We start from the raw sequence: 57,671 nt of genomic DNA on the forward strand, positions 1-57,671 counted from the left end.
CCCAATTAAGTTACAAAAAAAAAAAGAATTATGAAAACCGTTTCATCAATTGTAGAAAATTACATCAAAACAAAGCCCTTTTTATTAAATGCATTGTCGCTTGGAATTATCAACTTAACTTCTCTGTCCAGGAACATTATGACAGAACTTGAAAGTGAATTTGGTAAAGAAGTGAAACAAGGCGCCGTTGTAATGTCGCTAAAACGGCTCACAGAAGAATTAGATTTTAAATTGAACCATAAAATTAATAAGGTAATTAAGAATATTGGTGAGATTACGGTTCGTTCTGAATTAACAGATTATACCTTTGCAGCTTCAGAAACTGTATTGAATAAACAAGCAGATTTAATTTCTGATATTAATGTTTTATCTGATATTTTTTATACCTCATCCCGTGGTGTAAATGAAACTAACATCGTGGTTAGCAGCAGCGTAAATCATTTAGTTGAAAAACATTTTATGCGCGAAAAACTAATTCAGAAATTAGATAATCTGGCTTCAATAACAGTAAAATTACCAAAAGAAAACATCGTAGTTCCTGGTATTTATTATTTCATTTTCCAGCGTTTGGCTTGGGAAGGAATCATTATAAACGAGGTAATTTCAACTTCAAATGAATTCACCATTTTAGTTGGAGAAGATCAGGTTGATGTTGCTTTTAAAGTTATCAAAGATTTGAAAAACTAATTAAAATAAAAAAATAGAATCTTACAATTCTGTACTATAAATCCTTTTGTCTTTTAGATAAAAGGATTTTTTCTTTTAAACATATTTGCAAATTGAGTCGTGCTTAAAGCCCGATATAAGAATATTCCTTGTAAATTTCAGCAATTAAAGTTTTTTAACAAATTTCATTAAAAATTTTAAACGCCCGTTAAATCAATTTCTACGCGACATTACTAGTGATTATTTAAAATTTTAATAAAAAAAAATTAATTAAGTTTTTTTAGATGCTATTTGTTGCGAATTATATTTTTATATATTTGCTAACCTGTCAACAAATAAGACAACAACGAATTACCTCTAAAGGAAACAAATTTTTAAAATGTCACTAAAGAAAGGCATGAGTTACGAAGAATAAGTCAGGAACTCGGCATCTCTATAAATACAGTCAGGAACTAAATGAGCAAAGCATTAAAATCAATGCGAGTCTTTTTCAGGTTCATGATGAAATTATCTAAACCAAAATACGCTTTAACCATCAAAATCACTCTTTTCGGGTGATTTTTTTTAGGCTTAACCGCAAAGGAGTGTCAGGGTGTATGCTATGTTTTTGTCATTTCGAGCGAAGGGAGAAATCACACGAGAAACTACGCAAACAAAATCGCCAATCTTTGTCGATCTATTAGTGTGATCCTTCCTCCGTCAGGATGACAAAACGGTTCATTTCTTCAAAAAATCTGAAAATTTTTAAAAAATATTTTTCATCAAAAACCTCATTTGGGCTTTTATTTTTTGTTTGCCACGAATTTCACTAATTAGCACTAATTTTTTATATGTAAAACTAAATTTAATTCGTGGGAATTAGTAGAATTCGCGGTAACCTTTTTTCTAAAATGAATAATTCAATGCAACTCCAAAATCATTTTCAGATGTTAAGGTATTCCTATTTATTACGGGTTGAAATGCCAATTTTTCACTTACATTAAATTGAGACAAAGCAGCATCAATATTAGCGTCGATTATATTTAAAATATAAAACCCAACAACAAACAAAGCCGATAAATCTCTGTTTCTCTGAAATTGCTTTTGAGCAGTTATTAATTGACTTTCACTTAATCTGGACAAATATTCAGAATCATTTGTGTTTCCTGCAAGTCTGTTTTTGTATTCGTCTCTGTAAATATTATAGTTTTTCAGACTGTCAAAATAAAAATAAGCACTTGTTCCAATAGCGCCATAAACTAAAGGAAGTTTCCAGTACTTTTTATTGTATATCTGTCCTAAACCCGGAAAAATAGCCGAATAAAATGCGGCTTTTGCCGGACGAAGCGGATCAATGGTTTCAGATTTTAAAGTGTCAACAGCTATAATTTGTGGTTTTTCCTGAGCAAAAATTGAAGTTAATCCAAAAAATAAAAACAAAAGAATAAAGTGGTATTGCATATAAAGTTGGTTTGGAAATTTCATCCAAAGAAACCTTATTACTTCTAAGTTTTTTCTTAAGTAAAAGATAAATAAAACTTAATATTTAGAATTTGAATAAATTTAGATTAGTTTTTTTCGCCACGAATTCACGAATTTATTTTGAAATAATTCGTGAATTCGTGGCTATCATTTAAGATAATTTATTCCTCAAACAATTCCATCAATTCCAAAGCTCGTTTTATCGATTTTACATTTTCAAAAGTCAATAACAAACGTAGTCCGTTTACGGTTTGTTTTTCTTTCATTTTGCAGAGAGAACTATGCTTTTGAATAAATTGTAAAACGTTTCTGAACTTAGACGATTGATAGTAATCTGATTGTTGATCTGAAACAAAATAACCGATCATTTTGCCTTGTTTCAAGACTAATTTTTCAATTCCCACTTTCGTAGCAATCCATTTTATACGGATGCTATTTAGTAATGCTGTTGCTTGTTTTGGCAATGGCCCGAAACGGTCAATTAGTTTTCTTTCGTATTCCTGAAGTCCGGCTTCGTCTTTTATCGCGCCCAATTCGTTGTATAAGACCAAACGTTCTGAGACATTATTAATGTATTCATCCGGGAATAAAAGTTCAAAATCGGCATCAATTTGAATTTCTTTTACGTATTCTTTGGTGTCGATATTATTTTCTTCCGGATACAAATCTTTGAATTCGTTTTCTTTTAATTCTTCGATGGCTTCGTTCATGATTTTTTGGTAGGTATCAAAACCGATTTCATTGATGAAACCGCTTTGTTCGCCCCCCAATAAATCTCCCGCACCACGAATTTCAAGATCTTTCATAGCAATGTTGAAACCGCTTCCCAGTTCGCTAAATTGCTCCAAAGCCTGAATACGTTTTCTGGCATCTTCGGTCATGGACGAATATGGCGGACAGATGAAATAACAAAATGCTTTTTTGTTGCTTCGACCGACACGACCACGCATTTGATGCAAATCGGATAATCCGAAATTATTCGCATTATTGATGAAAATCGTGTTCGCATTTGGTACATCTAATCCACTTTCTATAATTGTTGTTGCTACCAAAACATCAAAATCTCCGTTCATAAAAGCCAGCATTAATTCTTCCAGTTTGGCACCGTCCATTTGTCCGTGACCAATTCCGACTCTGGCATTTGGTACCAAACGCTGAATCATTCCGGCAACTTCTTTTATATTTTCGATGCGGTTATTGATAAAGAAAACTTGTCCGTTTCGTTGAATCTCATACGAAATTGCGTCACGAATAATCTCTTCATTAAAACCAACAACATTCGTTTCAATAGGATAACGATTTGGCGGAGGTGTTGTAATTACAGATAAATCGCGCGCAGCCATTAACGAAAACTGAAGCGTTCTCGGAATTGGCGTTGCTGTTAATGTTAGCGTGTCAACATTTGCAGCAATCGTTTTTAATTTATCTTTTACGTTTACGCCAAACTTTTGTTCCTCATCGACAATTAATAAACCTAAGTCTTTAAAAACTACATTTTTGTTAACCAATTGATGCGTTCCGATGACAATATCGAGTTTTCCTTCTGCTAAATCTTTTAAGGTTTGTGTTTTTTGTTTTGCAGTTCTAAATCGGTTTAAGTAACCAACAGAAACTGGCATGTCTTTTAATCTTTCTGTGAAAGTTCTGTAATGCTGATACGCCAAAATAGTTGTGGGAACCAAAACAGCAACTTGTTTACTGTTATCAACCGCTTTAAAAGCAGCACGAATCGCAACCTCTGTTTTACCAAAACCAACATCACCACAAACCAAACGATCCATCGGGCGATCGCTTTCCATATCGGCTTTTACTTCCTGCGTAGATTTGGTTTGATCCGGCGTATCTTCATAAATAAACGAACTTTCTAATTCGTTTTGCAGATAACTGTCCGGCGCAAACTGAAAACCTTTTTCTAAACGACGTTTTGCATATAACTGAATCAGGTTGAATGCAATATGTTTGACGCGTGCTTTGGTTTTTTGTTTTAAAATTTTCCAGGCGTTCGATCCTAATTTATAAATTTTTGGAGGCGTTCCGTCTTTTCCATTGTATTTGGAGATTTTATGAAGCGAGTGAATGCTCACGTACACAATATCATTATCGGCATAAACCAATTTTATGGCTTCCTGCGTTTTACCTTCAACCTGAATTTTCTGCAGTCCGCCAAACTTCCCGATTCCGTGATCGATGTGCGTTACATAATCACCTACCGAAAGTGCGGTCAATTCCTTAAGCGTAATATTTTGCTTTTTAGAATAGCCGTTTTTGATGTTGAATTTATGATAACGCTCAAAAATCTGGTGATCTGTATAGGCTGTTATTTGATTCTCTTCGTCAATAAAACCCTGATAAAGAGGCAGTACAATAGTATTATATTGTTTTCTGATGTTTTCAGAATTAGCTTCATCAAGCGATTCAAAAATATCATGAAAACGTTTTGCCTGCGTTTCATTCGAACAGAACAAATAATTTTTATATCCGTTAAAATGATTTTCGCTCAAATTATTCAGCAATAAATCAAATTGTTTATTGAAGGATGGCTGAGGCTGAAAATGAAATTCGAATTTTTTTGTCGTTTTAAAAATGGGTTTTGAAGCCAATTCTACAATCGAAAAATCCAAAGCTCGTTTAATAAACGAACTCTGATTTAAAAATAATTGTTCGGGAGTTGCATGCTTTATTTCTCCGGAAAGTTTTCCAAAAGCTTCTTCTGCTCTTGCAAATTGTTTATCTAACTGACTAAAAAGTCCGTCGGTATTTTGAATAAAAATTACCGTTTTCTCGGCAATATAATCTAAGAAACTTTCACGGTTTTCCTGAAATATTTTGTTTTCAACATTCGGGATAATCGTAATTTTTTTATGTGTTTCTACAGATAATTGTGTTTCTACATCAAAGCTTCTGATACTGTCTACTTCGTTACCAAAAAACTCAATTCGGTACGGATGATCGTTTGAAAAAGAAAAGACGTCGACAATTCCTCCACGAACCGAAAATTCTCCGGGTTCTGTAATAAAATCGACTCTTTTAAACTCGTATTCAAATAAAACTTCGTTGATAAAATCAATCGAAATTTTATCGTTTAAAGCGACTTTTAAAGTGTTTTTATCCAATTGCTGACGCGTCACAACTTTCTCAAAAAGAGCTTCAGGATACGTAACAATGATGGCTGGTTTTTTTCTTGAATTTATTCTGTTTAAAACCTCAGCACGAAGCAAAACATTTGCATTATCTGTTTCATCTACCTGATACGGACGACGAAATGAAGCGGGATAAAACAAAACATCCTGCTCGCCAATCATTTGTTCTAAATCATTTAAATAATAAGCCGCTTCTTCTTTATTGTCTAAAACAACTAAAAAAGGCAATTCGGTTTTTTTGAAAACTCCGCGGATTATAAACGAAACAGCCGATCCTAACAATCCGCTAAGATGCATTTTTACCTGATTCTGTTCCAGTAATTGTGTGGCAATCTGCTGTGTTTTAGGCAAATTGTCATACGTAGTATATAAGGCGTTTTTACTCAACTTTTGGTGAATTTTGATCTATATTTCGTGGCGGCGGCATTACGGGCGCTGCTGTTGTGTTTGGAATGGCACGTGTTGTATCTAACATTCTCAGGAAATCTTCTTCTCCTTGTTCTTTCGGAATCTTACTTTTCTCTACAATTTTGTCAAACTGTCTTTCTAAAGAAACCATTTCCTTATTTATTTCTCCAATTAAAAAAGTAACCTTTTCATCCGGAATTTGATTTAAATGAATAAATAAATCCATCATTTTGACTTTGGTAATCAAAATTGAAATTCGGGCTTTTATTTGTGGCTGATTAAATTGCGCTGGAATATTGGTGTTTAAAGCCATCGCTTTTTTTGAAATTGCTGCTGATTTTTTTTGAAACGCACCAATTGTCTTTCTCGGTTTCTCTCCAATTTCTTTTAAAAAATCACGCCATTCAGTCCATTCTCTTTCATTTTTTTCGGAAACTTCATTGATCGGTTCATCAATAAAAACCCAGGCTTTATTAATATTATCGAAGATTTTTTCTTTCTTTTTTGCTTCTTTTTGGTTCTCAGCAAGACGCTTTTCGTTTTCATTCTGACAAGAATTCAACACAAAAATTAAAAGTAAAAAAAGAGATATTTTATATTTCATTTGGTAAAACATTAAGCTACAAAGTTACAAAGTAAATTTACAATTACGAATTCTGATTTTCATTACAAAACGCAAACTTTAACGACTATTTAATAGCCACGAATTCACGAATTTTCTTTCTCATGATGTCATAAAAATTCGTGAATTCGTGGCAAATACGCTTTAACAGGTTCAGCGAATAATCTAAAAAACAAACTTCATTGTTGTTAATTTTATAATTTAGTAGTGTAAAAAATAAAATTATTTGCGAAAACGTTATATTTGCAAGACTAAATCTTCATAAATGAATCCAAAAATATTGATCATTGGCGCTTGCGGTCAGATTGGGACAGAGTTGACTCAAAAGCTGCGTAAGTTATACGGAACAGAAAATGTAATTGCTTCTGATATTCGAAAATTAAATACTGACGTTGTAAATTCAGGGCCTTTTGAAGTGGTCAATGCATTAGATTTTAATCAAATTGAGCATCTTGTTGAAATACATCAAATTACTGATATTTATTTGATGGCAGCTCTTTTATCAGCGACGGCTGAAAAAAATCCTGCATTTGCATGGGATTTGAATATGAATTCTCTTTTTCATGTTTTGAATCTGGCAAAAGCAAAAAAAATAAAAAAGATTTTCTGGCCATCAAGTATTGCCGTTTTTGGTCCTACAACTCCAAAAGAAAATACACCTCAATACACCATAATGGAACCTTCAACGGTTTACGGAATCAGCAAACAAGCCGGAGAAAGATGGTGTGAATATTACCATAATATTTATGGTGTTGATGTTCGCAGTATTCGTTATCCTGGTTTAATTAGCTGGTCTACTCCTCCGGGCGGTGGAACTACAGATTATGCGGTTGATATTTTTTATAAGGCTATTGCCGATAAAAAATACGAATGCTTTTTATCTTCAGAAACCAAAATGCCAATGATGTATATGGATGATGCGATTGAAGCAACCATCAATATCATGAAAGCTCCTGCTGAGGATATCAAAATACATTCATCATATAATTTGGCTGCAATGAGTTTTACTCCAACTGAAATTGCTGCCGAAATTAAAAAACATATTCCTGAATTTGAGATTACTTACGAACCGGATTTCCGTCAGAAAATTGCGGACAGCTGGCCGGCAAGTATCGATGACAGTTCTGCAAGAGAAGACTGGAACTGGAAACATACCTTTGATCTTGAATCGATGACAAAAGATATGCTTGAACATTTGAGTTAAGCTCCATTATCTATCAACCCTTTAAGGCGTGATAATCTGAAAGTAATTCTTTAGATTATCACGCTTTTTTTATGAAAGATATTTTAAAGATAATTATTCGATTGCATAATTTCTTATTTTTGGCTGTATCAGAATAATTTCAAATTTATCCAAAATCATCAATCAAATCACAACAAAAACGTTAATCAAATGACAAATTCTTATCATCCTATCGAACAAGGCAAAAGAACTGCTATTGTCGATATTCTTCGTGGCTGGGCTATATTAGGTGTAGTTATTGGCAATTATTGCGGTCTTCCGCATATTAGTGTTCCCAACGAAACCAACAGTCTTTTATCTGAAATATTATCTAAGTTTGATCAGTTTTTTTTCGCCGGAAAATCATGGACTTTATTAACCATTTTATTTGGCTATGGCTTTGCTATTTTAATTAATAATGTCACCGAAAAGGGTAAAAACCCTGTTACTTTTTTTAGCTGGCGAATGTTTTTGCTTTTTATACTGGCTTTTATTCATTCTGCTTTTTGGTTTGGGGACATATTAAAAGATTATGCTTTTTTAGGACTTGTATTATTGCTTTTTTATAAATGTTCAGCAAAAACACTAGGCATTATTTCTGCTGTTCTTATTCTTATTATTCCTTTTGTAATGGCTTACATCAAAAGCTTTAATTTTGAAAGAATAGACATTATTTCAAATCCTGAATATTTAAAATTGTATTATTCCGGAAACTGGCTGGAATTTTTTAAATTTAATTTACTGGCTTCTTTTTACCAACAAATCATTGCTCCCGGATATGCTATTACGGCACATATTGTAATGCTGGGCTGTATGCTTTTTGGGGTTATGCTTCAAAAATTAAACTTTTTTGACAGGCTGAACGAAATGAAAAAACTTTTGAAATATGTACTTATAAGCAGTTTAGTTATTGCCGTTATAATTGGTGTTGTTTTCTTCGTCGCTATTGAATACAAAGCGGGCTTTCTTAAATTTTTCCACCCGTATTTCTGGCTGATTTTAAGTACAATGGTTTTTATTGCAACCGGAATTACGCTGTTATTCGTTAATGGAAAACTCAAAACGATTTTCAGTTATTTTAGTGCTGGCGGCAAAATGACTTTGACCAATTATATTGCTCAAAATATTCTGGCGGCTCTTATTTTTTCCGGAATTGGTTTGGGAATCAAAGCTACAATGCCCTATTGGTTTTTCTTTGCACTGGCTATTTTTGTCTTTATTCTTCAATTATTTATAAGTAAATGGTGGTTGTCTAAATACAATTATGGACCAATTGAATGGCTTTGGAGATGTGCCAGTTATCGAAAATTATTTCCGCTTAAGAAGAAAAAACAGTCGGAAATTATTTCGGAAGTAAGAACAGTCTAAAACAAGAAATGCTGAATTTATTTCGAGATTTTTTTATCTCATATTTTGATTTCACATAATGTTATAAAAATCGATTTTCTGATTATTTTCTTACATTTGAACAAATTAAACCAAAAACATTTATACCAAAAAACCATTTTAATTTATGACAAATTCATTTCAGCCTATTCAGGAAGATAAAAGAACCGCTATTGTTGATATTTTAAGAGGCTGGGCTTTATTGGGAGTTGCAATAGGAAATTATGTTGATTTCCGCTACATTGGATTAGAACGGTTTATCATGAAAAAAGGTATTTTTTCTGAGATTATCAGTTATTTCAATCTTTATTTTTTTTCTGCTAAATCCTGGACTTTATTAAGCATTTTATTTGGCTACGGATTTGCAGTTCTTATTAATAATGTTGCAGAAAAAGGCAAAAATCCTGTTTCCTTTTTTTGCTGGAGAATGTTTATTTTATTTCTTTTTGCTTTTATAAATTCTGCTTTTTGGCTGGGCGATATCTTAAAAGATTATGCTTTTTTAGGGTTGTTACTTTTGTTCTTTTACAGAAGTTCTCCAAAAACAATTTTAATAACTTGTGGAATACTTCTTTTATCTGTTCCGTTTCTTAGCGCTTATATTAATTCGATAAAACAAACATTACCCGATGTACAGTCTACGGCTAAATATTTAAAACTATTTTATTCTGATAATTGGCTGGATGTATTTCAATTTAACTTACTGGGAACTTATTATCAGGAAATGATTAGTCTTCGTTATGCTGTTACGGTTCATGTTGTGATGTTTGCTCTTATGCTTTTAGGTTTTTATGCCCAAAAAATTAACTTTTTTAATCGTTTACCTGAATTTAAAAAACTATTAAAAAGAACTTTTTTAATTACGTTAATTCTGGCCATAATTGCAGGTGCTCTTTTTGAAATTGCAATTAAGCAGAAAATAATTTTCACGGTTTTTCATCCCGTTTTTTGGATCATAATAAATACGATGCTTTGTATTTCGTCTGGAATTTGTTTGTTGTATACCAACGGAAAACTGAAAACAATTTTTAGTTATTTTAGAGTAAGCGGTAAAATGACGCTGACCAATTATCTGATGCAAAATATTATTGCGTGTTTTCTTTTCTCAGGAATTGGTTTCAAAATTTACAATACACTGCCTTATTGGTTTTACTTTTTCTTGGCTATTTTTGTTTTTACAATTCAGCTGTTCATAAGCAAATGGTGGCTTTCAAAATTCAATTATGGCCCGGTTGAATGGCTATGGAGAGTATTAAGTTACAGAAAAATGTTTCCTTTAAAAAAGAATAGACAAAATGATATTGCAACTGATATAAAACCTGTTTTATAGATTCATTACTGAATAGAAAAGCCCTTAAAAAATTAATTTTAAGGGCTTTTGTTATTTTATCAAGTAAATTACTTCACCTCAAAAACATTATTGGCAGCTTTTATATCAGCCATTAATCCGCTTGGATCAATTGTGATTTTTTTGATTGCTGTTTTGTTCTTGTCAATTGTAAAACTGTAGTTTGACATTGCCCAAGCCCAATCTTCTAAAACGGTTCTTTTTTCGTTTGGATTTGGATTCGGTTTGATGAAATTCATCATTCTTAACGGAATGTAGAAATTTTCAGAAGTTCCGTCTGTATATTCTACTTTTAAATCGATTGGCATTGGCATTCTTCCAATTCTTTCCAGAGTAACGGTTGTTTTTCCTGCATTCTCAGCAACATCTTTTATGCCGTAATCAATAGTATTAGCCGTTTGTGCCCAATCAATTAAATACCAATCTAACTCAGCTCCTGAAACTCTTTCTGCCGATCTTTTGATATCATTTGGAGTTGGGTGTTTGAATTTGAAATCATTAAAATATCTTTTTAAAGTAGCGTCAAGATTCTCTTTTCCAATTACATATTCTAATTGCGATAAAAAGATACTTCCTTTTATATAAGATGAAATACTATAAGGTCTGTTTTCATCGTAACGATCACCATGTGTTGTTTGTGGCTGTTCTTTTCCTGATTGAACCAATTGGTAATAAGCAGCATAATTCCCTTTAAACGGATTTACTTCTTTTTTATCTCCTTTTAATTCATTCAAAGCGCTGTCTTCAATATAGGTTGTAAAACCTTCATCCATCCATGGGTGTTTAGATTCGTTTGAAGCCAAAATGTGCTGAAACCAGGAATGTCCTAATTCGTGTGTTGCGGTTCCCAGAATTCCTTCCAGCGTTCCGTTTCCTAACATTAGCGTACACATTGCATATTCCATTCCGCCATCTCCACCTTGAATAAATGAATATTGTTTGTATGGATATTGTCCAACTCTGTGATTGTAATACTCCATAACTTTCACCATTAGAGGTTCTAATTGTTTCCAGTTTGCGGTTGTTTTTGGATTGTTTTTGTAGAAGAAATGCAAATCGACATCATTTGGTCCTTTTACAATATCATGGGTATATTCTTTATCAGCCGCCCAGGTAAAATCATGAACATTTGGCGCTATAAAATGCCAGGTTAATGTTTTTGCTTTTTTAGGATATGTAACCGTTACACCGACATCTTCGTAACCATGACCGATTTCGTTTTTATCCTGCAAATATCCCGAACCTCCAATAGTATACTCTTTATCAATTGTAATTTTTACATCAAAATTACCCCAAACACCGTGAAATTCTCTTGCGATGTATGGATCTGCGTGCCAGCCTTCGAAATCAAATTCGGCTAATTTTGGATACCATTGTGACATAGATAATTCAACTCCTTCTGAATTATTTCTTCCGGAACGACGAACTTGTACAGGAACTTGCCCGTCAAAATCTAATGTAAAAGTCGATTTAGAATTTGGTAAAATTGGTTTCGCCAAAGTTACTTCCAGAATTGTTCCGGAAACTCTTGTTTGGGCCGAAACACCATCTTGTTTAAGATTATTAATATTTAAAAAACCGATTTCATTTGGTTTTAAAGTTTCAATTCTGCTCTGTTTTACATCTTTTCCATCAGCACCTTTTACTTTATTAACCATTCTTCCGTCCGGATCTTTTATAAAATGAAGGCGGGCATCCATTTCACTTCCAGGCTGAAAAGCATTTGGAAATAAATGATAGAACACTTTTTTTAAGGTATCTGATGAATTGTTGGTATAAACCAACTCTTGTTTTCCTTTGTACTGATAGTTTTTTACATCCATCGAAACCTCCATTTTATAATCGGCATGTTGTTGCCAATACGAAGCACTTTGTGCAAAAGCTGAGTTTAAACCAAAACTCAAAAAAGAAAGTAGAATAATTTTATGCATGATTTTTATAATAAAAAATGGAAGAGTTTGCACTCTTCCACTGGATTAGTATATTTATGGTATTATTTTTTAGACATTTTTTCAGCCATTAATAATGCATTGTAAGCATTTACCATTTTAGCGGTTTTTGATGACTCTGCAGAAGAAACTGCTACAGGTTCCTGATTTGGATTTTCACTTTCACCTAAAAATACTTTTGCCGGAAGCGCAACTCCTGAATCCATCAAAATCTGTTTTACCTGCGATGCTTTTAATTTTGGATAATATGATCTAATTAAAGCAGCTACTCCAGCCGCATTTGGAGATGCCATTGAAGTTCCCTGTAAAAACTTGTATTTATTGTTTGGCACTGTGGCATAAATTTCTTCACCCGGAGCAAAAACGTCAACATTTATTTTTCCGAAGTTTGAAAATCCTGCTACTACACTTTCTCCATACTGTTTATTAATTGCACCAATAGTAATTACGTTATCTGAAAATTCTTTGATGTTATCTTCTGAATCATTTGGATAGTTGATGTTTTTTGTTTCGTCGATATTATAACCGTCATTACCAGCAGCATGAACGATTAAAACATCTTTTTTCTTAGCATATTTAATTGCGTCATAAACCCATTGTTTATGCGGAGAAAAACTTTTTCCGAAACTTCCGTTGATTACTTTTGCTCCGTTATCAACCGCATAGCGAATGGCCAATGCGATATCTTTATCGTACTCATCACCATCCGGAACGGCTCTTACGGTTAAGATTTCAACATTCGAAGCAACTCCGTCTCCGCCTAAATTATTACCGCGAATTTGCGCAATGATTCCTGCAACGTGAGTTCCGTGAAGTGCTTTTTCTTTGTCCGGACCAAAAACAATATTATTTCCATAATGATTGTCTTTAATGTCTTCAGGATTATCTCCTACGACTTTTCTTCCGTCAAATTCTTTATTTAAGTTGTAATTTAACTGATCGTAAACTTGTTCTCTGTATTCTTCAAAATCAGCTTCAGGATCAAAAGTTGGTCCTGCATTTGTAAAAACCTGAGTCATGATCATTTTACTTCTTGTCACTTTTGGATCTGTAGAAGTAATAGTGCTTAGATCTTCAACTTTATAAGTCGTTTTATTTAACTCTTTTTTAATCGTTGCGTGAACGTCTAATAAAAAATCTACCTGCTCTTTATCTTTTAATGCCTTCTCATATTTTTCAGTATACTGAGCTAATGCATTTTTGTATTCAGCAGATCCGTCATCTTTCTTTTTGATGATACGAGTCATTTCAAGATTTTCAGCAACAGCATTTCCAAGGAAATTCCATCCGTGAACATCATCTATAAATCCGTTTTTATCATCATCGATTCCGTTACCGGCAATTTCTTTAGGATTTGTCCAGATCATTCCTTTCAAATCTTCGTGCTCAATATCAACACCAGAATCAACGATACCTACAATTACTTTTTTACCTGTTTTTCCTTGTAATAATTCGGCATAAGCCTTATCAACACTCATTCCCGGAATCGAATCTTTGATCAGGTCAAGATGACTCCATCTTTTTAATTCATTTTCGGTAACCGGAGCTTTTTTAACAACCGCTAAAGGAGCTGTAATAAATTCTTTAGAAGTGGAAACTTGCGCTTGCATAGTAGCGCTGCAACCTGCTAAAACAAGTAATGCAAAAGCAGATAATTTGAGAGGTTTTATATGACTCATGTATCTATATTATAAATGTAAAGTTAAAAGATGGGTCTAAATTATACTTTTTTGTTACAAAAAACTAACAGTTAACACTGTGTTATGATTTATTTGCAGCAATTTAAGTCGCTTTTTGCAATAAAAGAAAGCTTTTATTTACAAATGTATTTTCACTGAGGTAAGTATGCTAACGATTTCATATTAATCTCTTTAATGCGTCTTTCCGTAATAAAATGTAAATTCAAATTCGTATTCTTGTACTACCAAAAACGCAAAATCCAATTTATGAAAAAAACTTTACTTTTAATTTTAATATTTTCTTGTTTACAAATAAATGCTCAATGCTGGAAATCTATAGCTGCGGGAAATACATATGTACTTGCTTTAAAAACTGATGGTACTTTATGGGCATGGGGAGATAACTCGTTTGGACAGTTTGGTAATGGCACTAGCACAAGTAGTTATGTCCCTACTAAAATAGGATCTGATAATGACTGGAAAGAAGTAGCATTAGGATGGGGATATACAATTGCTGTAAAAACAGATGGCACTTTATGGGCTTGGGGGAATAATAGTTCCGGACAATTAGGAGATGGTACAGCTGTAAATAAAAGCATTCCAACCCAAATAGGAACTTCTACTGATTGGAAAACAATATCTGTGGGAACCACCCACGCAATTGCTCTAAAAACAAATGGTACTTTATGGGCATGGGGATATAATTATTATGGACAATTAGGTAATGGTTCTAATACAAGCAAAAATGTTCCTACACAGATAGGAACAGCTACATGGGAAACAATATCTGCCGGAGGTAACTCTACTGTTGCTATAAAAACAGATGGCTCTTTATGGGCTTGGGGAAATAATGATCAAAAACAACTGGGTGATGGCAGTAGTAATAATAAAAATGTTCCTACACAGATATCAACAACAACTGATTGGAAAACAATATCTGCCGGAGGTAACTATATGATTGCTGTAAAAACAAATGGTACTTTATGGGCATGGGGAAATAATAATTCAGGGCAGTTAGGAACTGGTACAATTGTCGCAGAAAATGTTCCCAGACAAATAGGAACATCGACAACTTGGAAAACTATAGACACAGGATCGGGTTTTGCATTTGCTATAAAAACTGATAATTCATTGTGGGCTTGGGGTGCTAATTCGTATGGTCAATACGGCAATAGCACAACTACCAATAGTCTTATACCTATACAAGTAGGAAGTGACAACAATTGGCAAATGGCTTCCGGATCAGATCGTTATTCCGTTACCTTGAAAACAGATTCGACTGTATGGACTTGTGGAAGTAATGATGATGGACAACTGGCTACAGGATCACGTCTTAATATTACTATTCCCGCAAAAGTAAATTGCCCATCTTCATATACAATGACAACATCTCAAGCCAATATAACCTGTTTTGGCCTCAATAATGGCTCAGCTTCGGTAACAGATGTTTCTGGCGGGACAGCTCCATATACTTATCTTTGGTCTAATGGAAAAACAACCAGTTCGATTACTGGATTGAGCGCTGGTGAATACTCTTGTACAGTAACAGATGCTGCTTCGTTATCCATTACAAAAAGTTTCACTATTACACAGCCAACGCTTCTTAAATTAATTGTGACAGCAACAAATACGGCATGTAACAATAATGATGGAATCCTAACTGTTACGGCAACTGGAGGAACATTACCCTATCAATATGCGATTTCACCGAATTTTATTTATCAAAATTCAGATGTATTTACTGATCTATCACCGGGAAATTATATCGTAAATACGAGAGACACTAACGGATGTATAACCTCGAATACTATAATGATAACCGTAGGTAATCCATTTCCTCCAACTGCTAATGCACAAACGTTGAATAATAATGCTACAGTTGCAGATTTAAAAGCTAACGGAAACAATCTGAAATGGTATAGTGTTCCTGCAGGAGGAACTGCTTTAAGCTTATCGACTGTATTGCAAACTGGTAAATATTATGTTTCACAAACAGTTGACGTATGTGAAAGTATAAGAGCTTTAGTCGATGTAACAATTATAAAGACTTCAGGAAATGAGCAAATACCAACAAATGGTTTGGTTGCTTATTATCCTTTTAATGGAAATGCAAATGATATTAGCGGTAATGGATCAAATGGAACTGTTACAGCAGCTGCTTTAACATCAGACAGATTCGGAAATAGTAATAGTGCCTATAGTTTTGATGGCGTAAGCACCTACATTGATGCTGTTATACCAAATATTCCTAAAAACAATGCTGCAAGAACAATTTCGGGATGGTTTAAAACAAACGATACTTTTTCTGATCCTAATAAATATGACGTATCTATTTTCGACTATGGCACTTTAGCCAAATTGCAAAGACTTTCTCTTTCAATTTATAGTAAAGGTTATCTTCAAATGATAAGCGGAGCGAGTTTTTCTAATGACGACTTTTACATCAACAATTTTGATTACGCTAACGATAGTTGGTATTTTTTTACGGTTACTTATGATGGAACTAAAATTTCAATATTTGTAAACGGTAAACTTGTTGATCAAAAAGCAGTGAATTTAAATACTGTTGGAAACATCTTTAGAATTGGTGAAAGAATTTCCGGAGATACTGTAAAGGAAGGCTTTAAAGGAACTATCGATGATATTGCTATTTGGAATCGTGTATTGACTCCGGAAGAAATTTTAGCTATGTATACACCTGGAAACAGCACTAACTACACATTAATTCCTGATCCAAATTTTGAGAAAAAATTAATTGATTTAGGTATTGATTCAGGTACTGTTGATGGAAAAGTACTTACTTCTAATATTAGCACTGTAAAGCTCTTAGACCTTACAAAAAGTAATATTTCTGATTTAACAGGAATACAAGACTTTGTATCATTAACTGATTTGTATTGTGGTCAAAATTCATTAATAACAATAAATGTAAGTAAAAATATAGCCCTGACTACTCTAGACTGCAACAACAATAGAATAACCTCTTTAGACGTAAGTAATAATATTGCCTTACTTAATTTGAGCTGCTATGCAAATCAATTAACAGCTTTAGATGTAAAAGCAAATACAGCGTTAACAAAATTAGATTCGGGTTCAAACAAATATACTGCTTTGGATGTAAGCTCAAATACTGCGTTAACATTTTTGGGCTGTAATACTAGTCAATTAACCAGTTTAGATGTAAGTAAGAATACAGCTTTAAAACTGCTGGATTGTCGCGAAAATAAATTAACCCAATTGGATGTTTCTAAAATCACTACTCTAACAGAACTATATTGTCAATCTAATCAATTAACAAATTTTGATATAAGTAAAAATAAAGCTTTAGAATTTTTAAATTGTTCAAAAAATCAGCTAACCACTTTGGATGTTAGCGTAAATACTGCTTTAGTCGGTTTATATTCTAATTCTAATCAATTAACGAGTCTAAATTTGAAGAATGCAAACAATGTTAAATTTGTATATCTAAATCTTATAAACAATCCAAATTTAACTTGTATTCAAGTTGATGATGTAACGTATGCCAACATAAACTGGAGTGCTAAAAAAGATGCCACAGCAAACTATAGTTCAGATTGTGTTCCATCTTTCGTTACAATTCCAGATCAAAACTTCGAACAAAAATTAATTGATTTAGGAATAGATACTGATGGTTTAAATGGAAAAATTACAGCTGCAAACATAAGTGGAATAACTGTTTTAGACCTTTCTAACAGTAGTATCTCTAATTTATCAGGAATCGAAAATTTCACTTCATTGACTTATCTTGATGTGAGCAATAATCAACTTAAAACTTTAGATGTAAGCAAAAATGGTCTTTTAGAAACATTAAATGCTTCATCAAATCAGCTTACCACTTTAGACTTATCTGAAAATACAAAACTGTCAATTGTTTATGTTGCAAATAATCCTTTGGTATCATTAAACTTACGAAATGGTAATAACAGAAACTTCATCCTGCCAACACAAACCGGTAAAAATACAGCATCTGTTTTATATACAACCTTCTTAGGTCTTACAACTCTTAGTTGCATTCAGGTTGATGATGCAGCTTATTCAAATGCTAATTGGTCGAATATTAAAGAATCAACAACTACTTATTCTAACACTTGTAAAACATTAGGCGTTAATGATCCTGCTTTTGCTAAAGCCACAATTTATCCAAATCCAACTAATGGAGAAGTAAATATTAGCAATATCATTTTAGAGAAAGCAAATGTTTATAATGAATTAGGGCAATTAGTAAAAACATTTACTCTAAATTCAAACAACACAAATAATACAATAAATTTATCTGGATTGCCAAAAGGTGTTTATTATATCTATTTGATAAATCAGGATGTGGCTTCGGCTAAGAAGCTTATTGTAGAATAATATTATGCTATTTACAATTTATAATCCCATTTTCATGAATTTGAAAATGGGATTATGTTTTTAACATAACATGCTTTCAAAATCCCCCTAAACAAGCCACAACATTAAATAAATATTTAATACGTCTTTCCGTAATAAAATGCCAATTGAAAATCGTATTCTTGTACTTCCAAAACCTAATTTTAATCTATGAGAACAAAACTACTATTGTTGCTTTTATTAGCAAATATTTCCATATATGCACAATATACTTCGATACCCGATGTGAATTTTGAAAAGGCATTAATTGCCAGAGGAAATGATTCTGGTGTTCCTGATGGAAAAGTATTAACATCAAACATTATCAGAACTACCGAATTGATAATAACGTCTGCAAATATTTCAGATTTAACTGGAATACAGGATTTTACATCGCTTGAAAAATTGTATTGTGCATACAACAAACTAACAGCAATTGATGTTTCTAAAAATTTAGCTTTAAAAGAATTAGACTGCAACTCAAACAACATTACTGAAATTGATGTTTCTAAGAACTTAAACTTAACTACACTATCTTTTGAAACAAATAAATTAACTTCAATAGATGTTTCTAAAAATATAAATCTGCAAAAACTAAGTTGTTCTTCAAATAAATTGACAAATTTGGATGTTTCAAAAAACTCCAAATTGTCTGGCCTTTTTGCTGCAAATAACATACTTACAACTATCGACGTTTCTAATAACTTACTGTTGACTTATTTTACATGCAGTAATAACCAACTTGGAAGTATAGATGTTTCTAAAAATTTAAATTTATATTCACTTAATTGTTCATGGATTAACTTAACAAACCTGGACATTAGTAAAAATATTGAATTACGTTGGTTAATTTGTACTAATAATTTATTGACAACAATCGATCTGTCTAAAAATATAAATTTGGAAGAATTAGATGTAGACTACAACAAAATCTCAAATCTAAATCTTACTAAAAATAATAATTTAACAGTACTTTCATTTACATATAATAAATTAACAAGCATCGATGTTACTAAATTTTCCAGATTACGATCGTTAAGCTGCAGAAACAATCTTCTTACTAAATTGGATGTTAGTAAAAACATTGGTTTAGACTTTTTGAACTGTATTAACAACCAGATAACATGGCTGGATGTGTCTAAAAATAAGGGGCTGCTTAACTTTTTTTGCGGAAGTAATCAATTAACGTATGTGAATGCAAAAAATGGAAACAATTCAAACACCAGAAATGGAGATTTTTACGATTTTACACTAAACCCAAATTTAACTTGTATCAATGTAGATAACCAATCTGATGCAGAATCTAAGTGGTATAAATACAAAGACGCAACTGCAAGCTTCTCTTCAAATTGTACCACATATACGCTAATTCCTGATCTTAATTTTGAAAACAAATTAATCGAACTTGGAATTGATTCTGGTGTTGCCGATGGAAAAATCCTTACCTCTAAATTATCTACCGTTGAGTCTTTAGACGTACAAAATAGTTCTATTTCCAGCTTATCAGGTATTGAAGATTTTAGTTCTTTAAAAAATCTTACTTGCCAGAATAATACAATATCAGATTTAGATCTTACCTATAATTTGGCTCTTATCAATTTAAGATGTGAAAATAATAAACTAGCATATTTAACTTTACCTCAAAGCGATATTTTGAAAACCATTGACTGTAGTAACAATCAATTAACCAGTTTAGATGTTAGTTATAACAAACAATTAGCAACATTTAATTGTTCCTCTAATGAGCTTAGCAGTTTAAGTATATATAATAATATTGCTTTAATAGATTTTAATTGCTCAAATAATAAATTAAGCGAGCTTTCAATAATCGACAATACATTGCTTCAGTCATTAAAATGCGACAATAACCTTTTAACTGACTTAGAACTTTTTAGAAATACTGCTTTGGTTACTTTAACGACTTCGAATAATAAAATTCTTTATCTGGATATCAGCAAAAATAAATCATTAGTTAATTTAAATTGTTCAAACAATAATCTATCATTCTTAAACTTAAAAAACGGAAGTAATACAGGTTTAAACAATAGCCAATTGTTATTTTTAAATAATCCGGACTTAACTTGTATTCAGGTAGATGATGTCGGTTATTCCTCGACAAACTGGACTACTTCAAAAGATCCAATTGCAAATTATAATTTAATATGCGATTCTCCATATACTTTAATTCCGGATGTTAATTTTGAACGTAAATTAATAGCATTGAAAATCGATTCAGGAATTCCAAATGGGCAAATACTTACTTCAAAAATCTCAGGTATCACTTCATTAGATATTAGAGCATATGCAATATATGATTTAACAGGAATTGAGGGTTTTACTGGTTTGACTTCTCTAACAATGGATGTTAATAAAGTAAAGACCTTAGATTTAAGCAAGAATACTAAATTACAAACATTAGATTGTTCTTATAACCCAATTACTAATTTAAATATTTCTAAAAATGTTGAATTAAAATCATTGGTATGCAACTCAAATCTATTAACTGAACTGGATCTTAAAAATAATATCAACTTAGTTACATTAAACTGTACTAATAATCCAATTACCAATTTTGATCTTTCAGGTAATCCTGTTTTAGATACTTTTATATGTACTAAAAACAAGCTAACTGTTCTTGACACATCAAATAACAAGCTACTAAAACAGTTAAATTGCTCAGAAAATCAATTAATAAATTTAAATATTTCTGCAAGTACAGGATTGACTATTTTAGAATGCGGATTAAATAAACTGACTTCTTTAGATGTTTCAACAAACAAAGCATTAACTACTGTTTCATGTGAATCAAATCTTATAACAAGCCTGGATCTTTCGAATCAGGTTTCTCTAAACCGTTTATATTGCAACGCAAATAAATTAACGGCACTTAATTTAAAAAACGGAAAAAATACAATTCTTAGCGCATATAATTTAAATTTATTAAACAATCCTGATTTAACATGTATTCAGGTTGATAATGTGGCTAATGCTAATTATGACTGGAAAACCAAAAAAGATGCAACTGCAAATTTTTCAGTATCCTGTTCGCAAAATGATTCATATATTTTGATTCCGGATGTAAAGTTTGAAAATAGATTAATCGCGCTTGGATTTGATTCTGGTGCTGCCGATGGAAAAGTTTTAAGTTCAAATATTAATACTGTGACGGCTTTAAATGTCTCAAACAGTTCTATATCAGATTTATCAGGAATACAGGGTTTTACTGCTTTGAAAACTTTAGACTGTAGTCGAAATTTAATCACTTCTTTAGATGTATCTAAAAACACATTACTGACTGACTTAAATTGTAGTTCAGACTATTTACTAAGTCTTGATGTTACTAAAAATACTTTATTAAAAACATTACGCTGCAACGGCCTTGCAGGAAGCTCATATAATAGAGGTGACGGAAAACTTATAAATTTAGACGTTTCTAAAAACATTCTTTTAACCAGTTTATATTGCAGCAACAATCAGATAACAAGTTTAGATGTTTCTAAAAACACAGCATTGACTGTATTAATGTGTGATTATAATAGATTATCTGCCATGAAAGTTACAAACAATACAGCATTATTATCTTTATTTTGTGGTGTAAATGATATTACTTCTTTGGATGTTTCAACTAATATTTCATTAAAAAACCTTAGTTGTAAAAGTAATAATTTGAAAGTTTTAGAAGTCTCTAAAAACATTAATTTAAATCAATTGGATTGTGGTATAATGGCTCTTACCAATTTGGATGTTTCAAAAAATATTGCCTTAAATTATCTTTCCTGCAGTTCAAATCAATTAACGAGTTTAGATTTATCCAAAAATACGGCTTTGGCTAATTTAGATTGTAGCTGGAATAATCTAGCGAATTTAAATTTAAAAAATGGAAAAAATACTGTTTTAAATACATCTGTTTTAAATCTTACTAACAACACAAATCTTACTTGTATTCAGGTTGATGATGTGACTTACAGCAATAATAATTGGGTAAATGCTAAAGATATAACAGCAAATTATTCTGCAGAATGTGTAGGAGTGTATACTTTAATCCCTGACGTAAATTTTGAAACCAAATTAATTGCACTAGGAATTGATTCTGGCACCGCCGATGGAAAAGTCTTAACCTCTAACATCAATACAATAAAAACCTTAAATGTTTCCTACAGTTCTATCACAGATTTAAGTGGAATTGAAGGTTTTACAGCTTTGACCAAATTAGAGTGTTTTGGCAATTATCAGTTAAGGACTTTAAATGTTTCTAAAAATACCGAGTTGACTTATTTAGACAGCAATAATGACTATCTTGTTACAACATTAGATGTTACTAAAAACACTAAATTAACATACCTTAATTGTTATTCTAATGGATTAAAAACATTAGATCTTTATAACAATAAAGCTTTAACTACTTTACAATGTAGCTCAAACCAAATTACTTATTTAGAAATTGGAGCGAATGTAGCACTAACAAAATTAGAGTGTGGCTACAATAAAATTGGGTTTATAGATATTACCAAAAACACAGCTTTAACATCTTTTACCTGCACTTCAAATCAAATACAGTATTTAGACGTTACAAAAAATGTGGCACTAACCGAATTATCAGTTGGAAATAATCTCATGGCATATTTTGATGTTAGCCAAAATACAATGCTAAATAAATTGATCTGTAATACTAATAAACTAACTTACTTAGATCTTTCTCAAAACTTAGCTTTAAAAACACTTTTGATATATAGAAATCAATTCACAACTATAAATGTTTCTTTAAACACAAATTTAGAAACATTAGATTGCAGCTATAATTTTATCACAGCTGTAGACGTTTCTAAAAACACAAAAATAGATTATTTATACTGTGATAATAACAAGTTAGCAAATCTTGATGTATCTAAAAACATAGAACTTAGTCTGTTAAATTGCAGCAATAACTTATTGACTAAATTGGATGTATCTTTAAATACTAATCTAAGTTCTTTTAAATGTGCATCTAATAAACTAGTGGATTTAAATTTAAAAAACGGAAAGAACACACTTTTAAACGCATATAATCCAGATCCAAACTTTATTTTATATAATGTGGATTTTAGAGATAATCCAGATTTAACATGTATACAAGTTGATGATGCAAATTATTCAAATGCTCAGTGGTCTACTCAAAAAGATGTAACGGCAACGTATAATACAAATTGTGGTACAAATTTCACTTTACTTCCAGATTCAAACTTTGAACAACGATTAATTGATTTAGGAATTGATACGGATGGTTTAAACGGAAAAATATCTACTGCAGATATTACATCGATTATTTATCTTGACCTTTCCAACAGCAATATCTCTAATTTGTCTGGTATTGAATATTTTACTTCATTGACTTATCTTGATGTGAGCAATAATCAACTTAAAACTTTAGATATAAGCAACAATGGTCTTTTAGAAACATTAAATGCTTCTTCAAACCAGCTTACTACTTTAGATTTATCTAATAATACGAAGCTGAATATTGTTTATGTTGCAAATAATCCGCTAGTATCATTAAACTTACGAAATGGTAATAACAGAAACTTCATCCTGCCAACACAAACCGGTAAAAATACAGCATCTGTTTTATATACAACCTTCCTAGGTCTTACAACTCTTAGTTGTATTCAGGTTGATGATGCAGCTTATTCAAATGCAAATTGGTCGAATATTAAAGAATCAACTACAACTTATGCAAATACTTGTAAAAATTTAGGTGTTAATGATCCTGCTTTTACCAAAGCCACAATTTATCCAAATCCAACTAATGGAGAAGTAAATATTAGCAATATCATTTTAGAGAAAGCGAATGTTTATAATGAATTAGGACAATTGGTAAAAACATTTAATCTAAATTCAATTAACACAAATAATAAAATCAATTTATCTGGATTGCCAAAAGGTGTTTATTATATATACCTGATCAATGGTGATGCAGCATCTGCTAAAAAAATTATAGTAGAATAATTGAATTATTTTAGCTAAAAAGTCTCATTTTCATTTACTTGAAAATGAGACTTTTTTACTTTAATATCTTCTAAGCCAACATTTCTCATCTATATTTTACAGCCTGATTTATCTTTTAATCAACACGTTAAGCACAATCAAAAAGATATAAAATTATTTATTTTTTAATACGGGATCCCGTAATAAAACCCCAATTGTAATTCGTATTCTTGTATTTCCAAAACCATAAATGTAATCTATGAAAACAAAACTACTCTTGTTGCTATTATTAGCAAATTTTTCTTTTTATGCGCAGACCAATTTAGTCCCGAATGGAAACTTTGAAATTTGGTCTTCATCCTCGCAGCCAGACAATTGGTATCGTTATTTTAGTGGATTTGTTTCTCAGAGCACAACAGCTCAAAATGGTTCATCAAGTGTCAATGTAAGTATTGTTACCGGAACTTTCAATTACATTAACAGCGAATATTTTCCTGTTACGGCAAATAAAACCTATCGTGTAACTTTATACCATAAGATTTTAAGAGGAGCTTTGTCTTCTGTTGATTTGAGTTTATACCATAAACCAAGTACTTTCAAAGAAGAAATAATTAAAAAATCTGATGTTACTTTTTCTTCTACAGAATGGAGAAAAATTGAATTTGATTATACCCCGACTGTTTCAGAAAACATTGAAGTAGATATCTACGCTAACGGCTCTGCAAATTCTGAAGTTTTAATTGACAATGTTTCTGTTGTAGATGTTGCGGATATTCCTTTGCAATATACTTTGATTCCAGATATTGAATTCGAAAAAAAATTAATCTCTTTAGGTATTGACAGCGGTGCAACAGATGGAAAAGTATTAACATCGAAAATTCAAACCGTTAAATCATTAACAGTCGATACCAGAGTAGTTTCTGATTTAACAGGAATTCAGGATTTTACGGCTCTGGAAACATTGTCTGCAACTGGAGGTAATTATTATTATCCCACTGCAGAAGCTGATGGTTTATTAAAAACATTAGATGTCTCTAAAAACACTAACCTAATATCTTTAAATTGTTCCATAAATAAATTGACCAGTTTAGATGTTTCTAATAATAAAAAACTAACAACATTAGATTGCGGAGAAAATAAAATAGCTGCAATTAACATAACTAACAACCCTAATCTGCAAAAATTATCATTAGATAACACTTTAATCGATACAATTGATATTTCAAAACATCTGGCGTTAACTACATTCACTTGTTCTGGTACAAAAGTAACTTCTTTTGATGTTAGTAAAAATACAGGATTAAGTCTTTTAAACGTAAGCAATAACAAATTAACTACTTTAGATGTCTCTAAAAATACAAATCTATACGCCTTATATTGTGACTCTAATTCATTAACGTCAATTGATGTCTCAAAAAACCTGAATTTACTTCAGCTTAACTGTTTTATAAATCCATTGACAACTCTTGATTTGTCTAATAATATTTTATTAGATCGTGTTGATTTTTCTGATACAGAAATAGCAAATATAGATGTTACAAAAAACATCAATTTAACATCAATTTCTTGTGGAACAAAAAAGCTAACAAGCATTGATGTCTCTAAAAATTTAAAATTAAATTATTTTAATTGCAACTGGGGTCAGATTAAAACATTGGATTTATCTAAAAACACTAATTTAAATACAGTGATTTGTCAATACACTACCACATTAAGTGAAATAAACTTAAAAAACGGTAACAATACCAAAATTACAACTATAAATTTAATAGGAAACCCAAATTTGTATTGCGTACAAGTTGACGATGTAAATTATTCAACACAAAACTGGACAAAAAAAGATCTATACTTTAATTATACCTCAACAGCGTGTTCTGCGCCATCATATACACTTATTCCTGATAAAGAGTTTGAAAAAAGATTGATTGAGTTAGGTATCGATTCCGGTGAGCCTGATGGAAAAGTGTTAACTCCAAGAATTGCTGCTGTAAAATCATTAAAAGTTGAGCCAACACTAGTTGCTGATTTAACTGGTATAGAAGATTTTACTGCATTAGAGGTATTAGAATGCAGAAACGGCTGTATTACAAGCAATGGCGGCGGTTGTGGAAAAATCACTAAACTGGATGTTTCTAAAAATACTGCATTAACACAATTATACTGTGAAGGTAATCAACTGACTAATTTAGATCTTAGCAAAAATACAAAGTTGAATAACCTGAACTGTTCTTCAAACAAGTTAACATCTTTAGACATTTCAAATAATACAGATTTGTATTATATAGATGTTTCTCGCAATGCCCTAACAGAATTGAATATATCTAACAATAAAAAGTTAGATCAAATTAGCTGTAAAAGTAATAAATTAAAAAATCTGGATGTTACAAACAACAAATTAGCTTTATTAGCTTGCAGCAACAATGAATTAACAAGTCTGAATCTTACTAATCAAAATAACTTAGTGCAGTTATATGTTGAAAATAATAAATTAACCGAATTAGACGCAACTAATAAACCAAGTTTAGTTTACTTTAACTGCAGTGGCAATTTATTAACTGACATAAACATAACTCCATCAACAAACTTATTAGATCTAAATTGTTCAAATAATAAATTAACTAGTTTGGATGTTACAAAAAACATCAATCTGGCAATCCTTTCTTGTGGTACAAATATAATATCTGGATTTGACATTTCGAAAAATCTAAAACTTAAGGAATTAGAATGCACATCGCTTCAATTAAATGAATTGGATGTTACGTTTTTACCTGAATTAAAAAAATTATCTGCTGGTGATAATAATTTATCTACTATTGATTTATCTAAAAATTTAAAATTAACTGAGGTTTATTTATCTAAAAATCAACTTACTGAAATAGATATAACAAAAAACACTTTATTATCTTATTTACTAGTTTCAAATAATAAACTTACAGTTTTAAACCCTGTAAATAATTTAGCGTTAGAATATGTTGATTTTTACAATAATCAGTTAACTACTTTTGATATCTCAAAAAATAAAAAGGTACATTATGTAAATTGTAATAATAACAAGCTTACCAGTTTAAATTTACAAAATGGCATAAAAGAGCTTTATATCAATCTTGATGTTCCTAATTACAAAAACAATCCAGATCTAAAATGTATTCAGGTTACTGACGCTAAATATGCCAAAACAAACTGGTCTTATTATGCAGATCCTAATGTTAGATTTTCTGAAGATTGTGCCGGACCTCTTACTCTTCCTGCAAATAATTTTACTGTAGAGGCAAAAGCAGAAACTTGTCTTGGTGAAAATAATGGCCAAATAAATATCACTGCCAAAGAAACTTATGCTTATGAGGCAAAAATTAACGGAAAAACATTAGCGTTTACCAATAACGCTTTGAATTATTCCAATTTAACTCCAGGAAACTACACTATTTCAATTACTATTCCTAACGAATTTTTTGAACAAAACTTTAATGTAACAATTAACAAAGCTGCTTCTGCTGCAGGAAAATCAACCATAACTTCTAAAAATGTACAAGTAGAAATTATTGAAGGAACTGCTCCTTTTACAGTATATGTTGATGGTTCAGAACAGTTTCAGACAACTGATACAAACTTTAATGTAAACTTAGAAAAAGGCGGATTAATAGAGGTTGCAACAGCAAAAGCCTGTGAAGGTACTTTTTCTAAAAAAGTAAGTGTTTTGGAAGTTGGAGGTATTTTATCAACATATCCAAACCCAACATCTGGAAAGTTTGAAATTGAAATTCCAACGAGCAAAAATGAAGTTAAAATAGAGTTATACAATTTTGGAGGTCAATTAGTTTCGACTAAAGTCTATAACATCGAAAACGGAAAAGCACAATTGAATCTTGAAAATCATCCTTCAGGAATTTATGCTGCCAAAATCTATTTAGAAACTCCGGAATACATTAAAATTATAAAAAAATAAAAATGAAGAATTTTATATACTTATCAATTATTGGTTTGCTTGTTTCAGCTTGTGGTGGCGGAAGCGATGACCCTGAAACTCCTCAAAATGAAGCTCCAACTGTACCCACTTTAGTTGCTCCAACAGATAATAAATTATGTGTAGACAATACTGTTAGCTTTCAATGGAATGCTTCTACAGATCCTAATAACGACGCTATAACGTATCACATTGAAGTTGCGAAAGATAATTCATTTTCTCAAATTGTAAAAACAGTTGATGTTGCAACAAATAATACATCTGTTCCATTAGAGATAAATACGGCTTATTACTGGAGAGTAAAAGCAACTGACAGCAAAGGTTTGTCAAGCATTTCTTCATCCACTTTTAAACTTTATACTTCTGGTGAAGCTGTATTTAATCATTTGCCTTTTGCCCCGGAATTGGTTGAACCATCTATAAATATTGTATTAACTACAGCAACTGCCACTTTACAGTGGAAAGCTACGGATGTTGACGCCACAGATGTTCTTACTTATGATGTGTATTTTGGAACAACAAATCCTCCTACAGCAAAAGTAAGCGAGAATGCAAGCTCAACCTCATATGCTGTTACGCTTGAAGCTACAAAAGAATACTTCTGGAAAGTTGTTGTAAAAGATAATAAAGGAGGAGAAACTATCGGTCAGGTTTGGAAGTTTAAAACCAACTAACTATTACAATTACAAACTAAAAAATCCCATTTTCAAATTCATGAAAATGGGATTTTTTTATGTTTTAAATTTCTCTACAAAATCTCTTCACAAGTAAAAACTTCTTTTAATCGAACACCTTTGTCGGTATGTTCTACCGTTATGATCTCATTGTGTGCGTCGTGTTCCAGAAATAAATAATAATTATGATCTGCAGCAGCATTTAAGAATTTTGATTTCTCAGGCATTGTCAACAAAGGTCTCGTGTCATAACCCATAACATACGGTAACGGAATATGGCCGGCTGTTGCTAATAAATCGGCACAAAAAACTATAGTCTTGTCTTTGTATTTTATATGCGGAATCATTTGCTTTTCGGTATGACCGTCAACGTAAAATATGTTAAATCCTAATTCTTTTGAATGTCCAAAATCAGCATTTGGTCTTTCAATAAAATTCAATTGTTCGCTTTCCTGCATTGGTAAAATATTCTCTGATAAAAAAGAAGCTTTTTCACGAGCATTCGGTTTTGTTGCCCATTCCCAATGGTTTTCGTTGCTCCAGTATTTGGCATTTTTAAACGCTGGCTCATATCCCGTTCTGTCCGAATTCCATTGAACACTTCCCCCACAATGATCAAAATGCAAATGTGTCATAAAAACATCCGTAATATCATCCCGATGAAAACCATATTTTGCCAACGATTTATCTATAGAATGCGAACCCCATAACGAGTAATATCCAAAAAACTTTTCTGATTGTTTATCGCCCATTCCGGTATCAATCAAAATCAGGCGATTTCCGTCTTCAATAAGCAAGCATCTCGCTGCAATATCAATTAAGTTATTGGCATCGGCAGGATTGGTTTTGTTCCAAATTGTTTTTGGTACAACACCAAACATAGCACCACCATCTAATTTAAAATTTCCGGATTCTATCGGGTAAAGTTTCATAAGAGTATATTTCTAATTGAAAAACAAAACTAGGAAATCCAATCTCCTTATGCTAAGCATTCAATCATAATATTCTCAGGCATATATAAAATTACCCACAGATTTTTACGGGTTCTGCTGATTTTCACTGTGTTTTTTTATTCTCAGAAAGGCTTATAAAGGTTGGTTAATTAAAGAATCTGTGTAAATACAGTAAAATCTGTTTAATCTGTGGCCCAAAATCAGTTATTCAAGCGTAATCGAAGAACTTCCCATAATTTCTTGTTTATCGAAGAAGTTGACAAAATAAGTTCCTTTTTGAAAATCATAATCATAAGAATTTAAAACTCCATAAACATTTGCAGGTTTTCCCTGAAAATCTACCGCTACAATAAAACTGTAAACAAGTGCTTTATCATTGTCAAATTCAACCAATTTATTTTCGCCCAGAACTTTGTTTTTCTGATCTAAAACCTGAACATAAAAAACCCTTTTTCCTGTTTTGGCAGCAGAATTTCCGTTAACAGAAAAACTTACTTTAAGTTTATCAGTATTTTTAGCTTTGTCTGTTTCAAGCTCTTTTCCAGATTTTTTTTCACGAAGAGCTACCACCTTAAATCCATTTAGAGATAACTTTGAAGCATCTTTTAAAATTGATTCTAACTTTCTTTGTTTAGAAATTAAAGTATCATTTTCAACTTTTTGCTTGTACATTACAACATTCTGACTCTCGATTTCGGTTAATAAATTTTTATTCTGAGATTTTAGATTTGAAATTTCTACAATCTTAGATTCTAACGAAGTTTTTAAATCTGACAATTGCTTACGATAAACCTCTATTTGTAAAGTAGATGGATTCCTGGAAATTTTTAGAATTTCGATTAAGTTTTCTACCTTTATTTTTTCCAGCTCCAATTCCTGAGATAAAGCTGTTTTTTCGAGAATCGCTACATCGTAGGCTAATTTTAAAGTATTTAAAGAATCTAAAATATTCTTTTGCGCAAGTGCTTCAAGGCTCAATCTTAGGGCTTCATCACTTCTTCTTTTTATAGGTTTCTCTACAATTTCATATGATTCTTTACTTAAAATAAAAAGCGTAGACCCTAGCCCAAAAACTAAGAAGATTGCCAAAAGAACTTTAAACCAATTGTTTTTATTCTGTTTTTTCATAATTACTCACAATTTTCTGCAAAAATATCCTATAATTAACAACCTGCAATGCGTATAAATACCCATTTTTAACATTTTACCAGAATTATTGATATATAAATCTCACAAAAACATCATTTTTTTCTTTTTTTTACAATTTTTAAAAAACAAATGAAAATATACCTTGAGAACAAATTGATTTCACAAAATAACTATTATCTATTTTAACATTTGTTATAATAATGTGAAGCGTTATGGAAAAAGGTTTTTAAGTCGTATCTTTGCAGATAATTTAATTTCAACATTGAAATACAGCACTTTAAAATGTAATAAATTCATTACCATTTTTAAATGCAAATTAAAATGAAGGAAAAACAAATACCATAAACAATGATAAAAGTTTCTGATACAGCCAAAAAGAAAATCATCGACTTGATGAGTGATGATGGTTTTGATGCCGCTCACGATTACGTACGCGTAGGTGTGAAAAGCGGTGGATGCTCTGGTTTGTCATATGATTTAAAATTTGATAAAACGAAAGGCGACGACGATAAAATATTTGTAGACAACGACATAACAATTGCAGTTGAAAAAAAATCATTTCTATATTTAGCCGGAACAATTCTGGAATTTTCAGGAGGGTTAAACGGAAAAGGATTTGTATTTAATAACCCAAATGCAAGCAGAACTTGTGGTTGCGGTGAATCTTTTTCACTATAAATTAAAAGAATCTAAGCACAAATTTAAACGATTTGAATTTCTTTTTAAAGCGTTTTAAAAAACTAAAAAATGTCAAAATATACTGAAGACGATTTAAAAATCGAACTCGAAACCAAAGAATACGAATACGGATTTTATACCAATATTGAGTCTGAGACTTTTCCTATTGGTTTAAACGAAGATATCGTAAGAGCAATTTCTCTTAAAAAAGAAGAGCCGCAATGGATGACCGACTGGCGCATCGAGGCTTTTCGTGCCTGGAAAGAAATGATCGAACCGGAATGGGCAAATGTTCATTATGAAAAACCTGACTTTCAGGCAATTTCATATTATTCTGCACCAAAACAAGTAGATCCTTCAAAAACATTAGATGATGTAGATCCTGAGCTTTTAGAAATGTACAAAAAATTAGGTATCTCTGTCGATGAACAAAAAATGATGAACAATGTCGCTATGGATATTGTTGTTGATTCTGTTTCTGTGGCAACTACTTTCAAGAAAACTTTAGGAGAAAAAGGAATTATTTTCTGTCCAATTTCTGAAGCAATAAAAGAACATCCGGAATTGGTTCGTAAATATTTAGGAACTGTTGTACCTCAAAAAGACAACTTCTACGCAGCATTAAACTCAGCAGTTTTCTCTGACGGAAGTTTCTGTTATATTCCAAAAGGCGTTCGCTGCCCGATGGAACTTTCAACTTATTTCAGAATCAATCAGGCAGGAACAGGACAATTCGAAAGAACTCTTGTTATTGCAGATGCAGGAAGTTACGTTTCTTACCTTGAAGGTTGTACCGCTCCAAGTCGTGACGAAAACCAATTGCACGCTGCTGTGGTTGAATTAATCGCTTTGGATGATGCAGAAATTAAATATTCTACCGTTCAAAACTGGTTCCCAGGAAACAAAGAAGGAAAAGGTGGTGTTTATAACTTCGTAACTAAAAGAGGTTTATGCGAAACAAATGCTAAAATTTCATGGACACAAGTAGAAACAGGTTCTGCTGTAACCTGGAAATATCCTTCTTGTGTATTAAAAGGAGACAATTCGGTAGGAGAATTTTATTCAATCGCCGTTACCAATAATTACCAACAAGCCGATACAGGAACTAAAATGATCCATTTAGGAAAAAATACTAAATCGACTATTATTTCTAAAGGTATTTCGGCTGGTAAATCACAAAACAGTTACCGTGGATTAGTGCAGATTAGCCCAAGAGCTGAGAATGCAAGAAACTTTTCGCAATGTGATTCTCTTTTAATGGGGAACAATTGTGGAGCCCATACTTTCCCTTATATCGAAAGTAAAAATCCATCGGCAAAAATAGAGCACGAAGCAACTACAAGTAAAATTGGAGAAGATCAGGTGTTTTACTGCAACCAAAGAGGTATCCCGACTGAAAAAGCGATTGCCTTAATTGTAAACGGTTTCAGTAAAGATGTATTGAACAAATTACCAATGGAATTTGCTGTTGAAGCTCAAAAATTATTAGAGATTTCTTTAGAAGGATCTGTTGGATAATTGCAAGATGGGAAATAAAACAGTCATCATTTTAGGTTCATCAAGAAAAAACGGAAATACAACAAAAATTGTAGACGAAATTTCTAAAGAACACGGAATAGAAGTAATTAATTTGAGTGATTTTAATATTTCCTATTACGATTACGAAAGCAAAAACAGAGAAGATGATTTTTTTCCTTTAATAAAAGGTATCATCGAAAATTATGACACTTTAATTTTTGCAACGCCAATATATTGGTATAATATGAGTGGAATTATGAAGGTTTTCTTTGATCGTTTTTCGGATTTAATTCGAATTGAAAAAGAAACCGGAAGAAAGCTTAGAGGAAAGAAAATAGGCGTGATCTCAAATTCTCACGACGATGAAATTGAGGAAAGTTTTTACATTCCGTTCAAAAAATCAGCCGATTATTTAGGCATGGAATATTTAGGACACGCGCATTTTAATGCCAACATCTTAAACCAAACAACAAAAATAGAATTGACATTTATATAAAATAAAAAAACAATGTTATCAATACAAAACCTTCACGCCTCAATTGGTGATAAAGAAATCCTAAAAGGAATTAATATAGAAGTTAAAGCTGGCGAAGTACACGCCATCATGGGGCCAAACGGTTCTGGAAAAAGCACACTTTCGGCTGTAATTGCCGGAAACGAAAACTACGAAGTTACAGACGGACAGGTTTTCCTTGACGGAGAAGATCTTGCTGATCTTGCTCCAGAAGAAAGAGCACACAAAGGAGTTTTCCTTTCGTTTCAATATCCTGTAGAAATTCCTGGAGTAAGTGTAACTAACTTCATGAAAACAGCAATCAACGAAACTCGTAAAGCCAACGGTCAGGAAGAAATGCCGGCTAACGAAATGCTAAAAGTTATTCGTGAAAAATCTGAATTGTTAGAAATTGACCGTAAATTTTTGTCTCGTTCATTAAACGAAGGTTTTTCGGGAGGAGAGAAAAAAAGAAACGAAATTTTTCAAATGGCAATGTTAGAACCAAAATTAGCCATCCTAGACGAAACCGACTCTGGTCTTGATATCGACGCTTTAAGAATTGTGGCTAACGGAGTTAACAAATTGAAAAGCGAGAAAAACGCAATTATCGTTATCACACACTACCAACGTTTGTTAGATTATATCGTTCCGGATTTCGTTCACGTTTTGTACAACGGAAGAATCGTAAAATCTGGTGGAAAAGAATTGGCCTACGAACTGGAAGAAAAAGGATACGACTGGATTAAAGCAGAAAACTAGTTTACAGTTACAGTTTACAGTTTACAAAACTCATAACTTATAACTCATAACTCATAACTACAGAAATGGATTTAAAAGAAAAATTAGTATCGTCTTTTATGGCTTTTGAAGAGCGTGTCGATGTACATTCAGATTTGCATGACATTCGCACAAATGCCTTAAAAAACTTCGAAAATAAAGGTTTCCCAACCAAAAAAGAAGAAGCTTGGAAATATACATCGCTAAACGCCATTTTAAAAAATGACTTTACGGTTTTTCCTAAGCAGGAAAATGCAATTGAATTTAATCAGGTAAAAAAATACTTTTTACACGAAATCGACACATATAAATTAGTGTTTATTGATGGCGTTTTCAGTTCGCATTTGTCTTCTACAACGCATGACGGAATCGATGTTTGTTTGATGTCATCGGCATTGACCAAACCAAAATATAAAATGGTTATTGATACGTACTTCAACCAAATTGCAAGCAAAGATGACAGCTTGACTTCGTTGAATACTGCTTTTGCATCTGAAGGAGCTTTTATCAATATTCCGCAAAAGAAAGTAGCTGATAAACCAATTGAGATTATGTATTTCTCAACAGGAAATGAAGCTGCTTTAATGGTTCAGCCAAGAAATTTGGTTATTGTGGGTGAAAATTCACATGTTCAAATTATCGAGCGTCATCAGAGTTTAAACGAAAATCCAGTTTTAACCAATTCGGTTACAGAGATTTTTGCTCAAAAACGCGCGATTGTTGACTATTACAAAATTCAAAACGATAATAGCGAAGCTAATTTAGTTGACAACACTTATGTTTCTCAACAACAAGAAAGTCACGCTTATGTACATACTTTTTCATTTGGAGGAAATCTTACGCGTAACAACTTAAATTTTTATCATTTTGGTGAAAGATTGACAAGTACGCTTAACGGAATTTCTATCTTAAATGACAAACAGCACGTTGATCATTATACTTTGGTAAACCACGCAACGCCAAATTGCGAAAGTTTCCAGGATTATAAAGGAATATTTTCTGATCGTTCTACAGGAGTTTTCAACGGAAAAGTTTTGGTAGAAAAAGAAGCTCAAAAAACAAATGCTTTCCAAAAAAGCAACAATATTTTATTGAGTGACAAAGCAACTATCAATGCAAAACCACAATTGGAAATTTTTGCTGATGACGTAAAATGTTCTCACGGTTGTACTGTTGGTCAGCTTGATGAAACTGCAATGTTCTACATGCAATCTCGTGGTATTCCTAAAAAAGAAGCAAAAGCTTTATTGATGTACGCATTCTCAAATGCCGTTATCGAAAGCATTAAAATACCGGAATTAAAACAAAGAATTACTAAAATCATTGCCATGAAATTGGGTGTGAATTTAGGATTTGATTTGTAAAAGATTTTACCGCAAAGGCACAAAGATTTACGCAAAGTTCGCAAAGGTTTATTACAAAACTTTGCGAACTTTGCACTTTTTACTTAGTGTCTTTGCTGTTAAATTTGTTTTTGATGAAAAGTTTTTAGTAAATTAAAATTATTACTAACAGGAGAATAAAAAAAATCAATTGGTTCTTCTTCAAAATTCGTTTTGAATATAATTTTTCCCATATTAATCTTGTCTATATCTTTTAAATCTATTTTTATCTCATCAAAATAAATGCTTTTTTCATCAAACTCTATCAATTTAAACTTCTTGAATCTTTGCATTAAAAAGAACATAAACAAAGAGAATATCATACAGAAAAGAAAAGCAGAAGTTTCAGCAATACATATACTATAGATCAAAAATCCTAATGAACCTATAAAAATTATTTTAGAGGCTAAACAATATAAAAAACTAATTTCGTGATTTAACTTATATTTCATAATTATTTCTTCACACTCTCAATAACCTCTTTCAAAAACCCATTAAAATCAAAACTTTTATCACTTTCTCTCACTCCCATTCTAACAATTACCATATCTAAAGACGGAATAATCGCCACCATTTGTCCTTGGTAACCACTGCAATAAAACATATCACGCGGAACATCCGGGAATTTACCTCCAACGTTTAGCCAAAATTGCGCTCCATATTTTCCTTCAGAAGTATTGGTTGGTGTTGCGGTATATTTTACCCAGCTTTCGTCTAGGATTTGTTCTCCGTTCCAGTTTCCTTTTCTTAAATATAATAATCCAAATTTTGACCAGTCACGTGGTGTTGCCCATCCGTAAGACGAACCTACAAAAGTTCCCGACATATCTTGTTCTACAATCATCGAGTTCATTCCGATTTTATCGATTACTGCGCTGTACCAAAAATCAAGATATTCTTGTTGTGTTTTAAACTGATTTCTTAAAATTCTGGATAATAAATTAGTTGTTCCAGATGAGTAATTCCAATGTGTGTTTGGTTTAAACTGCGCTGGTTTATCCAATTGCACTTTTCCCATATCTTCGGCCTGAAAAAGCATTTTTGTAGCGTCGCAAATCGTGCTGTAATTCTCTTCCCATTCTAAGCCGGAATTCATGTGAAGCAAATCGTTTATTGTGATAATTTTACGGTCATCATTTTGCCATTCTGTAATTGGTGCTGGTTTATAAATATCAATTTTTCCTTGTTTTGCTAAAACTCCAAAAGCCGAACTCGTAATACTTTTTGTCATCGACCAGCCTAAAATTTTACTGTCTTTATTAAAACCGGTATCGTATTTTTCGGCAATCAATTTATCTTTATATAAAACTACAACCGCTCGTGTACGTTTTGATTTCCCTCCTGTTTTGTCGAATGCATTTTCTACAGCACTCTTTAATTTAGGATAATCTACATTTGAAAACGTAGTGTCTTTTGGCTCATTATTCCCGTAAGGAAAAGGAAGATTATTAACTAATTTTGTGCGTTTTGGTAATAAATAAGGTTTCGAAATATCATAATTATCATTAATCAAAGTTGCACCAAGACCTTCTCTGTAAATTGCTTTTCTTTCTTTTAGACCATAAACATTAGAAGTCGCAAACTTTCCGGCGTCATTAATTGAATTTGTCGCCAAATCAATCATGTCAATATCATTGTCTGTTTTTTCGATTAATTCTTTCGAACGATTATCAATAAAATGCCCCGAAGCAATACTTTTGGCTGAAAAGCCAGAAATTAAATCCAGTTTTGGATAAGTTGTAAATCCGAAATACAGAAATGCGAGAACTAAAACGAGAACGAGTAATTTTAGAAATTTTTTCATAAATGATGCAACTATTTTTAATGCAATATAATTAATTTATGGTCACGATTTTAGGAGTCAATTTTTGAATTACATTTCATATAATTGAAAAAATAGAATTAAAATTACATAATTGATATTTACTCCTGCAATCGATCGTACCATAAAAGGAAATTATAGTTTTAATGGAGAAACCAATTTAGTTTTAGTACTTTTGTAAATAGATTTTTTCTAAATAAGACATGCTAGATATTCAAAAAATAAGAGCTGATTTTCCAATTCTTTCACAAAAAGTAAACGGAAAACCATTAGTATATTTCGACAACGGAGCAACTTCGCAAAAACCACAAATTGTGATTGATGCCGAAGTCAAATATTATCAGGAAATAAACGCCAACATTCATCGTGGTGTTCACACTTTAAGTCAATTAGCTACTGATGCTTACGAGGTTTCTCGTGGCAAAGTGAAAGACCATATAAATGCAAAATTTGCTCACGAAGTACTTTTTACTTCGGGAACAACATTCGGAATCAATTTGGTAGCCAACGGTTTTGCCTCGATTTTAAAACCGGGTGACGAAGTTATTGTTTCGTCTTTAGAGCATCATAGTAATATTGTACCATGGCAAATGTTATGCGAAAAAACAGGCGCCATTTTAAAAGTGATTCCGATTAATGAAAACGGAGAATTAATCATCGAAGCTTTTGATGCTTTACTTTCTGAAAAAACAAAAATTGTTACGGTAAATCATATCTCGAACGCTTTAGGAATTATTAATCCTATCAAATATATTATTGATAAATCACATGCAGTTGGCGCTGCAGTTTTAATTGATGGTGCACAGGCTGTTCCGCATTTAAAACCTGATGTTCAGGAATTAGATTGTGATTTTTATGCTTTTTCCGGACATAAAATGTGTGGTCCAACCGGAACCGGAATTTTATACGGAAAAGAAGAATGGCTAAATAAATTGCCTCCTTATCAGGGTGGCGGTGAAATGATCAAAGAAGTGACTTTCGAGAAAACAACTTACGCCGATCTTCCTCATAAATTTGAAGCCGGAACTCCAAATATTGCCGGAGGAATTGTTTTAGGAACTGCTGTAGATTATCTAAATAATATTGGTTTTGAAAATATTCAACAATACGAAAACGAACTTTTAGAGTACGCTACAAAACGTTTACTTGAAATAGAAGGTTTGAAAATCTACGGAACCGGAAAAAATAAAGCTTCGGTAGTTTCGTTTAATATTGATGGAATTCATCCATACGATATTGGTTCGATTATCGATAAATTAGGAATTGCCGTTAGAACGGGTCATCATTGTGCACAGCCTATTATGAGCTTCTTCTGTATTCCGGGAACCATTCGTGCTTCGTTTTCATTTTACAACACAAAAGAAGAAATTGACCAAATGGTAGAAGCCGTTAAGAAAGCACAAACCATGTTAAGCTAAAAAAACATTTTTATGAAAATAATATCTTTATTGCTCTTAGTTATTTGTATTGGAACCGGTTGTTCAAGCCAAAAAAAAGCAGATATGACATCAACCGAAATAGAATATTCAGCTGTTTCTCGAGGGTTATACAAAACAGTAGTAGTTAAAAATCAAACTGTTTCAATCACAAACACCAGAGGTGGGGAAGCTGTAGAAAGCAAAATAGATACTGCAAAGTGGAACAAAATTGTTTCCGAATTTGAAAAAATAAATTTAGATAGCATTCCAAATTTAAAAGCACCAACTGAAAAACGTTTTTACGACGGTGCCGCAATTGGAAATTTAAAAATAACCCAGAATCAGAAAACATACGAAACTAAAGGTTTTGACAATGGTTTTCCTCCAAAGGAAATTGAGAAACTGGTTAATTTGCTGACTGATTTTACGAAAGAATAATTATGACAATAAAAGAAATACAAAACGAAATAATAGATGAATTTTCGATGTTTGATGATTGGGTACAGCGTTATGAGTACATCATCGAATTAGGAAAAAGCCTTCCATTAATCGAAGAAAAATATAAAACCGACGAGAATTTAATAAAAGGCTGTCAGTCAAAAGTTTGGTTACATGGCGAAGAAAACAGTGATAAAATTGTTTTTACTGCTGATAGTGATGCTATTTTAACAAAGGGAATTATCGCAATTTTGATTCGCACTTTCTCTAATCAAAAAGCAGCAGATATTATAAATGCCGATACTGATTTTATTGATGAAATTGGTTTAAAAGAACATCTATCGGCAACTCGTGCAAATGGTTTGGTATCGATGATTAAAAACATCAAAATGTACGCTCTGGCATTTAATGCAAAAAACAACTAAAAAAGTTAAACCATTAAGATATTAAGTTTCATAAAGAGTTAATTTAATATCTCTAATATTTAGATAAAAATTAAGCTTATCGTGTACACAGCAAACTTAATTTACTTAATATCTTAATGGTGAAAAATTACCTAAATGGTTAAAAAAACAAAAAAATGGAACAAGAAATAGACACAAACGAATTAGGAGAATCAATTGTAAAAGTTTTAAAAAGCATTTATGATCCTGAGATTCCTGTTGATATTTACGAATTAGGGTTAATTTACGATGTAATGGTAAATACAGATTACGAAGTAAAAATCTTGATGACATTAACATCTCCAAACTGCCCGGTTGCCGAAAGTTTACCGAGAGAAGTGGAAGAAAAGGTAAAAACAATAGAACATATTAAAGATGTTGATGTTGAAATTACTTTTGATCCGCCTTGGAGTAAAGATTTAATGAGCGAAGAAGCAAAATTAGAATTAGGAATGCTTTAATAAAAATTTGTTTCAGGTTTCAAGCTTCAAGTTCACGCAACCTGAAATTTGAAACCTGAAACTAACTTTTCATATGGAAGAAATTATCAATAAAGTCGCTAATAGCGCTTTGGAAGTTTTTGATCTTGAGGATTATTATCCAAAAGGACATCGTGTGCAAATCGATATTTCACAATGGCTTTTAGAAGGTTTTTTATTGAAAGAAAAAGACTTTAGAGAGCATTTAAAAAATCATGATTGGTCGCAATATCAGGATCAATACGTTGCTGTTCATTGCAGTACAGATGCTATTATTCCAGCTTGGGCTTTAATTTTAGTGGCGGTACAATTGGCTCCTTATGCCAAAAAAGTAGTTAACGGAACTATCGAAGATCTTGACGGAAGTTTATACGAAGAAATTTTACCTACAATAGATTATTCGGCATACAAAAACAAACCTGTAATTGTAAAAGGCTGTTCCAGAAAACCTGTTCCTATGCGTGCTTATATTTTGGCTACTACATATCTGCAGCCATTTGCCAGAAGTATTATGTACGGAGAAGCATGTTCTGCGGTACCTTTATACAAAGAATCTAAGAAATAACTTTCTTTTCCGCTTAATAAATCCTTAACTTTTCTACGGTTTTTAGTATATTTGTTAATATACACTTAAACTAGATACGATGAGAAAGATAACGTTATTAGCCTTCATTTTATTAAATTTTACTTTTGCTCAGGCCCAAAATACTGAAAAGGAATTAATTCAAAATACCGAAAAAGCAGTAAAAAAAATAAATGATACAATTGAAGGCGAAGGTTGGAAAACTAAAGGAACTGTATCGCTTTTATTAAATCAATCAAGTTTTAATAACTGGATAGCCGGAGGAGAAGACAGCTTCTCAGGGACGCTTGGAATCAACTACGATTTCAACTACAAAAAAGATGATTTAACCTGGGACAACAAAATATTAGCTTCATACGGACTTCTGCAAACCAGAAATGCTGATTTCGAAAAAAAAACAGATGATCGCTTAGAAATAAATTCAATTGTAGGTAAAAAAGCCTTTGGTCAATGGTATTATTCTTATTTTCTGAATTTTAGAACGCAATTTACCACAGGATATATTTATGGTCAGGATGAAAACGGTAAAGAAATAAGAACCGAAAGCACCAAATTTATGTCTCCTGGTTATCTTACAACAGGTCCCGGTATTTATTGGACAAAAGATGCTAATTTAAAAATAAATTTTGCCCCATTAACATCAAAATTCACCTTTGTAGACGGTGCTTACACATCCGGAATTGATCAGAAAACTGGTTTGCCATATGTTGACGGAGATTATTTTGGAGTTGATGCCAATAAAACTATGCGTTACGAATTGGGTTTCTATTCTTCCCTTTATTATAAATTGGCTATAATGACCAACGTAACTGCTGAAAACACTTTAAACTTATATTCAAATTATCTTGAAGATCCACAAAATGTAGATATTGATTACTCATTGAATATTATCATGAAAGTAAATAAATATTTATCGGCTAATTTATCATTCCAGGCCATTTATGATGATAATGCTTTTCAGGGTTTTCAAACTAGAGAAGTATTTGGCTTAGGAATTAATTTCGGATTTTAATTTATCTGAAATTTACCGCAAAGATCGCAAAGGTTATTTTTGTTAAGACACTTTTGTTTTATAAAAAAGTTCGCAAAGCTATATATTGATTAAGCTTTGCGAACTTTATGTTTTATGAGATCTATAATATAAAATCTTTGCGCTCTTTGCGGTAAAAAATTTTATTTATTCTTCATCTTGTTCTTGTTCTTCTTTTTCGATTGCATCTTTATAATCCGGATACAAGAACTTATTATAAGGGAATCTCGTAATATGAATCTGGCGAACAGCTTCGTAAACGCGTTCTCTAAATTCCTCAAAATTCTCTTTATTACTAGCCGAAATAAACAAGGCATTATCTTCACCTAAACGATGCATCCATGTTGCTTTCCATTCGTCGAGCGTGTAATGTCTTGGAGTTTTCTCCGTCATTAAATCATCCTCATCAATCGTCAAATGTTTGTAAGCATCAATTTTATTAAAAACCATAATAACAGGTTTTTCATGAGCTTTAATATCCTGCAAAGTCTGGTTTACAGATTCGATATGATCCTCAAAATCGGGATGTGAAATATCTACAATGTGCAACAACAAATCGGCTTCGCGAACCTCATCAAGTGTACTTTTAAAAGAATCAACCAATTGCGTTGGTAATTTTCTAATAAATCCAACCGTATCTGACAATAAGAATGGTAAGTTTTTAATCACTACTTTTCGAACTGTTGTATCAAGAGTTGCAAATAATTTATTCTCAACAAAAACATCGCTTTTACCAATCGCATTCATCAAAGTCGATTTCCCAACATTGGTATAACCAACCAGAGCCACACGCACCATCGCACCGCGATTACTACGCTGAACCCCCATTTGTTTATCGATTGTTTTGATTTTTTCCTTCAACAACGAAATCCTGTCACGTACAATACGTCTATCCGTTTCAATCTCCGTTTCACCGGGACCGCGCATACCAATACCCCCTTTTTGGCGCTCAAGGTGAGTCCATAAACCGGAAAGTCTTGGTAATAAATAGATACATTGTGCCAATTCTACCTGTGTTCTTGCGTAAGAGCTTTCTGCTCTTTGCGCAAAAATATCCAAAATCAAATTGGTTCTGTCTAAGATTTTACAATCAATAATTTTGGAAATATTCTTTTGTTGAGATGGCGATAATTCATCATCAAAAATCAGAGTCGATATGTCGTTTTCTTTTACAAAAAGATTGATTTCTTCAATTTTACCCGTACCCATAAAAGTCTTCGGATTTGGGCGTTCCATTTTTTGCGAAAAACGTTTAATAACTTCACCACCAGCGGTAAATGTCAAAAACTCTAATTCGTCAAGATATTCGTTTAGTTTTTCTTCACTTTGATTTTGAGTAACAATACCTACAATGGCTGTTCTTTCAAAATTTATAACTTCTTTTTCTAACATAGCTTTGAATAAGGTGCAAATTTAATGATTTGTAAGCTACTAACGCTTATAGAATTCTGTTTTTAAGTTCTATTTAAGAATTTGACTTTTTATAAAAAATAAAACCATTTAGAAATTAAGATTCATAAAGAGTTTATTCTCTAAATGAAACTTAACTTTTAAATGGTTAAAAGTCTATTTTAAAAGTCTGTTTATTCGTAAATAAAAGTCTTTTCTGTCTTTACAATTCCGTTCTCTTCAAGTTGAGAACAAGAGATTGGAAAATTTAATTTATTGTATTTGTATTTTTTGCTTACACCAACCAAAACTGTCGATGAAGGACTAAAATTTGTCTCATTATTGTATGAAATTGATTCAAAAGCAAATTCTTCTTCGTGATAAGAAATCATTGGAACAATTACTTTGTAATTATCACCAAATAAATTCTGAACGATTAAGGCATCTACAGATTTTTTGTCATCAAAAGTAAATGTTTTAGATATTTTATCTCCCACCAAACCTCTGTGTCTTACAACATTATCATTGGTGTAAGCATATTCGATTTTACCAATAATAGCTTTGTTTCTATCACGGGAAGTACGTCTTACTATAATTCCGTTTTCAACAATATATTCAATGTCTTCAAGAATATTCTGGTGATTTGTGCTTTTTTTAGTAATTACTTTTATTCTTGCTCCTTCATAAGTAAAAGTTACAGTCTTTGTAATATAATCACTGCCTTCCTGATATTTTTTTACAAATTTTGTAATGTTGTTATCAGCATTATAGGTATAATTTACGACTTCTTTCCAATCGCTTCCTACTTTGTCTTTTACTGTCATATCCAACAATCCTTTTGGATTATAAAAGAAATGCTGCACAACATCTGAAGTAGTAATTGTTTGAATTTTACCATCTTTAAAAACGACTGTTTTGTTTACAATTTCACCGTCTTTAAAGTTTTGGTAATTTGTTTTTACAATGTTAATCTGTTTTAATTGAACAGGTTTGTCCTGATCCTGACTTTGCACTAAGCATGGAAAAACCATCATTATGATGGCAATAAAATAGGTTTTCATAGTATTTGTATCAATTTGGGATGACCAAAATACAAAATTCTATCAAATTTTAACAGTTTGTAGTTTAAAAACTATACTTTTTTACAAAATCAACTAGAAATCAGTCAATTAATTTCACTATTAAAAAACTTATTCTTCCTTTTCTCCAAAAATCTTAACATCATCCACCATAAAAGCACCATTAAGCGTTTTGTCTTTACCAGAACCAATGTATTTAAAAGCAATATGAATATTTCCCGAATAAGCAGATAAATCAATTCCTCCTGAACTCATAAATTCACGAGTCGGCGATGACAACGAAGGAAATCTGGCTTCTAATTTTGTCCATTTTGCTTTGCTAATGCTTGATCCGTCGAAATTGGTTGACACATAAACTTCTAAAGAGTTCAAAGGTGAATCTACTTTTAAATCATGTTGAGCACTTCTAAAAGATAAGACTGCATTTTTATAACCTTTCATATTAATTTTAGGAGAAACAAGCCATGCAATATTTTCTGCAGCTGTTGTACTAGTGGTATTAAACTCAGCATATCCGTTGCCGGCATACAGCATACTTTTCCATAACTTTGATGCTTTTTCTACAATATTGCTCCAACCTGCAAGAGCAAAATTGACATTGTTTTTTACAGATTGGAAATCTTCTGAAAAGAACGGAACGCTTCTCTTTCCTGTCATTACAACATCAGTTGCGAATCTGGGCATTAACTGATAATCTGAACCAAATTTTGTCAATATACCACGAACTTTTCCACTTCCATCGGGCACAATATTACTGGCGAAATTGGCATAACTGCTAGTTCTAAAGATAAGCTGATTTCCTGTTTTATCACTTAAATTCCAGTTAGTAGCACCGCCTACATTATTCGATTCCTCAAAATAATGTCTGCCAATTGCGGCTTCTGCAAACTGAACATCTTTTAACTCTATTAATGTATTTAATCTGCTCTCATTTAGTGCTTCTTCTATCGAAATTTGCTGTACTAACTGATCTTCTTCAATAACGTTACAGGAAGCATTCAGCACATTTTTATAATCATTTTGCGAAATTCTTCCAATCGTTGGGTCGCCTGCGTTACTTACGTATAAACTTCCAATACGCAACGCACCATAATACGAATCTGTAAATTGATCTTTAAGTTTTATGTAAACTTTATTTCCGATGCGAAAATCTATGTAAGTGTTTGTTACATCAACGGGCGTACTAAATCCTGTTGCCGGTATTTTGTCTGTGGCTAATGTTTGAAAGGAAATTGTTTTAAAAAAATTCCCGCCTTCATCACTTGATACAACGTAAGCCTCAATCACATCATCATAACTATATACTTTAGGAGTTGAACCAGAAATGTTTTTAACCTTTTCAACTGTTTGATTTATTGTTATATCCGGCTGTGTGCAACCTAATTTAGGGATTTCTACCTCACTGCTACAAGAACAAAAAATGAGGAAAAATGATGCGAAAAATGAATTTAAAAATCTGTTTTTCATAAAGAATCTGTTTTTTAAGTTTTATAAATTGATGGCAAGATTGACGAAATATGTTCTTCCATAACCATAATAATATTTAGGCCCAAACGACGGTGTCCCGCTTGAAATATCCTGATTAAGGGCTCTGAAATTGGCATTTCGGGCTTGTTCAAAACCTCCTGTTTTATAAGTGCAATCAAGAACATTATTCACGCTAATAAAAAGTCCGATATTTTTGCCATAAATACGCCAGGATTTACCTCCTGATATATTGAGTAATGAAATGGGGTCAAATTTTTCTTGTTTCAATAATTGTGATGCCCGCTCTTCTGTTGCTTCAGGAAAAACAAGTCCGCTTATTGAGTTTTTATAAAACCTGGCTGTTCTGGCAATTGGCGAAACATCAATATAGCTTTCTGTTAAATAGTTAATATTCGCTGCAAGCCACCAAAATTTAGGATCACGATATTCTAATCCTAATGAATAAGCTTGTTGAGGCATTCCGGATTGTTTATAATTTTTAAGATATGATTCTCCAAAATCAAAAGCTTGCAAATCTCCTTTCGCTGCATTTGCATCATTTGTTATCGAAACATTCGGGTTACTTACGTAAGTGTAATTGCCGTAACCTGCTGATAAAGTTGTTTTTAATGTTGATGAAATTTGATATTCAAAACTCAGTTCCAATCCAATGTTCTTCTTATCAAGCCCCGTCAATGTCTGACTCACAAAAGCATCTGTATTATTATAGCTTGCACCTCTATCAAAAATCCCTTCGGCATAAAAAAAGGAAGTTTTCGCTGTGTTTTCTATTAAAGTGTAATACGCTGTAATTCTTGTTTTAAGTTTAGGTGAGCGAAAAACATAATTTCCTTCAACACTACTAATATTTTCATTTTCAATACCTGAAACAATTGAATTATTTAAACGAGAATTTGAGAATGTATTTCGAATTGAAGGAGCTCTTGTAAGATGCATTCCGTTAAAAAACAACCATTGTTTTCCCGAAATTTTATACGTTAATCCGCCTTTGAAACCAAAATTCTCAAAATTCACTTTTTCACTTTTTCCAAGAGAAGTAGTTGGATAAATTCCGTTTTGGTACAATCCTTCTCTTTGATAATCTGAAACAGAATAAGATTGTGCCAAATAGAAATCAATTTTTTTGTAGTTGAATTTAAACTGTGTAAAAGCTTCAATTGTTGTTGCCAGAAAATTATAATTATACCCATATGTATCACCTTCTTTTACCCGACGATTTGGATTCTGTAAATCTGATTGTGCTTCATTTCCAGTATAAAAAGCATCAATATCTTCAAAATATTGTCCTCCGAGTAAATCTAAAAGATATTGAAATTGATGTGATTTTAAATTCCGAAATGTGATACCACCATCAAAAGCACTGTTTTCTGTAAGTTGAATATTCAGGTTTGTATTGGCTGCAAATGTTTTATCATCCGTTCGGTCTTCGTATAAAACATAATGACTTTGCCCGGATTCATAACCTGTAATTATTCCTTCGGAGTTCTTTATTGCTTTTTGATTTGCGCGATACATTTCATCCCAATTGATTTGGGAATTCTGTAAAAATATAGTTTTACTTTTTTCCGCATTTTCATAATCCGGAGTAAATTCTCCCGAAAACTCGCCATTATCTTTTGCGTAAAGTGAAGTATAATAACTAGGTAATTTTCTATAATAAACAGGATCGGGACTATTTGTATTTTGATAATCAATTGTACTGTTCCCTACTTTTCCAAACTGGTACATTACAGCTGAGTTCAAATTTGCTTTTTCATTTATTTTATAATAATGATTAAGCATCAACAATGGTTCTTCAACCTTTTTAACTCTTGCATTGCGTTTTTCTCCATTCTGAAAACCCCAATACGAATTGTATTTTTCGTTTGTCAATTGTGTAACTTCATTGGTATTTGCTGAGTTTTTTCCGCGTGAGCCTGGTGTATAAAATCCGGTGAAATTAAGAGCGTGTTTACTGTTTAATTTCTTTTCAACGCTAATAAAAAAAGATTCTGCATCAAAATTAGTTCCGTCAAAATAACCTTCATTTCCAATACGTTTTCCTGCAGAAATAGCAAAAGCCCAACCATGAGAATTCATTCCCGAGGCATAAGTACCAATGGCTCGCCAATTATAACTTGTATTGCTTCCTGAAAACGAAAGTCGGCCACCTTTTCTGTATAATGAAGCTCTTGTTGAAATTTGCTGCGTACCTAATATTCCGCCAAAAGTATAATCTGATGAAGCTGCTCCTATTGAGAATTCCTGATTTCGAAGTACATCATTCAAACCTCCCCAATTGCTCCATTGTGGCCGGCCATCATATAATTTATTCATGGTCATTCCGTTAAGCATCATGGTTCCGTTTTCGCTATCAAGACCACGAATCCTGAATCGGGCCTGACCCCAACTGAAAGCAGAAGCCTGCATAAAAGCATCTTTTGAAGATTGCAAAAGACCCGAAGTCATTTCAGAAGAACTATTGTCATCAGATAAATCACTTTCTAATAAGGTGATTAATGTTCCTGGAATTTCATCAGAAAAACTTTCTTCCATCTGCAATGTTCCCAGATTAACAATTCCCAGATTTGAGCTAACTTTTAAAAGCAAATCTTTGTAACCCTGACTGCGTAATAAAAGCAATTGCTGTCCTTGCAGTGCCACATGTAATTCGAATTTTCCGTTTGGTTTTGTAAGTTCTGTAATGGAAGAATTTTGAATGCTTACAACAACATTCGATAATGGATTTTGGGTTTTAGTATCAAGTACTAATCCGGAAATAACTGTTTCCTGTTGTGCAAAAACCAGACTGAAAGGCAATAAAATAAAAAAGATCAAGTACTTTTTCCTCATGAAAAACCAATTTATTTGAATAAATATTTTTTGAACGAAAATGAATTTGGTGAAAGTCCATTTTCAATTCTTCATTCAAAGAATAAAATTGATTTTTGGGATAGAGTCTGAAAATTCAAATGTAAAACAAAAAACAATAAATAAGTATTTTCTTGTTAATTATTTTTTAGTATAAATAAATTATACTTTCAAACTCGCAGTTGCAAGTTTTTTTAAGAACAATAAAATAAAACTGATTACCAGCCACTTTTGATCCCGAGGCTTCGTAATGGAATTTAAAAAATTGAATTTATTTAAAAAACTTGTAACCTTGATTTAAAAGCTGTCGTCATATGGAGTATCAATCAATTATAAAAACATAAAAATTATGGGACCACAAGTATTAATACCAGTTAGCCTTTTTGCGATGATCTTTGGGATTGTCTATCTTTTTTTCTCAACCAGAAACAGAGAGCGTATGGCTCTTATAGAAAAAGGCGTTGATGCCAGTATCTTTTTGAAAGGGGCAGGAAAAGGAGGCTCTGCCTGGAAAGTTTTTGTTGTGAATTTAGCTTTTTTATTAATAGGAAGCGGCGTTGGAATTTTCCTTGCCTTATTAATTACAACTTACACTTCATTAGATGATGATGCTGTTTATCCTTCAATTATTTTTATCATGGCCGGAGTTGGCTTATTGGGCGGATTTAAAACTGCCAAAGATTTAGATAAAGAACAATAAGATTTTTTTAAGTTAGTAGTTTGAATAACGTATCAGGAAGCAGTTTTCATGATACGTTATTTTTTTTAATCCATTTTTGAACCGATGTTTTCGTAATATTCGTCAACAGAAAGTTTAGGCTGCATTGATGCCATAACGGCCAATTGATCGCAGCGTTCGTTTTGAGGGTGATTGTTGTGACCCTTAATCCATTTAAAATCGACTTGATGTTTGCGGTACACAATTAAAAAGCGTTTCCATAAATCAGGGTTTTTTCGTCCGGCAAATTTCTTTTTTTCCCAGCCTAATACCCATTTTTTTAAAACAGAATCGACTACGTATTTAGAATCTGAAATAACCAAAACCTTCATATTTGGGTTTTTCAATTTTTCTAAACCAACAATTACGGCCAACAGTTCCATTCTGTTATTAGTGGTCAAACGAAAACCTTCGTAAAATTCTTTTTTATGTGGTGTTCCAACCAATTCCATCACAACGCCGTAACCACCGTTTCCAGGATTTCCTTTTGCAGCGCCATCAGTATATATATGTACTTCGTGATCCATTTATTTAGATTGTAGATTTTTGAATTCAGATTTTAGATTTTTCAACTTATCCAAAACTGAAATTTATTTTTCCAATATAGTCTGAATAATCTCTGGAAAATACTTTTGTTCCAGTTCGTGAATCTTTTCAGCCACCGTTTCTGGTGTGTCATCTTCTGTTAGAACTACATTTTTCTGAAAAATAATGCCGCCTTCATCATAATTTTCATTTACATAATGAATAGAAATTCCGGTTTCTTTTTCCTTATTATTAATTATAGCTCTGTGTATGTGCATTCCATACATTCCCTTACCTCCATAATTAGGTAAAAGTGCGGGATGTATGTTTATAATTTTGTTTGGATATTGTTCAATTATGTTTTCGGGGAACTTGAGTAAAAAGCCAGCCAAAACTATCAGATCCGGATCGATTTTTTGTATTTTTTGTAGTACGTTTCGTTCCAAAAGTTCGTTTTTTGAGAAGATTTCGACAGGAATTTGATGATTTTTTGCTCTTTCGATGACTTTTGCCGCAGCATTATTGGTAAATACAGAAACAACTTTTGCAATTTTAGTTTTTGAAAAATACTTTATAATATTTTCTGCATTAGTTCCTGATCCTGAGGCAAAAACAACAATTTTTTTCATAATATGATTTATTTTGAGAATGCAAAAAACGGAATAAAAATCGAAAATAAATAGTATTAAAAGGGCTTTCTTGAAATTAATTTTATAAATTAGTATCACATTTATAAACTAAATAGTTGTTTTAAAATAAAGTTTTTTATTTTTGCCAACAAATTAAATTCTAAAATTAAAGATTATGTCAGACATTGCATCAAGAGTAAAAGCGATTATCGTAGACAAATTAGGTGTTGACGAAAACGAAGTTGTAACAGAAGCAAGCTTCACTAATGATTTAGGAGCTGACTCATTAGACACTGTTGAGCTTATTATGGAATTCGAAAAAGAATTTGATATTCAAATTCCAGACGATCAAGCAGAAAACATTGCTACTGTTGGTCAAGCTATTTCTTATATCGAGGAAGCTAAAAAATAATAATACTGCACCCGGTTTCTAAAAATACCAATTTTTGAAATTCCAAATTCCAATTGGAATTTGACTTTTGATTTTTGAAATTTCTAAGGATCGGGTGTTATTATTTTTTTAAAATTTAAATTTCGATTGATTTTCAATCAAAAAGATATATTTATATTGTAATTCCCATGGCTCTTAAGTAACAATACAATTAAGAAAGCGTGGGTTTTATTTGTTTAAAGTACAAAATACATATTTATGACGTTAAAGCGAGTTGTTGTAACAGGATTAGGTGCTCTTACTCCGATCGGGAATAATATCCAGGATTACTGGGAGGCACTTGTGAATGGAGTTAGCGGAGCCGCTCCTATCACGTATTATGATACAGAGAAGCATAAAACGAAATTTGCCTGCGAAGTAAAAAACTTCAACATTGAAGATTACATGGATCGCAAGGAATCTCGTAGATTAGATAAATTCGCTCAATATGCAGTTGCTGCAAGTGATGAAGCTATTAAAGATGCCGGACTTACTAATGATAATGTCGACAAAACAAGAGTTGGTGTTATCTGGGGAGCAGGAATTGGAGGTTTAGAAACTTTTCAGGAAGAAGTTATTTATTATGCTAAAGGAGACGGAACGCCAAAATTCAATCCGTTTTTTATCCCTAAAATGATTGCCGATATTGCACCAGCACACATTTCGATGCGTAATGGTTATATGGGTCCAAATTATACTACTGTTTCTGCATGTGCATCTTCTGCAAATGCTTTAATTGATGCTTTCAACTACATTCGTTTAGGAATGTGTGATGTAATTGTATCTGGTGGTTCAGAAGCCGCTATTACTATTGCAGGTATGGGAGGTTTTAACTCTATGCATGCTTTATCAACAAGAAACGAAAGTCCGGAAACAGCTTCGAGACCTTTTGATGCAACCAGAGATGGTTTTGTGTTAGGAGAAGGAGCAGGAGCTTTGGTTCTTGAAGAATATGAACATGCTAAAGCCAGAGGCGCAAAAATTTATTGCGAAGTTGGCGGAGGCGGAATGTCATCTGATGCTTATCATTTAACAGCTCCACATCCGGAAGGAATTGGAGTTATTGCAGTAATGAAAAATACATTAAGAGATGCCGGAATGAATCCTGAAGATGTTGATCACATCAATACTCATGGAACTTCTACTCCATTAGGAGATGTTGCCGAATTAAAAGCAATCAGCGCTGTTTTTGGTGATCATGCAAAAAATATCAATATCAACTCGACAAAATCAATGACAGGACACTTACTTGGTGCTGCCGGAGCTATTGAAGCTATTGCTTCTATTTTAGCAATGCAACACAGCCTAGTTCCTCCAACGATTAACCATACGGTTGTTGATGAAAACATTGATCCTGCCTTAAACCTTACTCTTAACAAACCTCAAAAAAGAGAGGTAAATGTTGCTATGAGTAATACGTTTGGTTTTGGTGGACACAATGCTTGTGTATTGTTTAAAAAATTAGTTGACTAGTTTTGTCTATGAATATTATCAAAAAAATATTTTCAAAATCCCGTTCTCAAGAAGACGGGATTTTTTTTGACACTATTCAGAAAATACTTGGTTTTCAACCTGTTTCTATAGATTTTTATAAGAAAGCGTTTACGCATCGGTCTTCAAACAAATTGGATGAAAATGGGCATCCAATTAATTATGAACGATTAGAATTTTTAGGTGATGCAATGTTAAGTGCCGTGATTGCTGCACATTTGTTTAACAAAGCACCAAATGGAGATGAAGGCTATTTAACCAAAATGCGTTCTAAAATTGTAAGTCGTGAGCATTTGAATGAATTAGGTAAAGACTTAAATCTGGTTAGGTTTGTAGAGAGCAAAGTACCAGTACAGCATTTTGGAGAAAATATTCATGGTAATATTTTTGAATCACTTGTTGGTGCTATCTATTTAGACCGCGGTTATGCGTTTTGCGAAAAGTTTATCCAAAAAAGAGTCATTACACCTTATGTTGACATCGCAAGACTTGAAGGAAAAGTAATTAGTTATAAAAGTTTGGTTATCGAATGGTGTCAGAAAGAAAAGAGAATCTTTCATTATGACATTTTTGAAGATAATGGTATAGACGGACAACGCTTATTTGGTGTAAAATTAAGTATAGACGATAAAGTAATTGCTAGAGCAAGAGCTACTTCAAAAAAGAAGGCTGAAGAAAAGGCATCGCAAAGAGCTTATTTTGCTTTTCAGGAAAAAATAGATAAGAAATAACCACAAAAATGCTTTAACTTTCTTAAAGCTATAACGTTTTCGTTTATAAATTAACAAAAACAACCGCGTCTTAACTATTGATGCTCCAATAGAAATAGTATATTTACACCTAGATTTTTCATGATATGGCAATTCATAGATTGGATTTAGACGAATTTGACGAAATTGATTATTATTTAATGGCAATTCATACTTCGATAGAAGATTATAGATTAGCCTATTTTATCAATAAAAAACTTCCGATCAACTTAAGTAAGAGCAAAAACGAGATCCATGCTCAAACTAAGGAAGGTGAGGCAAATTTTTCTAGGTTTTATTATTATGATTCTGAGAAAGCCGTTACATGGAATCTGATTCAGAATAAAAATGAAATCATTTCAGTGAGTACAAATGATTTCCAGAATTTGTTTTCTAATGAAACAAGTGAGGTTTCAACAACAATTCATTTACTTCCTGAATTTAAAAAGGTGGATTTTTTCCTGAAAATAGAGAATAGTGAAGAGGCTATTGATTTTTCAGAAATTCAACAACAATTAAATACCATCGAGAGCATCGCAGCTATTTATGTTGTTGATACCAATAAAATAAAATCAAAGAACAATTTAATTTTTTAAAAAAAATGCTAACAAACAAAAAAACTAAAATTGTAGCTACACTTGGGCCTGCATGTAGTACGAGAGAGATTATCAAGGATATGATCGAAGCAGGGGTTAATGTGTTTAGAATCAATTTTTCGCATGCAGATTACGAAGGAGTAAAAGACAAAATTAATATCATTAGAGGCTTAAACGACGAGTTTGGTTATACAACTGCAATCCTTGGAGATTTGCAGGGACCAAAACTTAGAGTTGGTGTAATGGAAGAAGGAACTGTTGTACACGATGGTGATTTAATTACTTTTACAACTGCTGAAGATATTTTAGGAACTGCTCAAAAAGTGTTCATGAAATACCAAAACTTTCCAAATGATGTGAATCCTGGAGAGCGTATTTTGCTTGATGACGGAAAACTTATTTTTGAAATTATTTCTACGGATAAAAAAACTGAAGTTGTTGCTAAAGTAATTCAGGGTGGAGAATTAAAATCTAAAAAAGGAGTTAATTTACCAAACACTAAAATCTCTTTACCGGCTTTAACTGAAAAAGATATTGCAGATGCTATTTTTGCTATTGAACAAAAAGTAGACTGGATCGCACTTTCGTTTGTAAAAACACCTCGTGATTTACAAGATTTACAAGAATTAATTGCTAAGCATTCTGAGTACAAAATTCCAATTGTTGCAAAAATTGAAATGCCGGAAGCGCTTGAAAATATAGATAAAATTATTGCTTATTGTGATGGTCTTATGGTTGCCCGTGGAGATTTAGGAGTTGAACTTCCTGCACACGAAGTTCCATTGGTACAAAAAGATTTGATTCGCAGAGCAAAAACGGCTAGAATTCCTGTTATCGTTGCTACACAAATGATGGAAACAATGATTACAAGTTTAACGCCAACAAGAGCAGAAGTAAATGACGTTGCTAACTCAGTAATGGATGGAGCAGATGCTGTAATGTTGTCTGGAGAAACTGCTACAGGTAATTATCCTGTACAGGTAATTCAAAAAATGACTCAAATTTGTGAGGCAGTTGAAGATTCACCGCTTATTCAGGTTCCACAAAACACACCGCAAATTAAAACAAAACGTTTTGTTACTAAAACAGTTTGTCATCAGGCAGCTTTATTGGCAAATGAAATCAAAGCAAAAGCAATTTGTACTTTAACAAATAGCGGTTACACAGCTTTCCAAATTTCAGCGTGGAGACCATCAGCACATATTTTAGTATTTACTTCAAACAGAAGAATCTTAACACAATTGAATTTATTATGGGGAGTAAAATCATACTTCTACGATAAAGACGAAAGTACAGATGATACTGTAACTGATGTTAACGAAATTGCAGTTCAAAAAGGATACGCTTCAAAAGGAGATTATTTAATTAACCTTGCAGCAATGCCAATTAAAGATAAAGGAATGGTTAACACCATGAGAGTTTCTGAAATAGAATAATTTTCGTTTTGAAAATAAAATAAAAGCCATCAATTTTGATGGCTTTTTTGCGTTAAATACTTTTTTATTTTTTAAAATCAAAACACTATATCACAATCTGAATTTATAGATATAGTCTTCCGATTGATAAAATGTTTTTTCTACTCTTTTTTGCTTTGTCCCCTTTTTATTTTTACAGAATGTGAAAATGCAACTAAATAAAGCATTTATGTCGTTTCATTTTATAAAATGAAACAACCTGAACCTCTTTCGATACAATTTTTCGGTTTTTTATTAATTAATTTTGAGATACTTAATAAAATGTTAAGAAATTTCTTGTTTTCAATTTCGCAATAATACTTAAATAATCAATCTGTATTTCATTAAACAAGAACACATTTTTCTTTTAGCATTACTTAAGAATTTAATTCTCTGATTTACATATTACCACATATACAAAAAGATTATTAATAAATTTTTATTACCATGAAACAAATAAATTTTAAATGGAGATTTAAGAATGCAATGTTATTTGCATTAATATGTTTTTCAGTAGTTGAAATTCAGGCACAGAATTCAAAAAAGCCCAATATCCTAATACTTTGGGGAGATGACATTGGAACCACTAATATAAGTGCTTACAGTGATGGTATAATGGGATATACTACACCTAATATTGATCGTCTGGCAAACGAAGGATTACGTTTTTTACATTATTATGGAGAACAAAGCTGTACTGCCGGACGTGCTGCTTTATTAACAGGACAGCATGGTCTTCGTACCGGACTTACAAAAGTAGGTTTTCCGGGAGCACCTATGGGAATGAGCCAATTAGATCCTTCTATTGGAGGGATTATGAAAAACTTAGGGTATGTTACAGGACAGTTTGGTAAAAATCACGTAGGAGATCGTAACGAAAGTTTACCTACAGTAAATGGTTTTGACGAATTTTTCGGAAATCTGTATCACTTAAATGCTGAAGAAGAACCGGAATTGCCTGATTACCCTAAAGACCCCGAATATCTGAAAAAATTTGGTCCTAGAGGAGTACTAAAATGTACTGCAACAAATTCGGATGATGCAACGACAGATCCACGATTTGGCAGAGTTGGAAAACAAAGAATAGAAGATACGGGTCCTCTTACTAAAAAAAGAATGGAGACTATAGATGATGAAACATCTGCAGCTGCTATTGATTTTATCAAAAGACAAACCGCAGCAGGTAAACCATTTTTCTGTTGGTTCAACGCTACACGTATGCACCTTCGTACACACGTTAGAGCAGAACATAGAGGAAAATATACTCATGGAGATAGTGAATATATTGATGGTATGATCGAACACGATTTAACAATTGGAGATATCTTAAAAGCATTAGATGATTTGGGTATTGCTGATAACACTATTGTAGTTTATTCTACAGATAATGGCCCTCATATGAATACATGGCCTGATGGTGCAATGACCCCTTTTCGCTCAGAAAAAAATACTAACTGGGAAGGCGCTTTCCGTGTTCCATGTTTAGTACGTTGGCCAGGAGTAATTAAACCAGGACAAGTTACAACTGAATTAATGTCTCACAATGACTGGATTCCAACTTTAGCATCAATTGTCGGTGAGCCAGATTTAACCAATAAACTTTTAAAAGGTTACAATGCAAACGGAAAAACTTACAAAGTGCATTTAGATGGTTTTGATCAAAGTAACTTTTTACGTGGCAAAACGCAAAAAAGTGCCAGAGATAAATTTTTCTATACAGATGATGATGGCTTATTGGTTGGTTTAAGAGAAGGTGATTATAAATATGTTTTTGCCGAACAACGTTTGGGAGGTACAATGGGAGTCTGGGCAGAGCCTTTTACTAAACTTCGTTTACAAAAAATATTCAATTTGTACCAGGATCCTTTTGAAAGAGCCGATATCACTTCGAATAGTTTTTGGGAATGGCAGTTGAATCACGTTCAGCTAATGTATGGCGCTATACAAGATGTAGTTGTATTTGCAGAAACATTTAAAGATTATCCGCCAAGATCAATTCCGCCAAGCTTCTCAGCTTATACAATTATGGAAGAGGCAATGAAAGATATTAAAGCACAGAAATATATTGAGAAGAATGTACTTCCTAAGTTAAAAGAGGATGAAGCAGCATCAAAAAAGAAATAATAATAACTTTAAAGAAACAGGATTTTAAATAGTCCTGTTTCTTTTCACTTAAATAGTATCATTATGTATAGAAATATATATATCGTGTCCCTATTTTTATTATTGCTTGTTTCT

General features: G+C 32.2%; 42 protein-coding genes (1 of these 42 running past the window's edge). 27 read left to right on the forward strand and 15 right to left on the reverse strand.

Annotation, left to right across the window (positions count from 1 at the left end; all coding sequences use genetic code 11):
* The first annotated feature begins 30 nt into the window (after window positions 1-30).
* Window positions 31-687, forward strand: a complete 657-nt coding sequence (locus RT99_RS10660; protein WP_042564741.1) for an aspartate kinase — start codon at window positions 31-33, stop codon at window positions 685-687.
* Window positions 688-1,551: 864 nt separating this feature from the next.
* Here the strand turns inward: RT99_RS10660 and RT99_RS10665 are convergent.
* The 3 genes from RT99_RS10665 to RT99_RS10675 form a co-directional block, all read right to left on the reverse strand.
* Entirely contained in the window at window positions 1,552-2,106 is a 555-nt protein-coding gene (locus RT99_RS10665; protein WP_042564940.1) for a DUF5683 domain-containing protein, read from the reverse strand.
* Window positions 2,107-2,288: 182 nt separating this feature from the next.
* Entirely contained in the window at window positions 2,289-5,654 is a 3,366-nt protein-coding gene (gene mfd / locus RT99_RS10670; protein ID WP_042564742.1) for a transcription-repair coupling factor, read from the reverse strand.
* On the reverse strand, window positions 5,647-6,279 hold the full coding sequence (locus tag RT99_RS10675) for a hypothetical protein (RefSeq protein ID WP_042564743.1): 633 nt from the start codon (window positions 6,277-6,279) through the stop codon (window positions 5,647-5,649). The genes mfd and RT99_RS10675 overlap by 8 nt, the downstream gene beginning before the upstream one ends.
* 283 nt (window positions 6,280-6,562) lie before the next feature.
* On the opposite strand from RT99_RS10675, the gene RT99_RS10680 reads away from it, so the two are divergent.
* From RT99_RS10680 to RT99_RS10690, 3 genes are all read left to right on the forward strand, one after another.
* The gene (locus tag RT99_RS10680) at window positions 6,563-7,501 is read left to right on the forward strand and encodes an L-threonine 3-dehydrogenase (protein ID WP_042564744.1); all 939 of its coding nucleotides are present in this window, start codon (window positions 6,563-6,565) and stop codon (window positions 7,499-7,501) included.
* 189 nt (window positions 7,502-7,690) lie between these two features.
* A complete protein-coding gene (locus RT99_RS10685; protein ID WP_042564745.1) occupies window positions 7,691-8,887 on the forward strand; it encodes a DUF418 domain-containing protein in 1,197 nt (398 codons plus the stop codon).
* A gap of 145 nt (window positions 8,888-9,032) precedes the next feature.
* Window positions 9,033-10,235: a DUF418 domain-containing protein gene (locus tag RT99_RS10690; protein WP_042564746.1), complete on the forward strand. Its 1,203-nt coding sequence runs from the start codon at window positions 9,033-9,035 to the stop codon at window positions 10,233-10,235.
* A 68-nt stretch (window positions 10,236-10,303) separates the two neighbouring features.
* Here the strand turns inward: RT99_RS10690 and RT99_RS10695 are convergent, their stop codons facing one another.
* The gene (locus tag RT99_RS10695) at window positions 10,304-12,184 is read right to left on the reverse strand and encodes a M1 family metallopeptidase (RefSeq protein ID WP_042564747.1); all 1,881 of its coding nucleotides are present in this window, start codon (window positions 12,182-12,184) and stop codon (window positions 10,304-10,306) included.
* A gap of 62 nt (window positions 12,185-12,246) precedes the next feature.
* Complete coding sequence (locus tag RT99_RS10700; protein ID WP_042564748.1) at window positions 12,247-13,881, reverse strand: S8 family peptidase; 1,635 nt, start codon at window positions 13,879-13,881, stop codon at window positions 12,247-12,249.
* Window positions 13,882-14,148: 267 nt separating this feature from the next.
* Between RT99_RS10700 and RT99_RS10705 the strand changes: the two genes are divergently transcribed.
* The 4 genes from RT99_RS10705 (at window position 14,149) to RT99_RS10720 (ending at window position 28,869) form a co-directional block, all read left to right on the forward strand.
* Entirely contained in the window at window positions 14,149-18,255 is a 4,107-nt protein-coding gene (locus tag RT99_RS10705; protein ID WP_042564749.1) for a LamG-like jellyroll fold domain-containing protein, read from the forward strand.
* A 189-nt stretch (window positions 18,256-18,444) separates the two neighbouring features.
* On the forward strand, window positions 18,445-24,255 hold the full coding sequence (locus tag RT99_RS25680; RefSeq protein WP_052483642.1) for a T9SS type A sorting domain-containing protein: 5,811 nt from the start codon (window positions 18,445-18,447) through the stop codon (window positions 24,253-24,255).
* Between the two features lie 238 nt (window positions 24,256-24,493).
* On the forward strand, window positions 24,494-28,177 hold the full coding sequence (locus RT99_RS10715; RefSeq protein ID WP_042564750.1) for a T9SS type A sorting domain-containing protein: 3,684 nt from the start codon (window positions 24,494-24,496) through the stop codon (window positions 28,175-28,177).
* Between the two features lie 2 nt (window positions 28,178-28,179).
* The gene (locus RT99_RS10720) at window positions 28,180-28,869 is read left to right on the forward strand and encodes a hypothetical protein (RefSeq protein WP_042564751.1); all 690 of its coding nucleotides are present in this window, start codon (window positions 28,180-28,182) and stop codon (window positions 28,867-28,869) included.
* 74 nt (window positions 28,870-28,943) lie between these two features.
* On the opposite strand, the gene RT99_RS10725 is transcribed toward RT99_RS10720, so the two are convergent.
* Both RT99_RS10725 and RT99_RS10730 read right to left on the reverse strand, forming a co-directional pair.
* A complete protein-coding gene (locus tag RT99_RS10725) occupies window positions 28,944-29,801 on the reverse strand; it encodes an MBL fold metallo-hydrolase (RefSeq protein ID WP_042564752.1) in 858 nt (285 codons plus the stop codon).
* A 225-nt stretch (window positions 29,802-30,026) separates the two neighbouring features.
* Window positions 30,027-30,950, reverse strand: a complete 924-nt coding sequence (locus RT99_RS10730) for a hypothetical protein (protein WP_042564753.1) — start codon at window positions 30,948-30,950, stop codon at window positions 30,027-30,029.
* A gap of 369 nt (window positions 30,951-31,319) precedes the next feature.
* Here RT99_RS10730 and RT99_RS10735 point away from each other — a divergent pair, with 369 nt between their 5' ends.
* The 5 genes from RT99_RS10735 (at window position 31,320) to sufD (ending at window position 35,804) form a co-directional block, all read left to right on the forward strand.
* The gene (locus tag RT99_RS10735; protein ID WP_035686721.1) at window positions 31,320-31,649 is read left to right on the forward strand and encodes an iron-sulfur cluster assembly accessory protein; all 330 of its coding nucleotides are present in this window, start codon (window positions 31,320-31,322) and stop codon (window positions 31,647-31,649) included.
* A 69-nt stretch (window positions 31,650-31,718) separates the two neighbouring features.
* On the forward strand, window positions 31,719-33,167 hold the full coding sequence (gene sufB / locus RT99_RS10740; protein ID WP_042564754.1) for a Fe-S cluster assembly protein SufB: 1,449 nt from the start codon (window positions 31,719-31,721) through the stop codon (window positions 33,165-33,167).
* Between the two features lie 7 nt (window positions 33,168-33,174).
* Window positions 33,175-33,663: a flavodoxin family protein gene (locus tag RT99_RS10745; RefSeq protein WP_042564755.1), complete on the forward strand. Its 489-nt coding sequence runs from the start codon at window positions 33,175-33,177 to the stop codon at window positions 33,661-33,663.
* A gap of 12 nt (window positions 33,664-33,675) precedes the next feature.
* Entirely contained in the window at window positions 33,676-34,422 is a 747-nt protein-coding gene (gene sufC / locus RT99_RS10750) for a Fe-S cluster assembly ATPase SufC (protein ID WP_042564756.1), read from the forward strand.
* 65 nt (window positions 34,423-34,487) lie between these two features.
* Complete coding sequence (gene sufD, locus RT99_RS10755) at window positions 34,488-35,804, forward strand: Fe-S cluster assembly protein SufD (protein WP_042564757.1); 1,317 nt, start codon at window positions 34,488-34,490, stop codon at window positions 35,802-35,804.
* A 98-nt stretch (window positions 35,805-35,902) separates the two neighbouring features.
* Here the strand turns inward: sufD and RT99_RS10760 are convergent, their stop codons facing one another.
* Both RT99_RS10760 and RT99_RS10765 read right to left on the reverse strand, forming a co-directional pair.
* A complete protein-coding gene (locus RT99_RS10760; RefSeq protein WP_042564758.1) occupies window positions 35,903-36,274 on the reverse strand; it encodes a hypothetical protein in 372 nt (123 codons plus the stop codon).
* A gap of 2 nt (window positions 36,275-36,276) precedes the next feature.
* Window positions 36,277-37,626, reverse strand: a complete 1,350-nt coding sequence (locus RT99_RS10765) for a serine hydrolase (protein ID WP_042564759.1) — start codon at window positions 37,624-37,626, stop codon at window positions 36,277-36,279.
* Window positions 37,627-37,847: 221 nt separating this feature from the next.
* On the opposite strand from RT99_RS10765, the gene RT99_RS10770 reads away from it, so the two are divergent.
* The 6 genes from RT99_RS10770 (at window position 37,848) to RT99_RS10795 (ending at window position 42,017) form a co-directional block, all read left to right on the forward strand.
* A complete protein-coding gene (locus RT99_RS10770) occupies window positions 37,848-39,062 on the forward strand; it encodes an aminotransferase class V-fold PLP-dependent enzyme (protein ID WP_042564760.1) in 1,215 nt (404 codons plus the stop codon).
* Between the two features lie 12 nt (window positions 39,063-39,074).
* The gene (locus RT99_RS10775; protein WP_042564761.1) at window positions 39,075-39,500 is read left to right on the forward strand and encodes a hypothetical protein; all 426 of its coding nucleotides are present in this window, start codon (window positions 39,075-39,077) and stop codon (window positions 39,498-39,500) included.
* A 2-nt stretch (window positions 39,501-39,502) separates the two neighbouring features.
* Window positions 39,503-39,925: a SufE family protein gene (locus tag RT99_RS10780; protein ID WP_042564762.1), complete on the forward strand. Its 423-nt coding sequence runs from the start codon at window positions 39,503-39,505 to the stop codon at window positions 39,923-39,925.
* 155 nt (window positions 39,926-40,080) lie between these two features.
* Window positions 40,081-40,404, forward strand: a complete 324-nt coding sequence (locus RT99_RS10785) for an SUF system Fe-S cluster assembly protein (RefSeq protein ID WP_042564763.1) — start codon at window positions 40,081-40,083, stop codon at window positions 40,402-40,404.
* 73 nt (window positions 40,405-40,477) lie between these two features.
* Window positions 40,478-40,987, forward strand: a complete 510-nt coding sequence (locus RT99_RS10790; protein WP_042564764.1) for a DUF2480 family protein — start codon at window positions 40,478-40,480, stop codon at window positions 40,985-40,987.
* 79 nt (window positions 40,988-41,066) lie between these two features.
* Window positions 41,067-42,017 carry a DUF3078 domain-containing protein gene (locus RT99_RS10795; RefSeq protein WP_042564765.1) on the forward strand — a complete coding sequence of 317 codons (951 nt, stop codon included), beginning with the start codon at window positions 41,067-41,069 and terminating at the stop codon, window positions 42,015-42,017.
* Window positions 42,018-42,182: 165 nt separating this feature from the next.
* Here RT99_RS10795 and hflX read toward each other — a convergent pair whose 3' ends face one another.
* The 4 genes from hflX to RT99_RS10815 all read right to left on the reverse strand — a co-directional run bounded on the left by hflX (window position 42,183) and on the right by RT99_RS10815 (window position 48,823).
* The gene (gene hflX, locus RT99_RS10800; RefSeq protein WP_042564766.1) at window positions 42,183-43,427 is read right to left on the reverse strand and encodes a GTPase HflX; all 1,245 of its coding nucleotides are present in this window, start codon (window positions 43,425-43,427) and stop codon (window positions 42,183-42,185) included.
* Between the two features lie 191 nt (window positions 43,428-43,618).
* Complete coding sequence (locus RT99_RS10805; protein ID WP_042564767.1) at window positions 43,619-44,485, reverse strand: hypothetical protein; 867 nt, start codon at window positions 44,483-44,485, stop codon at window positions 43,619-43,621.
* A gap of 129 nt (window positions 44,486-44,614) precedes the next feature.
* Complete coding sequence (locus RT99_RS10810; protein ID WP_042564768.1) at window positions 44,615-45,970, reverse strand: DUF5689 domain-containing protein; 1,356 nt, start codon at window positions 45,968-45,970, stop codon at window positions 44,615-44,617.
* 21 nt (window positions 45,971-45,991) lie between these two features.
* Complete coding sequence (locus RT99_RS10815) at window positions 45,992-48,823, reverse strand: TonB-dependent receptor (protein WP_042564769.1); 2,832 nt, start codon at window positions 48,821-48,823, stop codon at window positions 45,992-45,994.
* 367 nt (window positions 48,824-49,190) lie between these two features.
* Here RT99_RS10815 and RT99_RS10820 point away from each other — a divergent pair, with 367 nt between their 5' ends.
* Window positions 49,191-49,541 carry a DUF6249 domain-containing protein gene (locus RT99_RS10820; protein ID WP_042564770.1) on the forward strand — a complete coding sequence of 117 codons (351 nt, stop codon included), beginning with the start codon at window positions 49,191-49,193 and terminating at the stop codon, window positions 49,539-49,541.
* Window positions 49,542-49,606: 65 nt separating this feature from the next.
* Here the strand turns inward: RT99_RS10820 and rnhA are convergent, their stop codons facing one another.
* Entirely contained in the window at window positions 49,607-50,086 is a 480-nt protein-coding gene (gene rnhA, locus RT99_RS10825; protein ID WP_042564771.1) for a ribonuclease HI, read from the reverse strand.
* Between the two features lie 63 nt (window positions 50,087-50,149).
* Window positions 50,150-50,713 (reverse strand): phosphoribosylglycinamide formyltransferase, encoded by a 564-nt coding sequence (gene purN, locus RT99_RS10830; protein WP_042564772.1) that lies wholly within the window; start codon window positions 50,711-50,713, stop codon window positions 50,150-50,152.
* Between the two features lie 175 nt (window positions 50,714-50,888).
* Here purN and RT99_RS10835 point away from each other — a divergent pair, with 175 nt between their 5' ends.
* The 7 genes from RT99_RS10835 to RT99_RS10865 all read left to right on the forward strand — a co-directional run.
* Window positions 50,889-51,125, forward strand: coding sequence for an acyl carrier protein (locus RT99_RS10835; protein WP_007137004.1), 237 nt, complete (start codon window positions 50,889-50,891; stop codon window positions 51,123-51,125).
* Between the two features lie 237 nt (window positions 51,126-51,362).
* Window positions 51,363-52,616, forward strand: coding sequence for a beta-ketoacyl-ACP synthase II (fabF, locus tag RT99_RS10840; protein WP_042564773.1), 1,254 nt, complete (start codon window positions 51,363-51,365; stop codon window positions 52,614-52,616).
* 8 nt (window positions 52,617-52,624) lie between these two features.
* Entirely contained in the window at window positions 52,625-53,365 is a 741-nt protein-coding gene (gene rnc / locus RT99_RS10845) for a ribonuclease III (RefSeq protein WP_042564774.1), read from the forward strand.
* A 125-nt stretch (window positions 53,366-53,490) separates the two neighbouring features.
* Entirely contained in the window at window positions 53,491-53,979 is a 489-nt protein-coding gene (locus RT99_RS10850) for an IPExxxVDY family protein (RefSeq protein ID WP_042564775.1), read from the forward strand.
* A gap of 5 nt (window positions 53,980-53,984) precedes the next feature.
* Window positions 53,985-55,415, forward strand: a complete 1,431-nt coding sequence (gene pyk, locus RT99_RS10855) for a pyruvate kinase (RefSeq protein WP_042564776.1) — start codon at window positions 53,985-53,987, stop codon at window positions 55,413-55,415.
* A 465-nt stretch (window positions 55,416-55,880) separates the two neighbouring features.
* Window positions 55,881-57,557, forward strand: coding sequence for an arylsulfatase (locus RT99_RS10860; RefSeq protein WP_042564777.1), 1,677 nt, complete (start codon window positions 55,881-55,883; stop codon window positions 57,555-57,557).
* A 63-nt stretch (window positions 57,558-57,620) separates the two neighbouring features.
* On the forward strand, window positions 57,621-57,671 hold the 5' portion of the coding sequence (locus RT99_RS10865) for an HAD family phosphatase (RefSeq protein WP_052483643.1). It continues 966 nt past the right edge of the window; only the first 51 of its 1,017 coding nucleotides appear in the window; its start codon is at window positions 57,621-57,623; its stop codon lies off the right edge, out of view.

The organism is Flavobacterium sp. MEB061 (genome assembly GCF_000834715.1).
Taxonomy (GTDB): Bacteria; Bacteroidota; Bacteroidia; order Flavobacteriales; family Flavobacteriaceae; genus Flavobacterium; species Flavobacterium pectinovorum.

Coding starts and splice junctions, on each gene's coding strand:
- RT99_RS10660 (WP_042564741.1), top strand. CDS start 31: ATGAAAACCGTTTCATCAATTGTAGAAAATTACATCAAAACAAAGCCC.
- RT99_RS10665 (WP_042564940.1), bottom strand. CDS start 2,106: ATGCAATACCACTTTATTCTTTTGTTTTTATTTTTTGGATTAACTTCA.
- RT99_RS10675 (WP_042564743.1), bottom strand. CDS start 6,279: ATGAAATATAAAATATCTCTTTTTTTACTTTTAATTTTTGTGTTGAAT.
- RT99_RS10680 (WP_042564744.1), top strand. CDS start 6,563: ATGAATCCAAAAATATTGATCATTGGCGCTTGCGGTCAGATTGGGACA.
- RT99_RS10685 (WP_042564745.1), top strand. CDS start 7,691: ATGACAAATTCTTATCATCCTATCGAACAAGGCAAAAGAACTGCTATT.
- RT99_RS10690 (WP_042564746.1), top strand. CDS start 9,033: ATGACAAATTCATTTCAGCCTATTCAGGAAGATAAAAGAACCGCTATT.
- RT99_RS10695 (WP_042564747.1), bottom strand. CDS start 12,184: ATGCATAAAATTATTCTACTTTCTTTTTTGAGTTTTGGTTTAAACTCA.
- RT99_RS10700 (WP_042564748.1), bottom strand. CDS start 13,881: ATGAGTCATATAAAACCTCTCAAATTATCTGCTTTTGCATTACTTGTT.
- RT99_RS10705 (WP_042564749.1), top strand. CDS start 14,149: ATGAAAAAAACTTTACTTTTAATTTTAATATTTTCTTGTTTACAAATA.
- RT99_RS25680 (WP_052483642.1), top strand. CDS start 18,445: ATGAGAACAAAACTACTATTGTTGCTTTTATTAGCAAATATTTCCATA.
- RT99_RS10715 (WP_042564750.1), top strand. CDS start 24,494: ATGAAAACAAAACTACTCTTGTTGCTATTATTAGCAAATTTTTCTTTT.
- RT99_RS10720 (WP_042564751.1), top strand. CDS start 28,180: ATGAAGAATTTTATATACTTATCAATTATTGGTTTGCTTGTTTCAGCT.
- RT99_RS10725 (WP_042564752.1), bottom strand. CDS start 29,801: ATGAAACTTTACCCGATAGAATCCGGAAATTTTAAATTAGATGGTGGT.
- RT99_RS10730 (WP_042564753.1), bottom strand. CDS start 30,950: ATGAAAAAACAGAATAAAAACAATTGGTTTAAAGTTCTTTTGGCAATC.
- RT99_RS10735 (WP_035686721.1), top strand. CDS start 31,320: ATGATAAAAGTTTCTGATACAGCCAAAAAGAAAATCATCGACTTGATG.
- sufB (WP_042564754.1), top strand. CDS start 31,719: ATGTCAAAATATACTGAAGACGATTTAAAAATCGAACTCGAAACCAAA.
- RT99_RS10745 (WP_042564755.1), top strand. CDS start 33,175: ATGGGAAATAAAACAGTCATCATTTTAGGTTCATCAAGAAAAAACGGA.
- sufC (WP_042564756.1), top strand. CDS start 33,676: ATGTTATCAATACAAAACCTTCACGCCTCAATTGGTGATAAAGAAATC.
- sufD (WP_042564757.1), top strand. CDS start 34,488: ATGGATTTAAAAGAAAAATTAGTATCGTCTTTTATGGCTTTTGAAGAG.
- RT99_RS10760 (WP_042564758.1), bottom strand. CDS start 36,274: ATGAAATATAAGTTAAATCACGAAATTAGTTTTTTATATTGTTTAGCC.
- RT99_RS10765 (WP_042564759.1), bottom strand. CDS start 37,626: ATGAAAAAATTTCTAAAATTACTCGTTCTCGTTTTAGTTCTCGCATTT.
- RT99_RS10770 (WP_042564760.1), top strand. CDS start 37,848: ATGCTAGATATTCAAAAAATAAGAGCTGATTTTCCAATTCTTTCACAA.
- RT99_RS10775 (WP_042564761.1), top strand. CDS start 39,075: ATGAAAATAATATCTTTATTGCTCTTAGTTATTTGTATTGGAACCGGT.
- RT99_RS10780 (WP_042564762.1), top strand. CDS start 39,503: ATGACAATAAAAGAAATACAAAACGAAATAATAGATGAATTTTCGATG.
- RT99_RS10785 (WP_042564763.1), top strand. CDS start 40,081: ATGGAACAAGAAATAGACACAAACGAATTAGGAGAATCAATTGTAAAA.
- RT99_RS10790 (WP_042564764.1), top strand. CDS start 40,478: ATGGAAGAAATTATCAATAAAGTCGCTAATAGCGCTTTGGAAGTTTTT.
- RT99_RS10795 (WP_042564765.1), top strand. CDS start 41,067: ATGAGAAAGATAACGTTATTAGCCTTCATTTTATTAAATTTTACTTTT.
- hflX (WP_042564766.1), bottom strand. CDS start 43,427: ATGTTAGAAAAAGAAGTTATAAATTTTGAAAGAACAGCCATTGTAGGT.
- RT99_RS10805 (WP_042564767.1), bottom strand. CDS start 44,485: ATGAAAACCTATTTTATTGCCATCATAATGATGGTTTTTCCATGCTTA.
- RT99_RS10810 (WP_042564768.1), bottom strand. CDS start 45,970: ATGAAAAACAGATTTTTAAATTCATTTTTCGCATCATTTTTCCTCATT.
- RT99_RS10815 (WP_042564769.1), bottom strand. CDS start 48,823: ATGAGGAAAAAGTACTTGATCTTTTTTATTTTATTGCCTTTCAGTCTG.
- RT99_RS10820 (WP_042564770.1), top strand. CDS start 49,191: ATGGGACCACAAGTATTAATACCAGTTAGCCTTTTTGCGATGATCTTT.
- rnhA (WP_042564771.1), bottom strand. CDS start 50,086: ATGGATCACGAAGTACATATATATACTGATGGCGCTGCAAAAGGAAAT.
- purN (WP_042564772.1), bottom strand. CDS start 50,713: ATGAAAAAAATTGTTGTTTTTGCCTCAGGATCAGGAACTAATGCAGAA.
- RT99_RS10835 (WP_007137004.1), top strand. CDS start 50,889: ATGTCAGACATTGCATCAAGAGTAAAAGCGATTATCGTAGACAAATTA.
- fabF (WP_042564773.1), top strand. CDS start 51,363: ATGACGTTAAAGCGAGTTGTTGTAACAGGATTAGGTGCTCTTACTCCG.
- rnc (WP_042564774.1), top strand. CDS start 52,625: ATGAATATTATCAAAAAAATATTTTCAAAATCCCGTTCTCAAGAAGAC.
- RT99_RS10850 (WP_042564775.1), top strand. CDS start 53,491: ATGGCAATTCATAGATTGGATTTAGACGAATTTGACGAAATTGATTAT.
- pyk (WP_042564776.1), top strand. CDS start 53,985: ATGCTAACAAACAAAAAAACTAAAATTGTAGCTACACTTGGGCCTGCA.
- RT99_RS10860 (WP_042564777.1), top strand. CDS start 55,881: ATGAAACAAATAAATTTTAAATGGAGATTTAAGAATGCAATGTTATTT.